The sequence below is a fragment of the Eubacterium aggregans genome (assembly GCF_900107815.1).
In the GTDB taxonomy this organism is placed as follows: Bacteria; Bacillota; Clostridia; order Eubacteriales; family Eubacteriaceae; genus Eubacterium_O; species Eubacterium_O aggregans.
Map to the genome: position 1 here is coordinate 1 of NZ_FNRK01000012.1, position 57,421 is coordinate 57,421.

At 48.8% G+C, this 57,421-nt stretch carries 65 protein-coding genes (1 of these 65 cut by a window edge); 12 read left to right on the forward strand and 53 right to left on the reverse strand.

What is annotated here, in order from left to right; genetic code table 11:
- On the forward strand, positions 1-310 hold a 310-nt coding region (locus BLW33_RS07965; protein ID WP_143032604.1), incomplete at its 5' end, for an integrase core domain-containing protein.
- 13 nt (positions 311-323) lie between these two features.
- Here the strand turns inward: BLW33_RS07965 and BLW33_RS07970 are convergent.
- The 15 genes from BLW33_RS07970 to BLW33_RS08035 are packed head-to-tail and all read right to left on the reverse strand — an operon-like array spanning position 324 to position 12,427.
- Positions 324-1,370: a phage tail spike protein gene (locus BLW33_RS07970; protein WP_090307369.1), complete on the reverse strand. Its 1,047-nt coding sequence runs from the start codon at positions 1,368-1,370 to the stop codon at positions 324-326.
- A complete protein-coding gene (locus BLW33_RS07975; RefSeq protein WP_143032605.1) occupies positions 1,367-2,041 on the reverse strand; it encodes a hypothetical protein in 675 nt (224 codons plus the stop codon). Before BLW33_RS07975 ends, BLW33_RS07970 begins: the two co-directional genes overlap by 4 nt.
- A 44-nt stretch (positions 2,042-2,085) precedes the next feature.
- Complete coding sequence (locus tag BLW33_RS07980) at positions 2,086-4,932, reverse strand: phage tail tape measure protein (protein WP_090307374.1); 2,847 nt, start codon at positions 4,930-4,932, stop codon at positions 2,086-2,088.
- 20 nt (positions 4,933-4,952) lie between these two features.
- The gene (locus tag BLW33_RS14475) at positions 4,953-5,087 is read right to left on the reverse strand and encodes a hypothetical protein (RefSeq protein WP_278286196.1); all 135 of its coding nucleotides are present in this window, start codon (positions 5,085-5,087) and stop codon (positions 4,953-4,955) included.
- Positions 5,088-5,131: 44 nt separating this feature from the next.
- Positions 5,132-5,536, reverse strand: coding sequence for a hypothetical protein (locus tag BLW33_RS07985; RefSeq protein ID WP_090307377.1), 405 nt, complete (start codon positions 5,534-5,536; stop codon positions 5,132-5,134).
- On the reverse strand, positions 5,536-6,111 hold the full coding sequence (locus tag BLW33_RS07990) for a major tail protein (RefSeq protein WP_090307380.1): 576 nt from the start codon (positions 6,109-6,111) through the stop codon (positions 5,536-5,538). Before BLW33_RS07990 ends, BLW33_RS07985 begins: the two co-directional genes overlap by 1 nt.
- The gene (locus BLW33_RS07995) at positions 6,112-6,447 is read right to left on the reverse strand and encodes a hypothetical protein (protein ID WP_090307381.1); all 336 of its coding nucleotides are present in this window, start codon (positions 6,445-6,447) and stop codon (positions 6,112-6,114) included.
- Positions 6,444-6,791 carry a hypothetical protein gene (locus tag BLW33_RS08000; RefSeq protein WP_090307383.1) on the reverse strand — a complete coding sequence of 116 codons (348 nt, stop codon included), beginning with the start codon at positions 6,789-6,791 and terminating at the stop codon, positions 6,444-6,446. The genes BLW33_RS07995 and BLW33_RS08000 overlap by 4 nt, the downstream gene beginning before the upstream one ends.
- Before the next feature lie 2 nt (positions 6,792-6,793).
- Complete coding sequence (locus BLW33_RS08005; protein ID WP_090307385.1) at positions 6,794-7,096, reverse strand: hypothetical protein; 303 nt, start codon at positions 7,094-7,096, stop codon at positions 6,794-6,796.
- On the reverse strand, positions 7,086-7,370 hold the full coding sequence (locus BLW33_RS08010; RefSeq protein ID WP_090307387.1) for a hypothetical protein: 285 nt from the start codon (positions 7,368-7,370) through the stop codon (positions 7,086-7,088). Before BLW33_RS08010 ends, BLW33_RS08005 begins: the two co-directional genes overlap by 11 nt.
- The gene (locus BLW33_RS08015; RefSeq protein WP_090307389.1) at positions 7,367-8,560 is read right to left on the reverse strand and encodes a phage major capsid protein; all 1,194 of its coding nucleotides are present in this window, start codon (positions 8,558-8,560) and stop codon (positions 7,367-7,369) included. Before BLW33_RS08015 ends, BLW33_RS08010 begins: the two co-directional genes overlap by 4 nt.
- 1 nt (position 8,561) lies before the next feature.
- Entirely contained in the window at positions 8,562-9,170 is a 609-nt protein-coding gene (locus BLW33_RS08020) for an HK97 family phage prohead protease (RefSeq protein ID WP_176966665.1), read from the reverse strand.
- Positions 9,163-10,389: a phage portal protein gene (locus tag BLW33_RS08025; RefSeq protein WP_090307393.1), complete on the reverse strand. Its 1,227-nt coding sequence runs from the start codon at positions 10,387-10,389 to the stop codon at positions 9,163-9,165. Before BLW33_RS08025 ends, BLW33_RS08020 begins: the two co-directional genes overlap by 8 nt.
- A gap of 2 nt (positions 10,390-10,391) precedes the next feature.
- On the reverse strand, positions 10,392-12,062 hold the full coding sequence (locus BLW33_RS08030; RefSeq protein ID WP_090307396.1) for a terminase large subunit: 1,671 nt from the start codon (positions 12,060-12,062) through the stop codon (positions 10,392-10,394).
- Complete coding sequence (locus BLW33_RS08035; RefSeq protein ID WP_090307399.1) at positions 12,059-12,427, reverse strand: hypothetical protein; 369 nt, start codon at positions 12,425-12,427, stop codon at positions 12,059-12,061. The genes BLW33_RS08030 and BLW33_RS08035 overlap by 4 nt, the downstream gene beginning before the upstream one ends.
- 89 nt (positions 12,428-12,516) lie before the next feature.
- Between BLW33_RS08035 and BLW33_RS13995 the strand changes: the two genes are divergently transcribed.
- A complete protein-coding gene (locus tag BLW33_RS13995) occupies positions 12,517-12,810 on the forward strand; it encodes a hypothetical protein (RefSeq protein WP_143032606.1) in 294 nt (97 codons plus the stop codon).
- A gap of 161 nt (positions 12,811-12,971) precedes the next feature.
- Here BLW33_RS13995 and BLW33_RS08045 read toward each other — a convergent pair whose 3' ends face one another.
- The 12 genes from BLW33_RS08045 to BLW33_RS08090 form a co-directional block, all read right to left on the reverse strand.
- Positions 12,972-13,358, reverse strand: coding sequence for a hypothetical protein (locus BLW33_RS08045; RefSeq protein ID WP_090307404.1), 387 nt, complete (start codon positions 13,356-13,358; stop codon positions 12,972-12,974).
- A 23-nt stretch (positions 13,359-13,381) separates the two neighbouring features.
- Positions 13,382-13,558, reverse strand: coding sequence for a hypothetical protein (locus tag BLW33_RS14105; protein WP_176966666.1), 177 nt, complete (start codon positions 13,556-13,558; stop codon positions 13,382-13,384).
- Positions 13,555-13,917, reverse strand: coding sequence for a DUF4406 domain-containing protein (locus BLW33_RS14110; protein WP_207647812.1), 363 nt, complete (start codon positions 13,915-13,917; stop codon positions 13,555-13,557). The genes BLW33_RS14105 and BLW33_RS14110 overlap by 4 nt, the downstream gene beginning before the upstream one ends.
- Positions 13,914-14,141, reverse strand: coding sequence for a hypothetical protein (locus tag BLW33_RS14115; RefSeq protein ID WP_176966668.1), 228 nt, complete (start codon positions 14,139-14,141; stop codon positions 13,914-13,916). Before BLW33_RS14115 ends, BLW33_RS14110 begins: the two co-directional genes overlap by 4 nt.
- A gap of 13 nt (positions 14,142-14,154) precedes the next feature.
- Positions 14,155-14,475, reverse strand: coding sequence for a hypothetical protein (locus BLW33_RS08055; RefSeq protein WP_090307410.1), 321 nt, complete (start codon positions 14,473-14,475; stop codon positions 14,155-14,157).
- Between the two features lie 162 nt (positions 14,476-14,637).
- Positions 14,638-14,856, reverse strand: coding sequence for a hypothetical protein (locus BLW33_RS08060; RefSeq protein WP_090307415.1), 219 nt, complete (start codon positions 14,854-14,856; stop codon positions 14,638-14,640).
- A gap of 29 nt (positions 14,857-14,885) precedes the next feature.
- A complete protein-coding gene (locus tag BLW33_RS08065) occupies positions 14,886-16,205 on the reverse strand; it encodes a ParB/RepB/Spo0J family partition protein (protein WP_090307418.1) in 1,320 nt (439 codons plus the stop codon).
- A 14-nt stretch (positions 16,206-16,219) separates the two neighbouring features.
- Positions 16,220-16,921, reverse strand: a complete 702-nt coding sequence (locus tag BLW33_RS08070) for a rolling circle replication-associated protein (RefSeq protein ID WP_143032607.1) — start codon at positions 16,919-16,921, stop codon at positions 16,220-16,222.
- A gap of 237 nt (positions 16,922-17,158) precedes the next feature.
- Entirely contained in the window at positions 17,159-17,365 is a 207-nt protein-coding gene (locus BLW33_RS08075; RefSeq protein WP_207647813.1) for a hypothetical protein, read from the reverse strand.
- 46 nt (positions 17,366-17,411) lie between these two features.
- Positions 17,412-18,224 carry a hypothetical protein gene (locus BLW33_RS08080; RefSeq protein ID WP_090307427.1) on the reverse strand — a complete coding sequence of 271 codons (813 nt, stop codon included), beginning with the start codon at positions 18,222-18,224 and terminating at the stop codon, positions 17,412-17,414.
- A gap of 49 nt (positions 18,225-18,273) precedes the next feature.
- On the reverse strand, positions 18,274-18,567 hold the full coding sequence (locus BLW33_RS08085) for a helix-turn-helix domain-containing protein (protein ID WP_090307431.1): 294 nt from the start codon (positions 18,565-18,567) through the stop codon (positions 18,274-18,276).
- Positions 18,568-18,591: 24 nt separating this feature from the next.
- Entirely contained in the window at positions 18,592-18,771 is a 180-nt protein-coding gene (locus tag BLW33_RS08090) for a hypothetical protein (protein ID WP_090307432.1), read from the reverse strand.
- 97 nt (positions 18,772-18,868) lie between these two features.
- Here BLW33_RS08090 and BLW33_RS14000 point away from each other — a divergent pair, with 97 nt between their 5' ends.
- Entirely contained in the window at positions 18,869-19,216 is a 348-nt protein-coding gene (locus BLW33_RS14000; RefSeq protein WP_143032608.1) for a hypothetical protein, read from the forward strand.
- Here BLW33_RS14000 and BLW33_RS08095 read toward each other — a convergent pair.
- Entirely contained in the window at positions 19,194-19,412 is a 219-nt protein-coding gene (locus BLW33_RS08095; RefSeq protein WP_090307435.1) for a hypothetical protein, read from the reverse strand. The genes BLW33_RS14000 and BLW33_RS08095 overlap by 23 nt on opposite strands.
- 169 nt (positions 19,413-19,581) lie before the next feature.
- On the opposite strand from BLW33_RS08095, the gene BLW33_RS08100 reads away from it, so the two are divergent.
- The 4 genes from BLW33_RS08100 to BLW33_RS08115 all read left to right on the forward strand — a co-directional run bounded on the left by BLW33_RS08100 (position 19,582) and on the right by BLW33_RS08115 (position 22,705).
- Positions 19,582-19,947 carry a helix-turn-helix transcriptional regulator gene (locus BLW33_RS08100; RefSeq protein ID WP_090307437.1) on the forward strand — a complete coding sequence of 122 codons (366 nt, stop codon included), beginning with the start codon at positions 19,582-19,584 and terminating at the stop codon, positions 19,945-19,947.
- A gap of 259 nt (positions 19,948-20,206) precedes the next feature.
- Positions 20,207-20,551: a hypothetical protein gene (locus BLW33_RS08105; protein WP_090307440.1), complete on the forward strand. Its 345-nt coding sequence runs from the start codon at positions 20,207-20,209 to the stop codon at positions 20,549-20,551.
- A gap of 179 nt (positions 20,552-20,730) precedes the next feature.
- Positions 20,731-21,384 (forward strand): PASTA domain-containing protein, encoded by a 654-nt coding sequence (locus tag BLW33_RS08110; protein WP_176966669.1) that lies wholly within the window; start codon positions 20,731-20,733, stop codon positions 21,382-21,384.
- Between the two features lie 160 nt (positions 21,385-21,544).
- Complete coding sequence (locus tag BLW33_RS08115; protein WP_090307444.1) at positions 21,545-22,705, forward strand: tyrosine-type recombinase/integrase; 1,161 nt, start codon at positions 21,545-21,547, stop codon at positions 22,703-22,705.
- 135 nt (positions 22,706-22,840) lie between these two features.
- On the opposite strand, the gene BLW33_RS08120 is transcribed toward BLW33_RS08115, so the two are convergent.
- Complete coding sequence (locus BLW33_RS08120; protein ID WP_090244516.1) at positions 22,841-24,049, reverse strand: aspartate kinase; 1,209 nt, start codon at positions 24,047-24,049, stop codon at positions 22,841-22,843.
- A 9-nt stretch (positions 24,050-24,058) separates the two neighbouring features.
- Positions 24,059-25,303, reverse strand: a complete 1,245-nt coding sequence (locus tag BLW33_RS08125; RefSeq protein WP_090307447.1) for a homoserine dehydrogenase — start codon at positions 25,301-25,303, stop codon at positions 24,059-24,061.
- A 134-nt stretch (positions 25,304-25,437) separates the two neighbouring features.
- On the opposite strand from BLW33_RS08125, the gene thrC reads away from it, so the two are divergent.
- The 4 genes from thrC to BLW33_RS08145 all read left to right on the forward strand — a co-directional run bounded on the left by thrC (position 25,438) and on the right by BLW33_RS08145 (position 28,975).
- The gene (thrC, locus tag BLW33_RS08130; RefSeq protein ID WP_090307449.1) at positions 25,438-26,949 is read left to right on the forward strand and encodes a threonine synthase; all 1,512 of its coding nucleotides are present in this window, start codon (positions 25,438-25,440) and stop codon (positions 26,947-26,949) included.
- Entirely contained in the window at positions 26,946-27,848 is a 903-nt protein-coding gene (gene thrB / locus BLW33_RS08135; RefSeq protein WP_090307452.1) for a homoserine kinase, read from the forward strand. The genes thrC and thrB overlap by 4 nt, the downstream gene beginning before the upstream one ends.
- Positions 27,849-27,858: 10 nt before the next feature.
- Complete coding sequence (locus BLW33_RS08140) at positions 27,859-28,293, forward strand: ACT domain-containing protein (protein ID WP_090307455.1); 435 nt, start codon at positions 27,859-27,861, stop codon at positions 28,291-28,293.
- A gap of 340 nt (positions 28,294-28,633) precedes the next feature.
- Positions 28,634-28,975 (forward strand): DUF1622 domain-containing protein, encoded by a 342-nt coding sequence (locus BLW33_RS08145; protein WP_090307457.1) that lies wholly within the window; start codon positions 28,634-28,636, stop codon positions 28,973-28,975.
- 20 nt (positions 28,976-28,995) lie between these two features.
- On the opposite strand, the gene mnmA is transcribed toward BLW33_RS08145, so the two are convergent.
- From mnmA to BLW33_RS08165, 4 genes are read right to left on the reverse strand one after another with little or no spacing between them, the layout of a single operon-like run.
- Positions 28,996-30,075 carry a tRNA 2-thiouridine(34) synthase MnmA gene (gene mnmA / locus BLW33_RS08150; protein ID WP_090307459.1) on the reverse strand — a complete coding sequence of 360 codons (1,080 nt, stop codon included), beginning with the start codon at positions 30,073-30,075 and terminating at the stop codon, positions 28,996-28,998.
- Between the two features lie 9 nt (positions 30,076-30,084).
- On the reverse strand, positions 30,085-31,281 hold the full coding sequence (locus BLW33_RS08155; RefSeq protein WP_090307462.1) for an FprA family A-type flavoprotein: 1,197 nt from the start codon (positions 31,279-31,281) through the stop codon (positions 30,085-30,087).
- 16 nt (positions 31,282-31,297) lie between these two features.
- Positions 31,298-31,918: an HdeD family acid-resistance protein gene (locus BLW33_RS08160; RefSeq protein ID WP_090307464.1), complete on the reverse strand. Its 621-nt coding sequence runs from the start codon at positions 31,916-31,918 to the stop codon at positions 31,298-31,300.
- A gap of 10 nt (positions 31,919-31,928) precedes the next feature.
- Positions 31,929-32,375 (reverse strand): C-GCAxxG-C-C family protein, encoded by a 447-nt coding sequence (locus tag BLW33_RS08165; RefSeq protein ID WP_090307467.1) that lies wholly within the window; start codon positions 32,373-32,375, stop codon positions 31,929-31,931.
- Between the two features lie 137 nt (positions 32,376-32,512).
- Between BLW33_RS08165 and pepD the strand changes: the two genes are divergently transcribed.
- Positions 32,513-33,967 carry a beta-Ala-His dipeptidase gene (pepD, locus tag BLW33_RS08170; protein WP_090307469.1) on the forward strand — a complete coding sequence of 485 codons (1,455 nt, stop codon included), beginning with the start codon at positions 32,513-32,515 and terminating at the stop codon, positions 33,965-33,967.
- A 407-nt stretch (positions 33,968-34,374) separates the two neighbouring features.
- Here pepD and BLW33_RS08175 read toward each other — a convergent pair whose 3' ends face one another.
- The 19 genes from BLW33_RS08175 to BLW33_RS08260 all read right to left on the reverse strand — a co-directional run.
- Positions 34,375-36,738, reverse strand: coding sequence for a homocysteine S-methyltransferase family protein (locus BLW33_RS08175; protein ID WP_090307472.1), 2,364 nt, complete (start codon positions 36,736-36,738; stop codon positions 34,375-34,377).
- 151 nt (positions 36,739-36,889) lie between these two features.
- Positions 36,890-37,999: a DUF8173 domain-containing protein gene (locus BLW33_RS08180; RefSeq protein WP_143032609.1), complete on the reverse strand. Its 1,110-nt coding sequence runs from the start codon at positions 37,997-37,999 to the stop codon at positions 36,890-36,892.
- A 114-nt stretch (positions 38,000-38,113) separates the two neighbouring features.
- Complete coding sequence (locus BLW33_RS08185; RefSeq protein ID WP_143032610.1) at positions 38,114-38,968, reverse strand: DMT family transporter; 855 nt, start codon at positions 38,966-38,968, stop codon at positions 38,114-38,116.
- Positions 38,969-39,095: 127 nt separating this feature from the next.
- Positions 39,096-40,184 (reverse strand): peptide chain release factor 2, encoded by a 1,089-nt coding sequence (prfB, locus tag BLW33_RS08190; RefSeq protein ID WP_242911630.1) that lies wholly within the window; start codon positions 40,182-40,184, stop codon positions 39,096-39,098.
- A gap of 41 nt (positions 40,185-40,225) precedes the next feature.
- The gene (secA, locus tag BLW33_RS08195; RefSeq protein ID WP_090307479.1) at positions 40,226-42,730 is read right to left on the reverse strand and encodes a preprotein translocase subunit SecA; all 2,505 of its coding nucleotides are present in this window, start codon (positions 42,728-42,730) and stop codon (positions 40,226-40,228) included.
- Between the two features lie 115 nt (positions 42,731-42,845).
- Positions 42,846-44,630, reverse strand: a complete 1,785-nt coding sequence (locus tag BLW33_RS08200) for a DUF5317 domain-containing protein (RefSeq protein WP_090307482.1) — start codon at positions 44,628-44,630, stop codon at positions 42,846-42,848.
- 198 nt (positions 44,631-44,828) lie between these two features.
- Positions 44,829-45,362, reverse strand: coding sequence for a ribosome hibernation-promoting factor, HPF/YfiA family (hpf, locus tag BLW33_RS08205; protein WP_090307485.1), 534 nt, complete (start codon positions 45,360-45,362; stop codon positions 44,829-44,831).
- 411 nt (positions 45,363-45,773) lie between these two features.
- Positions 45,774-46,952, reverse strand: coding sequence for a sugar diacid recognition domain-containing protein (locus BLW33_RS08210; protein WP_090307488.1), 1,179 nt, complete (start codon positions 46,950-46,952; stop codon positions 45,774-45,776).
- Between the two features lie 18 nt (positions 46,953-46,970).
- Positions 46,971-48,092, reverse strand: a complete 1,122-nt coding sequence (locus BLW33_RS08215) for a glycerate kinase (RefSeq protein ID WP_090307491.1) — start codon at positions 48,090-48,092, stop codon at positions 46,971-46,973.
- 135 nt (positions 48,093-48,227) lie between these two features.
- On the reverse strand, positions 48,228-49,037 hold the full coding sequence (locus BLW33_RS08220) for an alpha/beta fold hydrolase (protein WP_090307493.1): 810 nt from the start codon (positions 49,035-49,037) through the stop codon (positions 48,228-48,230).
- Positions 49,038-49,225: 188 nt separating this feature from the next.
- Positions 49,226-49,393: a hypothetical protein gene (locus tag BLW33_RS14120; protein WP_176966670.1), complete on the reverse strand. Its 168-nt coding sequence runs from the start codon at positions 49,391-49,393 to the stop codon at positions 49,226-49,228.
- Positions 49,394-49,560: 167 nt separating this feature from the next.
- Complete coding sequence (gene scfB / locus BLW33_RS08225; RefSeq protein WP_090307496.1) at positions 49,561-50,907, reverse strand: thioether cross-link-forming SCIFF peptide maturase; 1,347 nt, start codon at positions 50,905-50,907, stop codon at positions 49,561-49,563.
- A gap of 85 nt (positions 50,908-50,992) precedes the next feature.
- Complete coding sequence (gene scfA / locus BLW33_RS08230; protein WP_090243224.1) at positions 50,993-51,133, reverse strand: six-cysteine ranthipeptide SCIFF; 141 nt, start codon at positions 51,131-51,133, stop codon at positions 50,993-50,995.
- A 1-nt stretch (position 51,134) separates the two neighbouring features.
- The gene (gene yajC, locus BLW33_RS08235) at positions 51,135-51,521 is read right to left on the reverse strand and encodes a preprotein translocase subunit YajC (RefSeq protein WP_090307499.1); all 387 of its coding nucleotides are present in this window, start codon (positions 51,519-51,521) and stop codon (positions 51,135-51,137) included.
- 10 nt (positions 51,522-51,531) lie between these two features.
- On the reverse strand, positions 51,532-52,647 hold the full coding sequence (gene tgt, locus BLW33_RS08240) for a tRNA guanosine(34) transglycosylase Tgt (protein WP_090307500.1): 1,116 nt from the start codon (positions 52,645-52,647) through the stop codon (positions 51,532-51,534).
- A 17-nt stretch (positions 52,648-52,664) separates the two neighbouring features.
- Positions 52,665-53,702, reverse strand: coding sequence for a tRNA preQ1(34) S-adenosylmethionine ribosyltransferase-isomerase QueA (queA, locus tag BLW33_RS08245; RefSeq protein WP_090307503.1), 1,038 nt, complete (start codon positions 53,700-53,702; stop codon positions 52,665-52,667).
- Entirely contained in the window at positions 53,703-54,740 is a 1,038-nt protein-coding gene (gene ruvB / locus BLW33_RS08250) for a Holliday junction branch migration DNA helicase RuvB (RefSeq protein ID WP_090307506.1), read from the reverse strand.
- A 12-nt stretch (positions 54,741-54,752) separates the two neighbouring features.
- Positions 54,753-55,370 carry a Holliday junction branch migration protein RuvA gene (gene ruvA / locus BLW33_RS08255; protein WP_090307590.1) on the reverse strand — a complete coding sequence of 206 codons (618 nt, stop codon included), beginning with the start codon at positions 55,368-55,370 and terminating at the stop codon, positions 54,753-54,755.
- 91 nt (positions 55,371-55,461) lie between these two features.
- Positions 55,462-57,421 carry the 3' portion of an ABC transporter substrate binding protein gene (locus BLW33_RS08260; protein ID WP_176966671.1) on the reverse strand. 410 nt of this gene lie beyond the right edge of the window, so the window shows 1,960 of its 2,370 coding nt (coding positions 411-2,370); the start codon falls outside the window, past its right edge; its stop codon occupies positions 55,462-55,464.

The window sequence follows — 57,421 nt, forward strand, 5'->3', positions numbered from 1 at the left end:
CATTCACTCGGACCGCGGCAGTCAGTACGTTTCTGCCGCCTGGATTGACGCTACAGAAAAGATGCAGCGTAGCTATTCACACAGTGGTTATCCTTATGACAATGCATGTATTGAATCCTTTCATGCCTTGATCAAAAGAGAATGGCTTAACCGCTTCACAATTCGTGACTACAGCCATGCTTACCGGCTTGTATTCGAGTACATTGAAGCCTTTTATAATACCGTCAGAATTCATAGCCATTGTGATTATATGTCTCCTGACGCATTCGAAAAATGGTTTGAACGGGTATCTTCTCTGCAAGCGGCCTAGCTTACAGAATCACTCATTTTAAGCTGTGCTTTTTATTGACATAGGACCAATCATACTCATAGGCGATGACCCGCGTATCCACATTGATATCAAGCTCATCGTCACTAACGTGTACGGTGTCCCCGATGCTTACCGTCTCCAGGACTTTATAATCCTTGTATGCGTCAAGTTTGGATAGATCCACCATCGATACATCATAGCTGATTGATGGCTTATCAATGCCGTCGGCAAAAATCTGCTTGCATCTCGCCACCATGGCAGCCTGAGCTGTGGCCAGGGTGTGGTAGGCTTCATCGTCGTCCGGGTCGTATTTGATATCATCAAAGGCGATGACGCCATCGTGGCGGGCCGGATATGTGCTAATCAGGGGGCTGTCTACCCACGGTGTGTCTCCATCCAGCATGATGCCATCATAGCCCACAGGGATAATCCTGGTGACCACGTCGTCTTCACTCTTATTGACCTTAATCTCTTGCAGGTTTCGCCGATATTCAATTCGGACGCCCCTGTCAGTTCCAACTTTTTCGTTGATATATAAATCGTAATTATCGCAAAGATATTCTCCACCCCATCGGCTGGCGAAGCTATTGTCGTCATCCGACCATAGTGCTTCAGTCACCTTTTTTCTAACCCAGTAGGCCGTTGATGTTGCAGTGATGTTGGAATGTGCTGAAAATGGCGTCCCGGCCAATGCGGTGGTAAGGGCTCCCTGTCCATTTTGCATCGTTGGCCTGGTATCGACAATGGTGTATCCGGCAAGGTCAAATAAAATATGCCGACAATAGAATACGGCTCTTCTGTTACTGCCTTTGTCGAACTCATAGCAACGAAATAGTTGCCGATATGCCGACCATGGTACCGGTGCAAAAAAAACATCTCCTGTATCGATGAACTCCCAGGACGCATCTACCCGTTTATCAATCGTAACCTCCAGGATGCACTCACCATTAAGCGTCATGGCGTGCGTTGCCTCAATCGGCGCCAGGACAACATCGCCATAAGCGCCAGGATGGTCCCGAATCCCCGTGATGTCGGTCGCTTTAAAAAACAAACTAATCATAAATGCCTCCAATGCGGTATAACGCTGGCCGTTACGTCCCCCGGGGATGTAATGGCAATGGTGTTTTCGCCTTCCATGAGCCGCAGCTTGTCCAGTGGGTCGCCCTCTACGTCAGCATTTGCTATGACGTTGGCACTGCCGATCACTCGGTAGCACGTCATTAGCTCTGTATCCAACGCTATATTTTGGCCAATATTGACCGTGATGCTGTGTCCATTGACGGCCAGAGTCAACGTCGTTTCCCCGGCAAACTTATACACTGGGTTGCAGGAACAATCCGCATAAAGCTTCCCACTGGTCAGCGCCCTTTCCCGGTCCCCGTCATCCAGGTAGATGTACGGGTCGCAGGTGATTGTCACCTCCATCGAGGATGAGATATACCAGGTGCGTTCCGGGTCTCCCAGCCTGATGTTTTTGACCTTGAAATACTTCCCCGGGTAGGCCCCAATTTTTATCCGGTCGTGTGCAGACAGGAGCCACTGTTTGACTTTGCTCCACCATGCATGCCACTCCACGTATTCTCTTCTGGGATTAATGGTCGTCAATGAAACCTTAATGTCAATATCCTCATAGTTGTCGGTGGTTTCGTACATATTGCCGTCACGCCCAGCGATTTGAACAGTGTTAACTCTCCGAAGCGGTGGAGGGATGACCATCGACGTGATGATCATCCCCAAATCTTCATTGCTTACATTGCCGTAGGTGATTTTGTACATTATGGCATCCCCCCGGCAAGCTTTTTATTCCTGGTATCCCGGTATGCTTTTCTGTCCATCTTTTCATAGACATACTCAATCAGTGATTCCCCATCCAGCGAGAAATCTGTTTCCTTATCTGCCAAAATTGGCAGGTATACCAGGAGGATATCCAGCATCTTATCCATTTTTTCTGACAGTGCGCCATCGACGGCGCTTTTGACATATTCTTGCAGGACGGATATTGGCGCCACGGCCTCCGGCCCAGCCTCTCCACCTCCCATTGGATTACCGCCGTTGCTACCAAAGATGGTTGGTTTAGTCAGCACCCCGCCCTTTGCGTACCAATCGATGTCAAAATAAGGGACCCGGGGCGGGTTAAAGGACCAACCACCGCTCACCGATAAATGCGGCATGGCGATATGGGGGAATGGGATGTCCCCGGACATCATTCCCTTGATTGTGTCAATGGCTCCCCGAACCCCACCAACAATCTCCCAAAATTTGTCTTGGATACTCTGGATTTTACTCCGAAAGGGCTGCACAAAATTTTGATCTGCCCATTCTCCTGCGCTTTTAAGGTATTGAGCCATGGTCATTACTGCATTCTGGACTGGCTCCGGCAAGGAGTTGTAGATATCGAGCAGCGATTGCTTGAGCCCTTCAGTGTCGCCTGTCATCAATGAATCAATGGCAGACTGAGATGCCTGCATCAAATTGCCCATTGTGACGATGGCTTGTTGCGCTGGTTCCGGCAGGCTGTTGTAGATATTCAAAATCGATTGTTTCAGCCCTTCAGTATCACCAGTAAATAATGCATACGCTGCCTTCAGGCTTTCCCCAACGATTCCCAGGGTCGTTTGGACCGGCCCCGGCAAGCTATTAAATATCGTCTCCCAGGATGTTTTAAACCAATCGCAGATGGACTCCCAATTAACGATGATTGCAATGACCGCGGCAATGGCTGCGATAATCAGGGTGATTGGACCAAGCCCAATGCCAATAACGCCAAACAATGCACTTAGCGCTCCTGTTAATATTGGTATCGCCGCCTGGATTGCCAAAACGATTGGTAGCAGAGACAGCAGTAGTGTAACAATACCGCCGAAGGCGGCAATAAAGGTCTGAATCGGTCCAGGCAACGTTGAGAACCAATCCGATAGCGCAGACAACATATTGAGCAGCGGCGTCAGAATTGCATTGATAATCACGGCCAGGTTCTCCCCGATTGGTGCCAGTGCCAATGCCAGCGACTCAAAGTTCCGCTTCATTTGGCCAACTTCGTTTTGATTATTTTCCTGCATCTCCGATCCGGCGCCAGAGACATCCTTGTACTTATTCTCCACCCCTGTCATGGCTTCGATGACCTTTGTTCCAGCGTCTTCGCCCAGACTTCCAAAAATCTGAGAAATAGCAGCTGCCTTTTCCTGTTCACTGCTCATCCCGGCGATTTCCTGGCCAATGGACTGGAATAACTCCTTATTCGTTCCACCGCCTTCTTCCCAAGTCTTAAATAGCGCTTCGAAGTTTCCTCCCATATCCTGGCAGGCCTTTGCGATGCTGCCATCGCTGATTCGAACACCAAATTCTTTGACCAAGTCGTTGACCTTATCCAGATTGTAGGCACCCCCATCCAATCCTGCCTGTAGGATAGAGAACATTTCAGACGCAGAATAACCATTCTCTTCGAATAGGGTAGCGTATTCGGCTAGATTGTCCCCAAGCTCGTTGGTTTTATCCAGCCCGTTTTGCGTCCCGGCGACGACCATATCCATGGCTTCCTGGGCCGTCATTCCATAGGTCGTCATGAGGCTATTGACTCCCCGAAGTGTCTCATTCATGTCAATGCCGAAAAGGTCTTCCAGCGTCAACGCTTGTTTTGTGATGTTCTCTAGACTCTCATTGTCCAAATCCTTGATATTCTTCTTGACCGTGATAACGGCATTAGCCGCAGCGTCCATGGAATCACCGTAATTATCCCTAAAGATGCTCTCGATGATCTCCCCATGGACGCGGGCTTCCTCATCGGTTAACCCGAAGTATGTTTTTATTTTGACCTGAGCGGATGCTACATCCTCCGCAGCGTCCAGGCTAGCTTCTCCGACACCCTTTAATGTATCGGTAATGGGTTCAAGTGCATCGGCAGCCTCTACGACTGCGATTGATTTCAAATCGTCAGCCATCTCGCCAATATCATCCCCGGTTTTGTTTGCCTGTGTTCCAAGCTCTTTTAAATCACTCTTTACCTGTCCGATTCCGTTGCCATCATCAACCTGATCTAGAGCATTTTTCATTTGCCCGATATCCGCCTTTACACCCAGTGCGGACTTCCCAATTTTGTTTAAGGCAGTTTCGTATTGGTCAGCACTGGCGGTTCCATTTTTTATGGCATTGAGCGTCTTACTCCCCAGGGCATCTGCAAAATCATCTACACTTGTCCCGGTCGCTTCAAAAAAAGTCTGTAGCCGCTTTGTGTTAGTCGCCAATCTTTCCTGATCGGCTTCCACTGCGCTAATCTGGCTTTTATAGCTTTTAAGCGAAGCCTCAGTAGCTTCCAGTTCCCGCTTGAAAGCTCGGTACTGTTCAACTCCAATTTCACCTTTGTTAAATTGTTCCTCTACTTGCCCCTGGGCAGATTTTAATTGCTCCAGTTTTTTCGCTGTGATTTCCACCTGCTCGGCAAGGAGCTTTTGCTTTTGGGCAACAAGTTCTGCATTCCCGGGGTCAAATTTAAGGAGTTTATTGACATCTTTTAGTTCAGACCCTACTTTTCCAGCCTGGCTATTGATTGATTTTAGAGCTTTGTCCAATCCGGTTGTCTCTCCGTCAAACTGGATGGTAATACCCTTAATCCTGCTTTGTGCCATGGTTACCTCCTTTCTCAGAATCAGAAATTGTCGAAATCGGCCTGGGTTGCTTTACGTACCCTTACCTTCTTTTCTTTTTCCGGTTTACTATTCTCAATGTATTCATAGATAAAATCCATGCACATCCCGATGGTCATCTCTTCCATGTCCTCCATGTTGATTCCGACCTGTTTACAAATAAACGCAAAGGACTCAACCGTTAGTGTTTCTTCTCCGGCATACTCTTCTTCGATTTTTTTTTACTCTCAATGCTATGGCCAATCAGCTCCGATGCCTCACCCATGACGTCCATGAGCGGGAATGTCTCAAATCCCTCCAGCCACGTTTCCGGGTCTGGAATATTTTTATCAGCAGTTTTGGCCAATGCCCATACAATGTTATAAGTTGGCTCAAAATCGATATAATCCAGGTTATCCCATGGCATTTTATCCAAGTCAATGTTTCCTTCTTCGTCTTCCTGGATATCTTTTATCCCGATTGCCTTGGCCAGCTTAAGCATCTCCGCAAAATAATCCTTATGGAATTGCTTTTTATACTTCAGCGGCGTGGCAGCGTTGGACTCCAGGGTAACGGATTTCCCGTCAATCTCTACGACGCGCTGCATTATGCACCTTCGCCATATACCGTCTGATACCAGGCATTATAAATATCATCCGTCGTTGCGGTTGTCGTTTTTGTTTTTACATACCGATCACTCGGTCTGGCCGATGCGATAAAGTTCAGCTCCGTCACATTCGGTTCAACGCTCTCCGTCTTTGTCTTTGATGCCACATTCGGTCGGGATGCCTTGCAATAATACAGCACATGGCGCGTGGCCTTGACATCATTATCAAACTCAAAAAGTAAGGCGAACCCGCTTTGGGTAGCACCCTGTTTTTCCGTGATAACCTTATCGATGGCATCCAGCTCTTCACCCAGGCAATCCGTCGCAAAGCTCTGTGGCACATTAGCGATGGACAGGGTCCCTTTGTATCCCTGGTTGTTGTCGGCACTGTAGTAGATCATATCATCCGCCCAAAATTCCAGAAGATCCCCTCTGGTTTCCAGGTTCAGTTCCACAGCTCCCTGGATTTTGATGGGAGTGGCGTAGGTAAGCGTTCCGCTTACACTCTCTGTGATCTTGGCATAATAGGCGTTCTTAAGGCCAAAATTGACCTTCTGTTCTGCTGCATCTGACATTTATTTTTCTCCTTTTTGTAATTCGAACTCAAAGACTTCCATATACAGTTTTTCGCTTTCAATCCACGTTTCATATCGGTGGAAGAGGATTCCTAAGTCCTTCAGCAGGGCTTTAAGGCTCTCCTCTAATGCAATATTTTTCTCATTGGTATAAAGCTCCACAGTTACTGCCGTTGCCGTCAAATAGACTTTATCGTCGGCATAATACTCAATATCCTGGTCCTCGTAATAGACCAGGAATGGCGGAGAAGGAGCTTGCCCAGTTCTGAAATGGTGGTAGGCTACAGGAACCTGCAGCGTCTCCAGGGCGTTTTTTAATTCGTTAAGGCTTATCATTTCTGAATTACCTGTATTGCCCTTTTCTCAAATTCGTCAATATACTTTTCCTCCACTTTGGCAATATGCGGCTTGGCGGCCACACGGCCGCCACCTCTTTTGGCATGGCCTTTTTCCAGAAGATGAGTCAGCTGGTAGTCCGTTTCGTTATAGATAACCCATCCCCATTGTGTTTTTTTCTTTCGCCATCCCTTGGCGTAATCGCCGGTTGACTTCGGACTTGTTCGTTTCGAGTCCGCAACGGCCTTTGTGGCCACGTCCTTCTTGACATCCTCTAACCCATCGACGATTTCGGTGGTATAGTCGCTTAGCGCCTTGGCCAAATTCCTGGCAAAATCATCCATGGTTATACTCCCAGATTGTCTTCCAGGTACAGATCCCGGAGGCCGCCTTTGCCCTTTGCGTAGTCTCTGTAAATGGCGTATCGCTTTCCGGCATACTCTGCAATTGCTTCTCCCGCGTAGTCATCATCATTCACAACAGCTATCAGTGCCGCCTTCATGCCCTCATGGGCTGCGGCATACCAGTCGTTTCTTCCAACGCTTTTGATGTTGCAGTAAATCACTCTCGATGACTCAATCGGTATTTGCTGGCCAATATCATCCTGTTCAAATTCTCTATGCACCAGCGTGATCAGTTCATTCATCATCCCCAACCACCCGCTTATACCCGCTGCTTTTCCGCAGGCAATCCTGTTGATATAAAAACGACTCCTGGTAGCGGTCATTTTCGTCCGGTGCCATTTTAAACATCGCATAGGCCACGATTGCCTCTTCGATGAGCGGGTCATCACCATTTGCCGCAGATGCCGAAACGCCAGAGCGGATTAACTCCGCCCTGGCCACCTTGATGGTGCTTTCAATCTCATCATCCAGCTCATGATGGCTTATTCTGAGGTTGTTCCTGATTCTCTCCCTAATCATGATCCACTAGATGCAGCCGCTACCTTTTTCACCAGGACGAACCCATCCTTGACGACAACATTCCCGCCAACCATGACTTCACCCATGATGGACAGCAGTCCCTCGGCAAACTTATAGGATTCGTCCACCCGGATTTCATAATCCCCGAACAGTCCAATCTTGTAGTTTGCCGGGTCTCCGTAGATCATAATATGGTCAGTCTCGGCAGTTGCAGTGTCAAAGTCCTTCAGTGCGCCACTATTGATGGTATAAGGGACAGACAGCCCGCCTTCCTTGATGATTCCCGTGTTTGGGTTACTGCCGTCCGGGGTGATTTCATACACGGCCTTTTTATCGCTCCCCCTGACCGCGGCGAACTTGATTAAGTCTTTTTTATTCACGAACAGTCTGGCATTCGGCCCTACGTTCTCATCGCCGCCATAAGCGAAAACAATAGTCTTGAGGGTGTTTTCATCGATTGCCGAAATGGAAACCTCTGCCGTGATTTTTTCACTGTCGGTATTCTTCGCGTTAAGGATTCCGTAAATCTGAGTGCTGCCATTCCCATTTACAATCCACTGAGCCACCTTTCTACGCAACCCGATGAGCGCTCCCTGTCGTACCTTCTCCGCATAATTCAGCGGCGTCATGCGCTGGATCTCCCTGGAGACGTAGCTGGTCACATTGAGATTGTACGGTTTGATTTCTGCCGCCTTAAATGTTGGATCCGTCCCCGTATTGGCCGACCCCTCCGTCCTAGTGCTGGCATCTTGCCAAGCACTGATATAGGCTTCGGTATAGGTGTTGCACCCTTCCAGACTTTCCACTTGCACCTGATCGATGATGGATGAAACCACATTGAAGGGGTCATTGACGCCGCCAACCTCTGTCGGCGCAACTAAATCACCGCTGGACATGAGTGTACTGCGGGCTTCCGTCAGAGGGATTACCATTCTTTTGGTATCCATCAACCGTCTCGCCTTTGTTTCTGCTTCGGTTTTAGCTTCAATTCTAGACTGCGGATTTTTCAGTTTTCCTTCAAGATTCTGCCGCTCATGCTCTTTTTCCAATTCTGCATTGAGTTCATCCACCTCTGCGCTGAATGCTCTCACTTTTACAATGTCGATTTCTTCATCGGCCTTCATTCTTTCCAGGTTTTCACTAATTTCTTTTTTTCGCTCGTTAATTTCTGCGATTCTTTTTAATCCCATGTTAATACTCCTTTAATTTTAGTTTTAGTTCCAACATCTCCACGGCAATTGCAGCCTCCGCCGCCTGCTCCCGCTCCTGAGCCTCCGCCTCCAGGAGCGACGCCTTGCGTGCTTCAATGCTGGTATCATCATAAGCCGGGATATCCACGGCACTGACGTCATACAATCTTTTAATTCCCCGAACCGTCCACATGTGTTCGTCTCCGTTGTAGGATTCCTCCTCGATAGTAAACTGAAAAGACATCCGGTCAATATAACCGTCCCGGATATTGGCGTAGATTTCCCGCCCCTCGGCTGTGCCATCCAGGCGCGCCCGGACGAACAGGCCCTTTTCGTCAACCTCCAGCTCCAAAGTCTTATTTCTGGTTCTGGCCATGACCTTTCCCGTGTGGTTGTAATTAAAGATCACGTCATCCATCTTCGCAGCGTCAAATGCCGTCCGATCGATTTGCTCTTTATACTCACACCCATCGCACTCCCAAAGCACTGTTGGGGAGTTAAACACTACGGCATATCCCTCTACCCACTGCTCCTCACTAACGCCGTCTTCTTGCTGGACCGCCCGGGCCGTCGGCCGGAACTGTCGTTCGCAACATTGTCGGTTACTCATTCGGATCTCCTCCTGTATCATTATTTTCGACCGTCTCTTCAGGATCATCTTCCTCTCCGGTCTGATATTTATCCTGTTTATCCGCATTGACATAGTTGAGCGACACTTGGCGGATATCGCCCCCCTCTACCGGTGGGTAGCCCAGTAACTCCCGCTGCTCGTTGATAAGCAGCAGCCCGGTTTCCTTAGCCTCCCGAATCACATTAATTCTCGTGGTAATGCTGGAGCCCATGAGGGCGCCACCCGTAAAGATAATCCGGTTGCCATTGTCTTTTTCCCGCTGGGTAAAGCAGGCATTGGTAAAGGCCTCTCCGGCCATCTCCCAAATCGGCTCAATTTTGCTTTCGTAGAAGGCCATGCCCTGCTGCTCCGTATAGTCACTCTTGACGATGCATGCCGGCGTCCGCCAATAGGTGAAGAGATTCTCCCGTACCGCCTGCATCTGCGCGGCATTGGCACTGTACGGAGTCACATTCAGTGGCACATAATCCTCTACGCTATCCAGTCCGACGATGCCGCCTTCCTTCGCCGCTGCTTGCATCCGCTCGGAGAACTCCTTTTGCCCATCCTTGACATCCTCCGGGTCTAGCATCGTTTTTTTCGTTTTGTAAATCCCCCGGACCTTGTTGGATACATTAAGGGCTTCGATGAAACCTTCATCCGATGCCTTAATCATGGACAGAGTGTTCCGGATTGGCTCAATATCATCCCCTGCAGCATCCCGCTCACAGAGCATCTTTTTAAGCACCACCACATCCTCTAAGCGCAGTGTCGTCAGCTGGCCATTATCGTCAAATTGGATGGCATAGCCACCCCCAATAATCTCCCGAATCTCATAGCTTCCGTAATTGATCGGAATCATGGCCACCGGCCGTGTCCCTTCCCATTCGATGTAACAGATAGCCGTTCCTCTAGTTTCCATCTGCGCAATCAGCTTATACTTAAGGTCGAACCCACTGTGGATAGGGTTGGCCTGCATATTGAGCAGCTTGGTGTATGGGCTGCGCCTGTTTATTTTAGTAATTCGCCCATCCTGGTCCATAATAACGTGCTGAGCCATGCCTTTTGCGGCGTGGGTAGCGATGGCATCAATGATGGCCCGGACCGTTTCCTGCTCGTATATTTCACGATTCCATGGGGCGGACCGCGCACCATATCCGTAATATGCACTTCCAAACCGTGCCCGGATGCTGTTTAAAAAACTGCTTAAGATTCCCATATTCACCTCACATATTTTAGATATTCTTCTTCATGGTTGTTGTAACAGGTCATCGCATTCAGCAGACTCACCATGCCATCAATGCGGTCGATGCTGGACCCTTTAACCGGTTGCTGACTCTCAATACCATCCTTGTTGAGGGACTTCACCCCTGTATTCAACAGACACCACCGTAGCACAGGATTCTTCTGGTACACCATTCGGTGCTCCTCAAAAATGCCTTTGAGCCGCTTCATGGGGTATGTCCAGGTAAATGGCCCTTGCCGTATTTTCTCCATCTCAAAACCGTAGCTATCCATTTCTTCCCGCCAGTAACCTGATAGGGCCGCGTCGTATCCAATCCAAAGCGGCCGAATATTGTGACGGCGCACCATCTCCGCAAACCACTCCGTCACCTGGTGGAAATCAACGGTAGCGCCATCGCAGATGGTCACCCATCCCTGATCGGCCCACTTTTGATACGGTGCTTCGCCCTGTTTCATCTCAGCAACCGTTTTGACCTTTGTCTTTGGCAAAAAATATTGCTGAAGCACGTAGAAGCAATCATCCCCTGGCTTCCGGATGAGCAGCGTGGCACAGGTGAGGTCTGTGGTGCTGGATAAATCGCACCCGCCGATGGCATAGCTTTTTTCCAGGTATCCAATCTCGGCAACGGCATCATTCTTGGCTTCTTCGAAGCTCAACCAGGATTTCGCCGTATTTTCTGGGATGTTGAAGTCTTTCGTCAGGACCGTCGGCAGGAAGTCCGGGTCACGTTTGGCCTTCTCCACGTATTTTTCTAGCATCTTGATGGACTTTATCTTCCCAAGCCCCGGGTTTGCCTTCCCCCAGCACCCTGGGTCCGTCCACTCTTCTCGGCTGTCCAGCTCGTGGATGAGTGCCAACACGCTGTAATCTTCAAACCCTTCCTGCCACAGAGCGACCTTTGACGCATAATTGTACTTGGAGTCGTAGAAGCCTTCCCGCTGGAACCCATTGGTAGATATTAACCAGGCAAGCGGCTGCTCCCTGGCAGATTGGGATTGGATTAAGACATCGTATATTTTTGACGTCTTGGCCTCGTGCCACTCATCTTGTACGAAAAAGTGGGTATTGAGCCCGTCCATGGTGGAGTAGTCCGCTGACAGCACCTTGATGACTGAAAGCATGGCGGCGATATAAATATCAGACCGCCTTTTTTTACTGATGGCCCGCAGCGCAGGGGACTGGGCCCGCATGTTGGAGACCTCGGTAAAAATGATTTCCGCCTGTTCCTTTTTGTTGGCCACACAGTAGATCTCAGCCCCAGCTTCGCCATCATTAAGGGCAACATCCCACTCAACGGCTGCCGTTTCCGTGGACTTCCCACATTTTCTCCCCCGGATGTCGATAACTTCCTGGATGCGCCGCAGCCCAGTCTCCTTTTCGCACCATCCAAAAACCAATTGGATTTTGGCTTTCTGGAAAACCTCCAGAACCACCGGCTTCCCGGCCCATTTCCCCTTGGAGTGCTTACAGAAGGTCTCAATGAAATCAATGTGGGCCTCCCCCTCTACTTCGTCAAAGTAGAACGGGAAGTCATCGGGTGGATTATCCATCCATCCGCATTCACGCTCATAGACTGTCCGGATCTTGTTGCAGACGACCTCCTCTCCAGCGCGAATCTGCCTCAGGTATTCCTTCGGCCAGTTCATTCCCGATTACGGCTCCTTGATACGAAGCGCATAAGTTCTCCCGCCGGGTCCTCTTTTTCCTCCTCTGGCAGAAGGTCCAGCAGCTGCCGGATGACCTGCTGATAGTTTTTATCCCTGGCATTAAACAACCTGGCTACAGGGCGTTCCCGCTCATAGGGTTCGCACTTTTCTGACTGGCTAAACAGCTCGGTATCACCATTTTGTGATATGTCAACCCACATTTCATCCAGCATTATGCGCAGTCTGGCAGCCTGATTGATGAGACCTTCCACTACACCAACCTTGCCCGGTGGGATCCCGGAGAAAAGTTCGCGAAGCCTGGCTACCTCTTCTTTGACCAGCGTTTCTTTCTTTTTTCTTGCCATCTTTTCCGTCCTTTCATTTCCCTGATTGGGTAGGGGGGTTCATACGCGACCCGGTCAGTCCTAGTCTTGAGTCCTCACCGGTCCCTTTGATGCTATTTATTTTTAACAGCCCCCGGGGGGCCTACCTCTATTGGATTCCCCTCACTGTCAAATACAATCTGGCGCTGGCTAATTATTTTTTTAGTGTCGCGCTCATGTATTTTTTTATGGCAACCACCGCACAGCGCAACCAAGTTGCCCTCTCCAACAGCGATGGACATGTCGCCAATGTTGTCCGCCGTCAGCCGTTTGATGTGGTGGATCTCCTCCGCCGGTCTTACCTTACAGTGTTGGCAGGTGTAGTGGTCCCGTCTCAGTATGTAGGATCTAGTGTCCTGCCATAGCTTCGACTTATAAAATGCTTTTGCAAATGCTTTCGCCATGTTGTTTTGCCTTTCAAAAATGGGGCACCCGTTAAGGTGCCCCGGCTTAGGAGGGAATTATGAATGTTTGGAAGATCGCCATCTACAGTTCTATTATAATAAAAATAATTATCCCTTTTTTGTCATCTTTTGATCTCTATGTTTCGGATTCCCCGTTCGTAATATCGGTGCGTCTGCGTGTAACTGTAGTTTGTTTCCGCCGCGATTTCCTCTAAGCTCTTACCGTTAATAAACTTCTGTTTAATCACCAATTGCTCCATTGGGTCTTCCAGCGTTTCAATTGAATCCATAATGGCGATATACTTATTGGCTGATGCCTTCACTTTGTGTTCGATTTTTTCTGTGACATGCCGAATTTTCTCCTGTGCCTCTAGACGTTTCTGGTCTTTATAGCGTTGTTCCCTAAACGCCCATTTCTCCCTGTCCTTTTCTAGGTCCGCCATCTCCCACTCAATGACCCGGTATCCGATAAGCCAAGCCACACGTTTTTTATACTCACTCCTCGTCATTGGTTTTGATCACCTCCGCCATCCTACTTAGTCACCCACCACACAGCCAACACAATCATTGCCCCAACAATCATCACAGCGCAAACCGTATAGTGCAAATCAAAGATGGCCGCAATCAATAGCCCGAAGGCAGCACCAACAATGATGGCCGCCAACATCACACACAGCCCAACCAATAAAATCTTTTCCAGCATTGTCATCCTCTACTCCTCACAATGTTTTCGAATACCAGTATTTCCTGTTCATCCCTGACTGCTTGGACTACCTCTTCTCTGCATCCTTCTGAGCGTTCCCAGTTTTGCATCAGGATGATACCATCACACATTTTCAGTAATTTCAGGCACACGCCCATCGCTTCGCTTTCATCAACGTCTTCCGGCAATATTTCAAACGGACGCACTAGCCCAACCCCTGGTTGGATATCCAGAATCTCCTTGACTAAATCCTGCTCCATCAGCCGGTTGATATCCTCATCCCCGTAGGTTGTCAGCGGATGACAGATATAGTACATCTTTTCTTTGCTCAATTTGAGCTCATTGTATTTTTTATTTAACATCATTGTTCTCCTTCGATATCCAATCTCATCCACAGTGCCTTGTCCTGGTATACCAGCTCCCACGGCCACGGTACCACATACACCGTGGTCCTCGTCTCCACCGTCGGCCGCTCCAATCCCTCCGTCCCAAATGTGCTTACAACGGCATAAAGCTGCACAGCCCTGGCCATAATCGCCACCAGCGCCACAGCGATTATGATACATACGATTTGCTTTTGAAGTGTCATATCACCTCATCCTCTAATCATCCAGGACATCATGCAGCCCAACCTGGCCATCGGTATAATACTCGGGTGATGCCATTGGGCGCATCCCGTTCCGGACATCGGCGCCGGTTGATTTTCCCTCTAATGGTGCCAGCTCTGTTTTAACCGTATACTCAATGTTTGCAAGATTACGGGATTCTCCGGGCTCAACCGTAATCTCAATTTTAATCTTTCGTTTTGCATTGCCCGGTGTACGCTGGTCCAGGATATTCTGCTGGATGCTGTTCATGGCATCCTCAACCATTTTCCCCAGTCCATTCATATCCCGTTCCTGACCAATTTCATACAGATTCATGTTTGCCCTCCACTAATTTTTTTATATACTCGCATAACGCTGCATTTTCGCAGCGCCGATAAGTTTCCTTCCCGTTTACCATCGTCACATCCCATTGCTCCATCCCAAAGAATGGACAATCATTTTTGCAGAACTCCGGTGATTCCACTTGGATTAAAATCATCAGCTTATTCCTACCCTTCTCTTGATATCGCTAAGCCTCAACTCGAATTCTCCCCAGCCCCTTGGCGAAACAATCTCTGCCTCAGCTGTCCATCCATCATCTCTTTCTAATGCTGCACCTAGGCAGCTGGTAACATTGGAGTGGTTTCTCTTTATTTGACACCCCATGGCCTTCTTTCCAAATTCCCGATCAAGATATTCCCCGAAGGCCATCTCCATTTCTGCAGAATTCCGCGCTCCTTTTCCACCTACTCCTCATCCTCCTTCGGCTTCGCATACAAGGCATGGCTGCCATCCAGCAGCGACTGTTCCTCATCGTCTAGGTCGTACCACAGCCCCTGGAGCATTTCATAGAGCAATATGGCATCATCATTCTCAGTGAATTCCTCACGCCAATTCTTATACGCACCGGGATTACTGGCCCACCCTTCCAAAAACTGCCATATGAGCATCATGACCGCTTTATGGGGATTCTTTTCTTTTTCCGCCTCTATTTCAGAGATATCCAAATCACCGCAATACTCTTCTTTTAGCAACTTGATCAGCGCATCAACCACGATGGCGAAGTGATTCACTATAAACTTCTCGCCGATTTCCTCGACGTAGGTCCTCCGTTTCTGTGCTGCGGTTCGGAACGGTTCATTCATCTGTTCCTTTCGGATGCGCTCCTGCTCTCTCTTCCGTGCGCTCTCCTCCATTATCTCTTCATTCTCCGTCATCCTGGCAGAGTCCCGCTTATAGAGATTAACCGTCAGATTTCCGGAGTACCCCCCTTTCGTATAAAAATACTCTCCGTCCTCCAGTTTCTCCGGGTCAAACTTGTCCATCTCTTCTGCAGAATAAATCACCGTTTTGTAGAAGATATCCGGTTCCCTTTCTGTCCCTTCATCAAGCTCCACAATCCCAGCTTCCTGAAGCCGCTTCACAATCCCATCAAACGCCCGTTTATTTTCTTGGACCTCTAAAATCTTATCGACCTTGAAATTATAATTCGGAGTCCCAAAATCTTGGAGAATGTCTTTGCGCACAGCTTCATCCTCTATCTTTGCCGTTTTTTCCAAATCCATCAACGTTGCACCACTAGCAACAGCATCCCTAAACCCATCTGCATCCAGACTCACCAGCTTTTTCCGCCGGTTCACTGTGGCCACCGATATGCCTGTCCGTTGACTCACCTGCTCCGCCGTCTCGCCCAGGTCCATCATCATCTGGATGCCCATGGCCTGCTCATACACCGTCAGATCACTGCGCTGCATATTTTCTGCCAGCATCGTCGCCAGCTGTTCCGCCGCATCCATCTCTGCAATGACACACGGTACTTTGTTTAATCCCGCCAACTTCGCCGCTGCCAGTCGCCGATGGCCGATGATGACCTTATACTCCTCTAGATAGTCTTCGTCCTCCTCATTCCCCAGTGGCACCACCAACAAATTCTGCATCACGCCATTCGCTCTGATGGAGTCGGCCAGCTCCGTCAAATCGCCCAACTCTTTTCTCGGGTTATCTGGATGCTCGTGCAGCTTCTCCACATCGATTTGGTATCCAAGCCCCATTATCGTCTTTGCCATATTAATTTCCTCCGTTATTCTTTTTTGTTACACGCTTTTCGCATGCTATAAAACTGATATGGATATCCCGTGAAATCATGATATCCTTCAAAGCATCTGTCTTTTTCGATTATAAATCCCTGTCTTGCCTTTGGTTCTTTCTTCCAACTGTCCGCCCGGATAATCTCCACCTTTGGCTCTGGCTTGACCAAATTCCGGCTGGCCGTCCACCGTTTTCGGCACGGACTCTCCGGATCCCGGAATGCTTTCCTGGAAACCTTAATGAAATAGGCCGCCAGTTCACCATACTGTCCGGTGTCATCCAGGTATTGGTGCTTGATGCGTCCGTGTGGCCATAGGTCATCCAGTACCCGGTCATCCATATTCCCGATGTTGATAACCATATGGTGATGGGGACGAACCCCTTTCCACTCCGATGACTCAATGAATTTAAACTCAGCTCCATTCTTCTTGCAAAGCCTTCTCACATCATTCTTAAACTTTTTGACGTTGGCCACCGCCGCCTCCGGTTCCGGCGGTTCATTCTTCCTGGCATATGTCAATGTAATGTACGGATCCCGGTGTCCAAAATTGGTATTCATCAACCGCCGCAGTTTGTTCTCAGCGTTTTTTTCATTGATGGCCATCATGGCTTCGGATGTCTTTTCTTTTTTCGGCCCCCGAGCCGCACCCTGGGTGTGCGTTCTCCGGCTGAAGAACTTCTCTACTTCCTCCACCCTCCCGGTCCTCCAGGTTTTCTTTATATATGGCATATGTCCTCCGCCTTGTCTCTGATAATGCTTAAGATAATATCTTCATCAAGCCGCAAGCCCTGCATTTAAGCCGTTTTTCACACACCATTACTTTACACTTTTAGTTAAACATGCTATAATAATGATGTATTAATTAGGTCACTTGACCAAAAGCACCGGCGGCTTCACAGGGCACAGAACCGGTGCTTTTTTATTCCCTTTTTATCTAATCGCCCGCCCGCAAAACGGGCAAAAATGTGTGTCATCATCGACCATTAACTCATTTCCACAGGTTTTGCATTGATAGGCCTGCATTCTTTCAGCTTTTATTTCAAACATCAGCAGTACAGCATTAATCGCCTTCAAGGCAATGGCATCGTTCCGCCGCCTAAAACTATCTGATAAATCTCCATCCTGCTTTTTCATCATGAGCCGCCCTGCAAATGCATCCCGAGCATCCTTAAAATCCTCTATGCTATACATTATCGGTCCCCCGGCTGCGGCTTTTCTGTAACGCTTCAGCCATTCCAGTGACCGGCACTCCCTTCACTGACCACTGGGGCACACTTTTAATTCCCGGCATCTTCACCATGATTTCCCGCATCCGTGCCCGTCTAAATACAATGATGGTCGCCCCCTTGCGTTCGTACCGATAACCCTTTCCGTTTTCGTCTGCGCGCATTGCCTCTATGATTGGTTCAAACCGGTCTGTCTCAATGGGTGTATTGTCAATCCTCGTATCTGGCAGCACCTCTACCTTCATATCATCAACATTGGTATTGGTCTTTGGATTCTCTCCCTTTTCGCCTTGGGGCCGAATGACAACACTCGGCCCATGCTTATCCCGACTCTTTCTTTCCATTATCTCTACAGCATCTTCAAAGCTCTGATTCATCACCGCTGGTTTACCCTTTGGTTCACCCTTACAATTCCCGCCCTTCTTTAATCGCTCAACCTCCCGCTTCAGGTCTCTGTTTTCTGTCTCCATTTCCACCATCTTAATGGCCATATCCTCGGCCTTACGCTCCCAGCATTCTGATGACTCCATCTGTGGGCATTCATCACTGGGATCCATTCCCCTGGCATTCGCCTGGGCAACTTCCATTTCGGCCGTCAATCCTTTGATTTCCTCTACCAGGATATCCTGCATCCTATGCGCATCGGATAATTTTTCCTTTGTCGCCTCATGGGCTTCATGCTCATATTCCGCTTTGCTTCGCATAGCCTCCAGCTCTGCGCCATTGGCCTGTAGCCGGTCCAACAGACCGTTCAGTATTGTATCGCTCAATGTTCATCCTCCATTTCTCCTACTTCGCATAAATTATCCAGACACTTTTTCATTCGATTATCCTCCCACGATTCATCTCAACCCACTCAGCCAGCCCTTGGCGAGAGAAAAACACACGTCCACCATTGCTACCATCTTCCCGGACTACCGGGAAGCCATCCATCTCCTTGGCATATTGATATAGTTTTGCCTTGGTTAGGCCCGTATAAGCTGATGCCTCCTTCACATCCATGAGCAACGGCCCATCATCAGCCACTGGTGCCTTTAAATTACTCAAAATCTTTATAATCTCAGCCATCTGCGCCGACAGAATGGCAAATTGAGTATCTGTCAATTCAGCCATGCCATCACCTCCAATCCTTTTTCCTTATGCCACCGGCTTCTCGGCGTTGCCGTGATAGCACTCCATGAATGCCTGACGCTGGGCCAGCATCGCCACGGTCTGCATGACCATCTCAAGGTCCTGTCTTTCCAGCTTTTCCAAATTATCCTTCATCGCCGCCCAATCCTTATGGGCTTCCTGAGTGCTGTTTACTCTTGCTTCCATCCGTCTCACCTCCTCCCATCTATCGTCCCTCTCCCAATCGTGCTATAATGTAATCATCGCCATTGCCGTGGCGAAATTTCCAGAAAGGAGAACAACAATGCCTGAAACTCAACTCACAAGAGATGCTGATACTTTGCTTTGCTTGATGTACAAGCAATATAAAGAATCAAGAAACTCCGGTATTTCTAAGAGGAATGCCAAACATCTTGGGTCATGTGACGATATTCATTCTAATCTCCCACTTTCATGGTCTGTTTCCGATGTATTTGAAACGTGCTGCGAACTTTCAAGATGCGACTTTCTTGTTTGTACATTTGCCGATGATACTGTGTACGACTCATGGTTATCTGATGCAGGTATCATTTATATGGAATCGCGATTCAAGAACAACCTCAACAGTCTTCTTGAATACATTACAAAGATTATTGGCTGCATTCCTCTTTAACGAATTTTTTAAAATCACTACGAAGCACCTCTATCGGCGTCGACTCAATGTAATGTCTCGAAAACAGGCATTGACTCCCGCCGATTCCTTCGTTCGTATAATAAATCATCGGCTTATCAAATGCTTTCGCCCCGATGCTTTCCAGCCATTCAAGCTTTTCCTCCTCTAATCCGTATGGATTCTTACGTTTTTCCAATCCGTCCTCACCTCCTTTCGCTTTCGTCCGTTATTGTTGACAATAAACACAACCCATATGACTATTCGTGTACTACGACACTATTATAAGTCCCTTTGACACTATTGTCAAATACTTTTTTGTTGACAATGACACGTTTATGGGTTTATAATGGCGTCAGGAGGTTTCTATGAATTCTCGGATTAAAGAAATAAGAAAAAGTCTTAATATGACACAGGATGAATTTGGTAAAAAAATCGGTGTTGCTAGAAATAGCGTAGCCAGCTATGAAATTGGGAGGAGAACGCCAACAGAAGCAATCATACTTTCAATTTGTCGGGAGTTTCGTGTAAACGAAGAGTGGTTCCGAACTGGCGCCGGGGATATGTTCATTGCCATGAATGAGGATGAGGAGATCGCAGCCTTTTGCGGGGATCTGTGTGCTGGCAGTGACCCGCTCATCGCCAAGATCGTCCTCTACTATGCCAGGCTGTCCGATGAGGACAAAGCATTCGTGCGCCGGATGATTGAGGATCTGGGTCATCTGGTGCAATAAAAAAGCGCAGCATAAAGCTGCGCAGGAAGCCGAAGGCCCTACTTAAGTAGGTGCCAGAGAAAAGCCGCTATAATATTAAGCTGGTGTTGGGTAATCCGGGTATCCCGGAGCTTGTGGATGATGTCATCCAGTGAGTAATTTCCATGTTTCATGCTTTAATCCTCCAATAGTGAGTTTTAAAGATGGCCATCTTTTACTATATTATGAGGCGGTTTTAAGAATTTTGCAAATTTTGAAAGGAAATAAGGAGGGATTTTAAATGGCTCGTGAGTTTAAATTTAGCACGGGAACCGTTGTAACGATTGATGACAGTATTGTCGATATAGATAGAACCAATGCAAAGAGTGCCGTTCGTGGTCTTGGTGGTATTGCAGTTGGACGAACCTGCATTAAAATATCCGCAATTAGTGGTATTTTGTATTTTGCCAACGCTTTAATGATTTGTGCATATGGCTTTGCTGCTCCAAGTAATTTTAGTGCCTTAAGCATTAATGAGAAAATGTCTTATCCCAATAGTATATTGGGTGGAAAAAAAGATAACGAACTTATGGCTGAATTATATAATCATCTTGCTGGAATAATACAGCTCGGTAGATTCAAATAGGTGCAGACATGAGTGCTAAAAGATTTTTAACTCTACTCATTATATTTTTTCTTTCTGTTTCTTGTATAGTAGGTATCGTCTTCGCCGCCAACAGTGAAGCTAATAGCGGAGGAACTTCCAGTGGGTCAATATTCTGCGAAGCTCCCAGCATCAGCGTAAAGGACCAATTTGGCCAGCCGGTGGAAAACGCCGTAATTAGTGTTACCTTTTCCAGCGGTACTGCCAGCAAGGCTCTGGATGTCACCACCCCGGTGAGCGGCACCGTTACCCTCGGCGCTGTCCCCGGGTCCTACACTTTTGAGCTTAAGAGCGTCCCATCGGCCTACACCATGGGCAGTACCACCAAGATTGTCCAGGATTGCCAGGACGGCAAGGCCATGGACGGGAAGACCTTCACGGTGACCAACAACGTTGTAACGGCAGTGGCCACTGCGGCATCTGGATCCAGTGGTGGTTCCGTTGATTTTAATCCTGTTTTTAGCTTTGATTCCGTCCAGAATTTTGCTTTGAATATCATGGAGCAAAATCCAGAATTTAAAGCCTACATTATCTCTATTATACAGGAATCTAAATCCCAGGATTCGCAGCCGTCAGAATCGGAAAATGTATCTGTCCCCAATCTTATCGGCCTAAGCCAAAACGAAGCTAAAACAGCCTTGGCCAACGCCGGCTTATTGCTTGGTGACGTCAGTTTCGTTCCGGATGGAGAATCCTTCCATGTTTCAGAGCAATCCGTATCCCCCGGTGAATCCATTGCGCGCAACAGCACCATTAATCTTGCTATTTTCACCGGCCATCCAGCGCCGACACCTTTACCTGCATACCCTAATTAAATAAAAAAAAGCCGCCCTAGTGCAAAAACACCAGAGCGGTTTGACATACCGGCCAGATGGCACAATACATCCCTAGACAAGATAAATTGTACCATCTTCCCGGGCTTTTAGCAATGCATCCCGGGTATTTTTATGCCCAAAATTCATAAGGAGATATCATATGGCACGCACACGGTATAAGAAGAAAGTCAAAAATGGCAACACCTACTATTTCTTTCGCTTCACCCACAAGAATCTTCGGCGTCCCCGGGACCTCTACGGGAAGTCCGTTTCCGAACTGGATGCAAAGATTGAAAAGCTGAAGAACGAAATGGACCATAATGTCCATGTCTCCAAGGTCAAGTTTGGGGATTATCTGAAGGTGTGGCTGGAAACCGTCCACTGCATCAATAAAAAGAAGGGCACCATCGGTGGATACCAGAGCACCTACCGCAACCACATCGTTGGGTCCATCCTCTACGATATCCCCATCTCTGACCTTAATGCCCTGGATGTCCAGGATTATCTGAACGACCTCCTACGCCAGGGGCAAAGCTATAACGTGGTGTGCTCCGTCCGGAATCTGGTATCCCCCTGCATCCGCTATGCTTTTCAGCAGCAGAAGATTATGGTGGACTTCTCCCGATCCCTCACTGTCCATAAGCCAACGGATATCGATAACGGCACCAACGTCACCCCGCTCACCATGGATGAGCAGCGTCAGTTCATCGCTGTCATCACTGGCACGACCTTTGAGCCCCTTTTCCAGGTTGCCATGAATACCGGTGCCCGCATCGGAGAGCTGCTGGCCCTCACCTGGTCCGATATCGACCTTGCGCACCTGGAGATCCGCATCACCAAGAGCCTGGAGTACCAGAAAAACGCCGACACCAAAAAATATGAATGCGGCATCGTCCCGCCCAAAACCAAGGCCAGCAACCGCACCATTCCCTTCCCAGAATTCCTGGTCCCCTACTTCCAGCAGCTTCGGACCAATGAGCTAAAGAAGAAAATGCGGCTCCAGAACAAATACGCGGACCTAGATCTGGTCTTTGCCAATCGCCTGGGGTACTACCTACAGGCTGGCTCTATTCGTGTGGCCATGAATAAGCTTCAGGACCAGGCCGGCCTCCGACACTTCCGCATCCATGACCTGCGCCACACCTTCGCCACCCGCCTCTTTGAAATGGGCGAAGATCCCAAAACCATCCAGACCATCCTTGGCCATACCAATATCCAAACCACCCTCGACATCTACACCCATGTCCTTAAAGAGGTCACCGTCAAGTCGGCCCAGAAACTGAATAAGCTTAACGCCCGGGGGCAGTCAAAAAATGCATAAAAACTGTATATTTTGACTTTGACATTTCATTAACGATGGCAATAAGGGGCAAAACAGGGGGCAAAATCAATTTTTCGAAAAATAAGAAAGCCCGGAAACGACCTATTTATCAGGCTTTCCGGGTTTTTAAAATCACTACATTTCAAATTTTTTATGAATATGTACCATGGCTTCTTTAGCCCGTTCTTTATCAATCAGGCATGAAATTTTAATTTCTGAGGTGCTGATGGTTTGGATATTGATGCCCAGCTCGTAGAGGGCTTCGAAGAATTTCGAGGCGATTTCAGCATTGGCGACGATGCCGGTTCCGACAATGGAGAGCTTCGCAACGCCCTGGTCAAAGCTGACCTTCTGGGCCCCCACTTCAAAGGCAAATTTTTGGGAAACCTCTACGGCCTCCTGAAGCTCATCGGCATTGACGGTGAAAGAAATATCGTTAACTGCCGTCCGGTTGACGTTCTGGACAATCATATCCAGGTGGATATTGGCAGCCGATAATGCACTCATGAGCTGGAAGGCAATTCCCGGCTTATCCGGCACTTCCAAAATTGAAATCTTCCCAATATTTTCATCCAGGGCAATCCCCCGTACTAATACCTTTTCCATGCTTACTTCCTCCTTAATGATGGTTCCTTCGTTATGATTATAGCTGGAACGGACGACCAGCGGTAATTTGAATTTTTCTGCCAACTCCACTGAACGGGGGTGGAGCACCCCAGCTCCAAGGCTCGCCATTTCCAAAACCTCCTGATAGGAGACTTCATCCATTTTCGTGGCCATGGGAACAATCCGAGGATCGGCATTATACACGCCATCCACATCGGTATAGATTTCACAGGCTTCGGCTTTAAGGGCAGCGGCCAAAGCCACAGCACTGGTGTCCGATCCGCCACGGCCCAGGGTGGTGATATCCCGATTTTTATCCACCCCCTGGAAGCCTGCGACGATGACAATCTTGCCATCTCCCAGTTCCCGTTCGATCCGCTCGGTATCAATCCCGGAAATCCGGGCGCGTTTATGGACATCCGATGTCTGGATACCGCATTGTGCCCCGGTCAGGGACACGACGCTGTAGCCAATGGTTTCAATGGCCATGGCGAGTAATGAGATGCTTACTTGCTCACCGGTAGCTAACAGCACATCCATTTCCCGGCTGGGAGGATTAGGATTAATGGCATAGGCCAAATTGACCAGCTCGTCGGTGGTCTTCCCCATGGCCGATACCACGACGACCATGCGCTTCCCCTTTTGGGCTTCGCCCACAATGCGCCGGGCCACCCGTTTGATCTTCTCCACGGTACCCACACTGGTCCCGCCGAATTTTTGTACAATTAAATTATCCATGGGCTGGCCCTATTCGTATATTCTGGCGTAGAACAAATTAAGCTGACGGGCGGTCAGCGACCTGGCCAAATCGTCAAACACCTCGGCGGATACACTCCCTGTGGTGATGAATAAATGGGTCCGGCTAAGGACGATGTTCAGTCCATCGCATACGGCATCCACCGCTTTCAGGATGAAATCCAGGGTCTCATTATCCCCAATATCCGCCCTCAGGTAATACCGCCCCTCAAAGGCTTTGGTTCCCTGTTTATCCAGAACCACTTCAAAAGTCTCAGGTGCTGGGAAGGTCTTGTTCTCAATGCACTTAAGAATGGCCAGAGTATCCCCCACCACGGCATTGGCCGTGGCATCTTTGCCAGCACCCTTCCCATAAAACTGCAGCTCTCCAATGACATCCCCCACAATGGAGACGATGTTAAACTCCGAGCTGACGTTGCTCATCATGGAGACCTCGGGGAAAAGGACGGGTTCAACCGTGGTATAAACCCGGTCTCCCATCTGCTTGGAATGGCCAAGATATTTGACGACATAGCCATTATCCCCACAAAATTCAATATCCACCGCCCGCACATCTGAGAGGGGCCGCTTGCGCACATCCTCATCCCGGATGATGCCGCCATAGGCCAGGGATGATAAAATGGACAGCTTCCGGGATACATCGTTGCCTTCAATATCGGCACTGGGATCGGCTTCTGCAAAACCAATTTCCTGGGCCACCTTGAGGGTGTCGGCAAAATCGGCTCCCTCTGCAGTCATCTTCGATAAAATGAAATTGGTAGTTCCATTGAAGATTCCCTTTATTTCACTGATATGATTGAGCTTGAGTTGATCCTTTAAAGAAGAAATAATGGGAATGCCACCACCGACAGAGGCTTCATAACGAAGCATCACCCCATTTTCCTTCGCTAATTCCACCAGTTCTTCAAAATATTCAGAAATAACGGCTTTATTGGCCGTTACCACATGCTTGCCACTGTTAAGGGCCCGCTTGATCATGCTGTATTCAAAATCCATTCCACCACAAAGGGCGATGACGATCCCGATATCGGGGTCCTTCATAATTGCGTCGGGGTCAGTGACCACCACAGCGTGTTTATCGCTCGGGTCGACCTGCTTATTCGGGTCTTTATCCAAAATTTTGGTAATGACGACCGGCTCCTCCATATTTTCCGGGAAACGGCTTTTGCCTTGCAGATTGATCAGCTCGTAAACGCCGGTACCAATGGTGCCGAAACCTAATAATCCTATGTTCAAATTGATCTTCCTCTCTTGTCAAATTTTCGTCGCTGACTTCTGTAAATGCATTCATGAAAAAAACACTTGTTTTTATTCGAGAAACATCTTATCATAAACATATGGGTTATTCAAGTAAGAAATTTGGAGGAAATATGAAAGAACTTTTTTTAAGCACCCGCGGAGGAGAATCAAATATCTCCGCATCAGAAGGAATCATCAAGGGACTGGCCGCAGATGGCGGACTCTTTGTCCCATCTTTCATCCACGACATCACCATTGATTTTGATGCACTGAAAAACAAGAACTACGGTGAAATGGCCAAGGCCGTTTTCTCCCTGTTCTTAGATGATTTTAGCGAGGAGCAGATTGAAGCTTGCATCCACAATGCCTATTATACCGGAAAATTTGAGGATACGGAACCCGTCAGGGTACAAAAAGTGGGGGATCGGTTCTTTTTAGAGTTATTCCACGGCCCCACTTGCGCCTTTAAGGACATGGCACTGACCATCCTGCCCCACCTGATGACCACCTCCATGGAGAACGTCCAGGTAGACAAAGATATCCTGATTCTAACCGCGACCTCCGGGGATACGGGCAAGGCTGCCTTAGCTGGCTTTGCCGATGTCCCCCGGATCAATATTCTGGTCTACTACCCCCAGGACGGCGTCAGCACCATCCAGGAAAAGCAGATGCTCACCCAGGAGGGGGACAACACCTGTGTCGTGGGGGTCTCCGGGAACTTTGACGATACCCAAACCGGTGTCAAAAAAATATTTGCCGATGATGCCCTGGTCGCTGAACTGGATGCCGCCGGTTTTGATTTCAGCTCCGCCAATTCCATAAATATCGGCCGGCTGCTGCCCCAGATAGTCTACTATTTCTACAGCTATTTTGAGTTGGTCAAAGCCGGAGAAATCGCCCAGGGCGATGCCGTGAACTTCGTAGTGCCCACGGGAAACTTCGGGAATATTCTAGCAGGCTACTACGCCAAGCTTTTGGGCCTGCCGGTGAATCGCTTTATCTGTGCGTCCAACAGCAACAATATTCTAACCGACTTCTTTGCCACCGGGGATTACAACCGCAATCGGGATTTCTATAAAACCATCTCCCCGTCCATGGATATTTTAATTTCCAGTAACTTAGAGCGGCTGCTCTACGACTTATCCGGTGGGGACACCACCTTTGTGGCCAAGCTCATGGATGATTTAAACACCACCGGGGACTACACCATCCCCGCTGATCTTTTAGAAAAAGCCCGGGGGCTTTTCTCAGCCGGCTATGCCGATGAAGCAGCGACCCAGATGGCCATCCACGACCAATTTGTGGATCAAGGCTATCTCACGGACCCCCACACCGCCGTGGCCAGCCGGGTGTACGATGATTATGTGGCACAAACCGGAGACACCACTCCCACCATTGTTTTATCCACCGCCAGCCCTTATAAATTCGGGCACAGCGTGTACGAAAGCATCTTTGGCGAAATCCCCGCCGGCATGGATGACTATCAGGTGTTAGATGCTCTGGCCAAAAAAACAGGGACCACCATTCCGGCACCCCTTAAAAACCTGAATGCAAAGCCCAATCGCCACAGCAAAACCTGTACAGCCAATACCATGGCAGACTGTGTCAAAGCCTTTGTTAAAGAACGTGGGGCTGCCCAATGATCACCGTACGGGTACCCGCCACCAGCGCCAACCTCGGGCCCGGTTTTGATGCCTTTGGTATGGCCTTTAAGCTCTATAACACCTTTAGCTTTAAAGAGAAAAATGACGGCAAGCTCACCATCCGTGGCGTTGCCCGCCGTTACCAGGGCCGCAGCAACATGGTGTACCGGGCCATGGAACGGGTTTTTGATCGGGTGGGCTACTCCCCCCGGGGCCTTTATATCCACTCCGATGTTCAGGTCCCCTTTAGCCGGGGGCTTGGCAGCTCTGCCACCTGCATTGTGGCGGGTATTTTAGGGGCCAACGCGCTGTGCGGCTCTCCCCTGGATGAGCAGACCCTCTTCGATATGGCTGTGGAGATGGAAGGGCATCCCGACAATATTGCCCCGGCACTCTTTGGGGGCCTGGTGGTCTCCATGATGGCCGATGGGAGCAACCCCTATATTAAAAACACGGTGGCTGAGGATTGCTTTGCCTTCCATGCCATTATCCCGGATTTTACCTTATCCACGGTAAAGGCCCGGAAGGTGCTTCCCCGTAAAATTGATCATAAGGACGGCGTATTTAATATCTCCAGGGCCACCCTCACCTATTTGGCCCTCACCGAGGGGCGCCCGGATATTCTCACCCACAGCATGGAGGATCGGCTGCATCAGCCCTATCGGAAGAGCCTGATTCATCACTTCGACGCCGTGTGCCAGAAAGCCTGGGCCAGCGGAGCTTTGGGCACCTGCATCAGCGGAGCCGGCCCCAGTATTTTGGTCATCACCCCAGAGGCCGAAAGTTTTTGGTTCCACGACACCATGGCTTGCTATCTTGAGGAAAACCACCCGGGCTGGCAGCTGTTAACCCTTCCGCCCGATGATATTGGAGCCGTCGTCACCGAAAGTGAAGAATAGAGGAAACCCCATGATTCGAGATTATTTAATTGTCAATAAAAAGATTCTGCCCGATTATTTTGATAAAGTCCTGGAAGCCCGAATGCTTTTAGAATCCGCTCAGTGCAAATCCATCAGCGATGCCGTCAAGCAAGTAGGCATCAGCCGGAGTACCTATTACAAATATAAGGACCATATTTTTAGACCCTCCGAGGATTTTGGCCGGAAATTCACCCTGTCCCTTTCCCTGGCGGATAACCAAGGGATTCTGGCCCAGGTTTTAGGCATCATCAGAGAACGGGAAACCAGCGTCGTCACCATCCATCAGGATATCCCCATCAACCACGCCGCCTTCGTCATCATCACCCTCGACGGCCAAAACCTCACCTGCACCATTGATGCCCTCATCGACGAGCTCAGCGCCATTGATGGAATCCACGAAGTGAACCTTGTGGCGATGGAATGACGCCTGCTCCAATTCTACTGCGTAGAATTGGTAGTACACTGTTTTATGAGCGTTAGCGAATAGTGCACGATAAGCAGGCGAATGCAAAATCCCCTGAAATATTCCAATTTTAAATCTTTATTTCAGGGGATTTTGTAAAGTTCGTCCGCTAAGGTTTGTGGCAATTGGCGGCTGTTCGCCTCAAGGTCGCAATGACTGGCATACAATCCACGGACAGCCTTAGTCTTGTGGGACGAACGGGGAATACACAATTATCGCGGCGGTATCTGCACACCGCCCTTTATAGAGAGCTATCCCTACCGCCCCATACCCTTTATCTCCCCCCTGAAAGGAGCCCCCCATGGAAATCCTACAAACCATCCTCGACACCGCCGTAGAATACGGCATTTACTTCTTTGAATGTGTCGGTGTGATCGTTCTGATTATTGCCGGGATTCAGGGCGTCATCGGGTATGTTAAAAAATGTCCCTATGTACGCCTCAATCTGGCCAAGGGCATGGCCATGGCCCTGGAATTCAAGCTCGGTGCCGAAATCCTGCGCACCGTGGTGGTCCGGGAGTGGCCAGAGCTCATCATCGTTGGGGGCATTATCCTCCTCCGGGCCGCCCTGACCTTCCTCATCCATTGGGAAATCAAGAATGAGGAAGAAGAAAAAACACCGAATCCCTCTGGTAAAGAGTGATTCGGTGCTTTTTAACGCTTCTAAATCATTTCAATACAATCAATGGTGGCTCCCCCCAGGCAAACCGTGCCCTGGTACAGGACCACTTCCTGGCCCGGTGTCACCGCCCGTTGAGGCTTCTCAAAATCGATGTGGAGGCCCCCATCCGCCTTCACGGTGACCTGGACCTCCTGGTCCGGCTGACGGTATCTGAACTTCGCAGTGCAGCTAAACTGCTCTGCTACTGCCGCCCCGGAAACCCAGTTCATCTCCGTAGCCTCGAGAGATTTGGAATACAGGGCCGCATCCCCGTCCCCCTGGACCACGTAAAGCACATTATTCTCCAAGTCCTTGCGCACCACAAACCATGGCTCGCCGGTTCCCTGACCGCCGATACCAAGGCCTTTGCGCTGTCCCAGGGTATAGTACATCAGGCCGTTGTGCCGCCCCTTGATATTCCCCTGTAAATCGCAGATATCCCCGGGCTGGGCCGGAAGATATTGGCTGAGGAATTGGGTGAAGTTTCGTTCTCCGATAAAGCAAATACCGGTACTATCCTTCTTTCCCGCCGTAATCAAATCATTTTCTTCTGCAATGCGGCGTACCTCAGCCTTATCCAGATGTCCAATGGGAAAGAGGGTCCGGGAAAGCTGTTCCTGACCCAGCTGACACAGAAAATAGGTTTGATCTTTATTGCCATCTACCCCGCGAAGCAGGCGATATCGCCCATCCACCCGATCGATCTGGGCATAGTGCCCGGTGGCCAGGTATTCTCCCCCAACCACCTTTAAAGCGTATTCTAAAAAGGCCTTAAACTTAATTTCCTTATTACACAGCACATCGGGGTTAGGGGTCCGCCCCTTTTTATACTCCTCTAAAAAATAGGAGAACACCCGATCGTAGTATTCCCGGGTAAAATTGACAGTATAATAGGGGATGCCGATGGTCTCACAGACCCGGGCCACATCCTCGTAATCCTCGGTGGCGGTACAAACCCCATCCCCATCCTTTTCTTCCCAATTCTTCATAAACACGCCGACGACGTCGTGGCCCTGCTCCTTTAAAAGCAAGGCCGCCACCGATGAATCCACGCCGCCGGACATCCCAACAACAATTCTCATGGAGCCTCCCTAGGCCCTTTCCAGCTTTAGAACGTTCGCCACGGACTGGGCCAGCTCCTTCAGGGCTGCCTCATCCTCAGCATCAGCCCATCCCTGAACGCTGACGGTCTGACCAACGTGGACACCCCCAGCCTCGGCTGCAAAAGCGGCAAAGGGCTTTTCTGCCCCACCACTCCAGCTATAATCCGTAAAGATTCCCAGTGCATGATTTAGAAGCTTATTCCCCGCCAGCTTATAAAGCACGCCAGCCATTTTCGGGAAAAGCTGGCCATAGTAAGCCGGCGCACCTAAAAGCAGCCCCTTATACCGCCAGATATCCGCCAAAATATAGGATAAATCCGTCTGGGCCACATCGTAAAGCTTGACGATTTCCACCCCGTCATCCTTTAAATACTCTGCTAAAAGCTCAGCGCTGTGCTTCGTATTCCCATACATACTGCCATAGGCGATGACCACGCCATTTTCCGTTTCAGCATTGGCCATACGGGTGTATAAATCCAAAATATACCCGGGGTTTTCCCGCCACACCAGGCCATGGGAGGGACAGATGGTCTTAATTTCCAGGCCCCCCAGCTTTTTAAGGGCCTTAGCCGCGGGCAGGCGTACCTTCCCGATGATACAGGCAAAATAACGATAAATCTCATCCACAAAGCTCTCAACGATGTTTTCATCATCAAAAATAACGCCATCGGTGGCTTTAAAGCTCCCAAAAACATCCATGGAAAAGAGAACCTTGTCCTTCTGGTCATAGGTCACCATAGACTCCGGCCAGTGGACCATGGGGGTCATGTGGAAGCTCAGGCAATGGGCCCCCAGCTCCAGAGTATCCCCATCGGCGACGATCTGGATGCCCTCTTCAATCCCGTAAAAATTCTTCAGCATGGGCAGGGCTTTTTGGTTAGCCACAATGGTTACCCCGGGGTATGCCGCCCGCAGCTCGGAAATCCCGCTGGAATGGTCGGGTTCCATATGGTTCACCACAAGATAGTCCACGGGCTTATCCCCAATAATGGATTTTATTTTTTCCAAGTAGGTTTCGCATTCAAAATCTTTAACCGCATCAATCACGGCCACTTTTTCATCATTGATGACATAAGCATTGTAACTAATGCCATTATCCAGGGGCCAAAGGCCTTCAAACAACTCCGTTTGGTGGTCATCCACCCCTACCCATGAAATGTCTTGTGTTATTTTTTGCGTGTTCATAAAATGTCCTTTCACTCTATTCTACTTTATAATCCGTAAACCCTGCATTGGCCGCCTGAATCTGCTTAAGGGCCTTGCGCATACTCAGGGAACGGGTAATGGTAAAAATCCCCATAAACCCCAGTAACACCCCGAGAATCAGCAGAAAGACAGCGGCAAAACCTATGGGACTCCAAAAAGCGAAAAATCCGAAAGCTGCCAATAAAATCCCCAAAACAACCATGATCGCCTTCCACCAGCCTTCGGTTCGAAACCCGATGGCAGTAATGGTAATCCCAATAGTAATGGAAAAAAAGCCAACGATCATGGAAAAGAAGGTTAAAATAAGGCCGGGCATCAGCAAAAACATCCCTCCGATCAAAAGGTCGAGGATTCCCCTTCCCACTGAAAACCCACCATCCACCCCAAAGCGTGCTTTGTAAATAAAATGGCAGAGGATGTAGGTCAGCCCCATGGCCACTCGGTAGATTCCAAAGGCCATCACCAAAATGGGCAGGGTAACCCCTGGCCAGAAAAGGGTAAGCCCCCCCAATACCAGCAGACCGATCCCCTCGATGAGCATCATCCACCACTTGCCATAGGCTTTTTCCAATAACAGCATCCCCAAAGGGGGCGTGTGTGCATTACGATTTTCCATAACGGACCTCCTATGCGTCCTTTGTCTGTCCCTCCAACAGGGCAATGACCTCTTGAAGAACCTTAAAGCTTCGCTCCTTCACCGGATTGCAGGCGGTCACCGCATCTCGATGGAGGGCCTGGATAGTCTCACAATCCATCCCTCCGAATTCTTTGGTGAAGGCGTCCACCAGCAGCTTTGCTCCCTGCTGTACCTTTTCCTGGGTACTGGGGCGTTCCTCGGCGTACTTGGCACTCAGGGCTGCCAAAGCTCCGATAAAGGCCCCACAGGTCTTACCGGAATAAAAACCGCCACCAAAACCTGTCATCAGCTTAAAATCCTTCTCAGAAAGACCCAGGTTGTATTCTGCATTGGCTGTCCGCAGCAGTACCTCCGCACAATTCATATGAAAAAGAGGCTGTCGTTCCACCGGTTGGTCTTTTCCAAAATTGTTATAAACATCGATATATCGTACCATATCATTTCCTCCATACGTATACTAATCTTATTATAATACAAGAAGGGCAATGTTTACCAATAAATCTTAAGCTTTTAACCAATAACAAAGAATAAAACGGTATACTGAAACAATAAAAAAAGAAATGAGGCAAAATTATGGAAAAAATACTTGCCGGTTTGACGCCGAAAGACGTTTTTGAACAATTCGAAGCCATTTGTGGGATTCCCCATGGCTCCTATCATACCGATGCCATCGCCGACTATTGTGAAGCCTATGCAAAGGCCAAGGGCTTAAGCTGTCTTCGGGATTCGGCAAATAATCTGATTATCACGGTACCAGCTAGCCCGGGTTATGAGGCCAGTGGCCCGGTGATCTTCCAGGGACACATGGATATGGTCTGTGAAAAAACACCGAATTCCACCTTCGATTTTGATCAGGATGGCCTGAAGCTGGTGGTGGAGGATGGTTATATCCACGCCACGGATACCACCCTCGGCGGGGATGACGGCATCGCCATTGCCATGGGACTGGCTCTGATGGCGGACCCCAACATCCCCCATCCTAAGCTATACCTTGTCTTTACCACCGATGAAGAGGTGGGTATGGGCGGTGCCACAGCCCTGGATCTATCCCCGGTGGCCGATGCCACTTCCATGATTAACATGGATTCTGAGGACGAAGGGATTTTCATCACCGGATGTGCTGGCGGTGCCTTTACCCTCTGCTCCTACCCTCTACGGCGCACCAAGGCCAAGGGTCTGTGCACCACTATCAAAGTATCCGGGCTGGCTGGTGGCCACTCCGGTACTGCCATCCAGCATTTTGGCACTAACGCCAATGTCCTCCTGGGGCAAATTCTCTTTCAGCTCAGCAAAACCGTGGATTACAGCATTATCCGTTTAAATGGCGGCAGTAAGGATAATGCTATTCCCCGGGAAGCCCAGGCAGATATTCTCATTGGCCCCAATGAAAAAACTCTGATGACTGAAAAAATTGCGGAGCTGGCTGCCACCTTCACCCGAATTACCGGGAGTATCGACAGGCAGCTGGCCATTACCGCGGAATTTGGGGATACCCGGGAATATGAGGTCTTTGGCCGGGATTCTGAGGAGCTCGCCATTTTTGTCCTAATGAACAGCCCCAATGGTGTCATGTCCATGAACCATATCCAGGAAGGCCTGGTGGATACCTCCCTCAATCTCGGAATTATGCGTACCGACGGGGATTGCCTGAGCTTAAGCTTTGCTGTCCGGGGTAATCAAGCCGCCTCCCGGGAATTCCTCACAGACCGCCTTTGTGCCTTTACCCGCTACCTCGGCGGTACCGCCTCAGTTTCCGGGGTCTATCCTCCCTGGGAGTATCGCACCGATTCACCGCTTCGGGACCTGGCCGTGGCCAAATATACCGAAATCTACGGTAAGCCCCCCGTGGTAGAAACCATTCACGCCGGTTTAGAATGTGGGATTATTGCAAGCAAGCTCCCGGATTTAGACATCCTGGCCATGGGCCCGGATATCCTGGATATCCATACCACCGAGGAGCGTATGGATATTGCCTCTGTGCAGCGGACCTGGAAATTTCTGCTGGCGGTGCTGGAAGCACTTAAATAAAAGCGTAAAATAAAACCAGAAAGGCCGTTACCCAGGATTCTTCACAATCCTAGGTAACGGCCTGTTTTTATTTCACACCAGCAACGACACGAAGAGACCTAAAAAGCCAATCATCCCAATGCCCAGTAGTTTATCATATTTCATCACGGTCACCTTCCTTTTTATCTTGAGGATAGTATACCGGAAAGATGCAGACTGGGCATGTCGAAGGGGTAATATTCTTTTGTCCAAATTTAAATAAAATATGTTCATTGTAACGGGAATTGAACATTTTGCCGCAAAGGATACGGTTCTGTTACGATTGTTCGGTAATGACAAGGTATTCCAGGGATAATCCATTACAGTTTACCCAAATAGCGGAATTATACAAGCCTGCGCTCCCACCAGACGACAGCTTGTCCTACTTTTTATTCCCCAAAAACCACCCGGGCAATTTCCACCCCGGCCCGGGCATCCTTACCGTAGTAATCAGCCCCAATGGCCTGGGCGTATTCCGGGTTGAGAACGGCCCCCCCCACCATGACTTTGACCTGGGGGCACTGGGTACGCAGCAGGGCAATGGTGGTTTCCATATTCTTCACGGTGGTGGTCATTAAAGCGCTAAGACCTACCAGACGGATATCATCCTGGGCCACGGCAGCTGCAATGGTCTGGGCTTCCACGTCCTTACCCAGATCCACCACCTGGTAGCCATAGTTTTCTAAAATAACCTTGAGGATATTCTTTCCGATATCGTGGACATCACCCTTGACCGTGGCCAGAAGGATGGTCCCCTTAACGACCTGTCCCTCCTGACCCAGCTGTTCTTTGATGACGGTAAAAGCATTCTGAACTGTTTCTGCCGCAAAAATCAGATTGGGCAGGAAGGCTTCTCCCGTTTCAAAGGCCTTCCCCACTTGGTCCAGGCCAGGAATCAGGTGGTCATTGACCACTGCCATGGGCTCTAATTCCTCTAAAAGTCTTCGGGTTGCGGTCGCGGCCTCGTCCTTGCGCCCCTCTACCACGATGGTGGTGAGGTCTGGCTGTTCTGTTTCCGGAAGGGCACTTTTCGGTTCCGTCTTCCGATTCTGGCTGCCCCGAATATATTCAAAGCAGTTTTCATCCAGCCCGTTAAGGGCCCGGGTAGCGGCAATGGCATCCATCATCCCAGTGTCTCCAGGGTTTAAAATGGGGGTGTTGAGCCCTGCCTCCATGGCCATCACCAGGAAAGTCTTGTTGATAAGCTCCCGGTTGGGTAAGCCGAAGGAAATATTGCTGACTCCCAGCACTGTGGGAACGCCGAAGCGGCTGCCCACTGCCGACACGGCATCCAGGGTGGACCGAACCCGGTCCTGCTGAGCCGAAGCGGTCAGGCACAGGCAATCAATGAGGATATCGGATTGAGGGATTCCCACGGCCTGAGCAGCGGTAATGATTTTCTCTGCGATGGCGATGCGCTGGTCCGCCGTTTCCGGGAGTCCGCCATCATCCAGGGTGAGGCCAAGGACACAGGCCCCGTATTTTTTAGCCAGGGGCAGGATGGCCGCCAGGGAAGCATCCTCCCCATTGACGGAGTTAATAATGGGCTTGCCGTTACATCTGCGGAGAGCGGCTTCCAACACTTCAGGGTCTGTGCTATCGATTTGCAGGGGAACATCGACAATCTGGCTGACGGCCTCTACCGCCTCGGCCATCATCGCCACCTCATCGATTTCCGGCAATCCCATGTTAAGGTCCAATATATGGGCCCCCTGACGGACCTGGGCCAATGCCAGCGTCTTCACCACCGATAGGCCTCCGGCCCGGAGGTCTTCTTTTAGCTCAGCACTGGCGCTTGGATTGATACACTCCCCAATGACCCGGATATCCTCTCCCAGGACCAGGGTCCCGGTGGCTGTGGCCACCCGCGTCTGGGGCTTTCCCTTGGGAGGCACTAGGGGAATGGCTACCGTTGCCTCAATGGTTTTTTTAATGTATTCCGGGGTCGTTCCGCAGCATCCCCCTAGAATGGCCGCCCCAGCCTTAGCGATCCGGGCCATAATCCCTGCAAAGTCATGGGGGGTGATATCGTAATGGGTCTCACCCGCCACCATCCGTGGAAGCCCTGCATTAGGCTGAACCACTAGAGGCAGCTGGGTGGCATCCAATAGGGCCTTGATAATCGGGAGCATCCGGTCTGGTCCGGTGGAACAGTTGATGCCAATGGCATCCACCCCCAGGGCCTCCAGAATAGTCACCACCGTCAAGGGATCTGAACCTGTAAGGGTCCGGCCATTTTCCTCGTAGGTCATGGAGGCGATAATGGGAAGTGCGCAGCTTTCCTTGGCCGCCAGCACCGCTGCCCGTGCCTCATAAATATCCGTCATGGTTTCAATGATAATTAAATCCACCCCGGCGTCGGCTCCGGCGGTAATGGTTTCCTTGAAAATATCCACCGCCTCCTCGAAGGGTACATCTCCCAGGGCGCCAATGAGAGCCCCGATGGGGCCAATGTCCAGAGCGACGAAATCCGGATTCTGGGTCCGGGCGATGTCCACTGCTGCCTTAACCAAAGTCTCCACAGACAAATTACGACCCCTAAGCTTATAGCGATTGGCCCCAAAGGTATTCGTCACCAGGATGTTAGACCCGGCGGCCACATATTCCCCTTGAATTTCCCCAATGATCTCGGGATGGGTTAGGTTCAAAGTTTCGGGAATGGTGGGAATATCCGCCACCCGCTGTTGGATGATGCTGCCCATCCCCCCATCCAGATAAAGCCGCTGTTGTTTTAAACATTCTTTAAAATTCATTGTTATGATCACCACTATCTTTGAATTTCGATTTTAATTGAATTTTTCTGCTTAGAAAAAAGCCACTTCGATTCAATGAAGTGGCTTTTAAGTATAACAAATCCGCATTGTGTATACAAGCTTTTTCTAAAAAACATCCATCAATTGCCCATCATTCCTGGGCTTCCGGTTGGGCCTTGATCTGGCGCCAAACCACCTGTACAAGCCACCCAAAGGTGTACATCATGGCAGCAAAGGTAACCAAGCCGCTGATGAAGGGAATGATCTTCACCAGGCTCAGAACCCCGGCCCCCAAAAGGGAGGCCCCCCAAATATTCCACTTCGGAAGGACAAGCCGGGCCAAAGAAGCCCCCGCAAAGGCGATAGAAATCATTCCCACCGCCGCAGTAAACAAGGCAAGGATACCGGCAATGGGCAACCCAATAAAGGTGAAACATAATAGAATCAGGCACAAGGGCAAAGACAATAATGCTACTAAGCCAGAAACCCAAAGAGGGATGGGACGGCTGACCATCATCGATTTTGCATCATCCAATCCCCGACTGAGAACCAAACACAACAGTGCGGCAATGGCCAGGTTGGCAACAAGCCAATACCCTGTCGAGGTTACACGTCGTGCAATGGCACTGGCCACCGAAGGCTTTGCCGTGGCGGTTTCTGTCTGGGGCTTGGTATATTGCAAATCACCCACCACAGCCGTTGAGGCAATCTCAGGCTTTTGGGGCGCTTCCACCTTTAGGGTCCCCGTAATCTTGGCATTTGGTCCCAGATACACTCTTTCCGCTGAAATCAAGGCATCACCCTTGATCTCGCCATTAATAACAACCGTTTCCCCATAAAACTGACCGCCCCGGCATTCGCCGTCCAAAGTGATATTATTCCCCGCAGCGTAAATCCCCGAGGCCTTGGTACCGACACCCAAATCGATGCCGTACCCTGCAACGGTGATGTTCGCCCCCGCTGTTGCATTTTCAATCAATATATTCTGTCCAGCTGCCCGGATACTGCCTCCTGTTGTCATGCCACTGAGGTTTATGCTCTGACCGATGATAAAGGCATCGGCACCAATGTTGGCATTTTTCAGGGTCAGGCTTTGGCCACTCCAAAAATAATCCTTTTCGATTTGAATCCCACTTTCCTGGGATGTGCCGCTAAAGGTATTCCCCGCCGTGTCCGTTTCAGATTCTGCAAAAACTGTTGGTAACAGTCCTAATAGAGCAACCGCCACCACTATAACAATGGTACACATTCTTTTTTTCAACGCCGCGTCCTCCTTATGAATTTCCATTAGGTCTTTCTTTAGGGTTATTGTATGTCCATCCACCCGACTTGTCAAGAACCCGTGTAAACCTTATCCGAAAGATTTAGTATTTTTTCAGGTTCCCCGGAGCTCATTAAAGAGGGTAAACCCCAAAATCATAGCGCCCCCTAAAATCTGGACACCCGTAATGGGTTCCCCCAAAAGGGTGACTGAAACGATAACCGCCACCAGAGGATCAAAATAGCTGGTAATAGCCACCTCCTGGCCGGTCATTTTGTCGAGGCAGATGAAATACACACAGTAGGCAATTCCCGTGTACAGTAGCCCCAGAATAATCAGGCACACCCATCCCAGCAGATCCAGAGATCCCGCCTGAAACCCAGCCGTTCCCCCAACATAAGCCACCAGAACCACTAAGGCGACGGCGAACTCAATGAGGGTACGGTCAATACCACTGGTCCGGGTAACAAACTTATTCACCAAAACGATAACCGCATAAAATACGGCAGCGATGAGGGCACAGGCAATCCCCAGATTGGTGGATGGCCCGGTATTTCCACTAACACGGATAATCAGCACCAGCCCCAGGGTCGCCGCCACAAAGCAGACCACCCGTTGGACGGTGGGATGCTCCTTTAACAGAAAGCAGCTCCCCACCATCACCAGGGTCGGAGCAAAATAGTAGGTCAGGGTGGCAATAGAAATGGTGGTGTACTGAAAGGATTTAAAAAAGAAAATCCAATCTCCCGCCAAGGCGACACCTCCAATGACCATGAGGAGCATTTCTCCTTTGATCCTCCCCCAGGGAATTGCCTGTCGCGTCACCAGCTTATAAACTGCCACCGTTACTACAGCGATGAGTGCCCGCCACATGGCCAGCTCCGGGGCTGGCAGTGCAATATGCCGAACCAATATCCCCATACTCCCAAACAAGGCCATTACGGCCATCATTGCTATTTTTTGTTTCAATCAAACCTCCTGACTTGTCTGTTTTACACATCGATCACTTAAAATCCTGGGTGAGTCCTTAAAATACAAAAACGCCGCCCTTCTGGGACAGCGCAATTTTTATACTCTTTATTTTAGATGTTTGCCCCTACATCTGCTGCAAATAAGCATTCATAAACTGATCCAGATCCCCATCCATCACCGATTGGATATTGCCAACCTCCACGTTGGTGCGGTGGTCCTTGACCAGATTGTAGGGGTGGAAAACGTAAGACCGAATTTGGGAGCCCCAGGCAATTTGGCTGTAGTCCCCCACGATATCTTCCAGCTTTTCCTTTTGCTCCTGCTCCATGATTTCCACCAGCTTGGATTTAAGCATATTCATGGCTACATCCTTGTTTTGATGCTGGGAACGTTCGTTCTGGCACTGGACCACCACCCCGGTGGGCATATGGGTGATGCGAATGGCTGAGGAGGTCTTATTGACATGCTGGCCTCCAGCACCGCTGGCCCGGTAAGTGTCTACCCGAATATCATCCGGGTTGATTTCTATTTCCACACTATCGTCTACCTCTGGGGTAACATCCAGGGAGGCAAAGGAGGTGTGTCGCCGTCCAGAAGAATCAAAGGGAGAGATCCGTACCAATCGGTGGACCCCCCGTTCCGTTTTCAGGTAACCGTAGGCATTAATCCCTTCAATGAGAAGGGTGACGCTTTTAATCCCCGCCACATCCCCGGGCTGTAAATCCAGGGTTTTCACCTTATATCCCTTGGATTCGGCCCAGCGGGTGTACATCCGCAGGAGCATCTCAGCCCAATCGTTGGATTCAGTTCCACCGGCACCGGGATGGAGGGAAATAATGGCATTGTTACTGTCGTACTCCCCGGCTAGAAGGGTTTCCAACTTGAACTGTTCCAGTTTTTCACCATAGGTGGACAGGGTATCCGGCAGTTCCTCCATCGCCTCGCCTTCCTCCGCCAGTTCAAACATGACCATGATATCGTCCAAATCATCCTTTAGGCTATCGTATTGGCCCTTCTTCATCCGAAGGATTTTTTGTTCTTTCAGCACCTTTTGAGCCCGCTGCTGGTCAGTCCAGAAATCCGGCTCCTCGGTAATGCTGCTTAATTCGTCAATACGGGCCGATAAGGCTGGTAAATCCAGGGATCCCCCCAGTTCACCCAGCTGCTTATCCATTTCGGTGGCCCGCTGCCGACATTCATATAAGTCGATCAAAGTTGTTTCCTTTCTTGTATGCCGTGCCATTCGCTGCGGCTTTAAGCCCCACAGCAATTTTTATACTTCTTACCGCTGCCGCAGGGGCAGGGCTCGTTGCGGCCGATTTTTTTCTTGTGCACAGTTTGCTGCTTTTCTTCGCCTTGGATTTGGGCTTCATTGGTCTGGGCATTGCTTAGATCAACAGCACCCCGGCTCTGGGCCTTGGGAGCGACCTTAATCTGGACATTGTAAATATATCGAACGGTATCCTCCTGAATGCGCTGGATCATATCCTCAAACATGGCAAAGCCTTCGTTGGTGTATTCCTTAACGGGATCGTTCTGGCCATAGGCCCGCAATCCGATCCCCTGCTTAAGCTGGTCCATGTTGTCAATATGCTCCATCCAGGCGGCATCCACACAGCGCAGCAGCACCATCCGTTCCAGATTCTGCATTTCTGCATCACCCAGTATATCAATTTTTTCCTTGTAATTTTTCTTGCATAAATCCAGGATCATCCCCTGGATATCGTCCCGACTCATTCCAGACTCAAAAGTCATGGCACCCTCTGGGATAAAGGCATTTTCAAAGTAAGCCTTCAGTCCTTCAATGTCCCAGTCCTCAAAATAATCACCGGTGTTGGTGTACATCTGAACATAGCTGGCAACCATATCCTCGGTCATCTTCCAGATTTGCTCGTGCATATCCTGTCCATCGATAACCTGCTGGCGCTGTTCGTAGATAATTTCACGTTGCCGGTTCATGACGTTGTCATATTGGAGGACGCTTTTCCGGATATCAAAGTTACGAGCTTCTACCTTTTTCTGGGCACTTTCAATCCCCCGGGTGAGCATTTTATTTTCGATGGGGGTTTCCTCATCCATGCCTAGGCCTTCAACCATCCCCTGGATGCGCTCGGAGCCAAAGACCCGCATGAGGTCATCCTCCAGCGAAACGAAGAATTGAGAGGACCCCGGGTCGCCCTGACGGCCAGAACGGCCACGGAGCTGATTATCGATCCGGCGGGATTCATGACGCTCAGTCCCGATGATGTGCAAGCCTCCCAGGGCTGGGACACCTTCCCCTAAAACAATATCTGTCCCACGTCCGGCCATATTGGTGGAAATGGTCACTGCTCCCATTTGTCCGGCACTGGTTACAATTTCCGCTTCCTTTTCAAGGTATTTGGCATTTAACACATTGTGACGGATGCCTTCCTTTTTCAGATACTTGCTGAGAAGCTCTGACTTTTCAATGGAAATGGTCCCAATCAAAATAGGTTGCCCGGTTTGGTGACGTTCCTTTACCTCCTGGGCTACCGCTTTAAATTTACCAATTTCACTCTTGTACACCAGGTCGTTCATATCCGTCCGGGCCATGGGTTTATTGGTGGGAATGGTGACGACGTTAAGGTTGTAAATGGTGCTGAATTCCTCTTCCTCGGTTTTAGCCGTACCGGTCATCCCGGACAGCTTATTAAACATCCTGAAATAGTTTTGGAAGGTAATGGTGGCCAGGGTCTTGGATTCCCGATTGACCTTTACATTTTCCTTCGCTTCGATGGCCTGGTGAAGGCCGTTGGAGTAGCGCCGACCAGGCATCAAACGTCCGGTGAATTCATCAACGATGATGATTTCACCCTCCTTGACGACATAGTCCACGTCCCGGGTCATCAACACATTGGCGTGGAGGGCCTGGTTGACATTGTGGGTGATTTCCATGTTTTCCACATCTGCCAGGTTTTCCAGGTTAAAGTATTTTTCCGCCTTGACGATCCCGGTTTCGGTGAGCATGACGGCTTTCATCTTCTCGTCTTTTTCGTAATCTTCACTTTTCAGGCTTTTGGCAAAGAGATCCGCCACTTTGTAAAGCTGGGTACTCTTGTCTCCGCTTCCTGAAATGATCAGGGGGGTTCGGGCTTCATCCACCAAGACGGAGTCTACTTCATCGATGATGGCATAGTTCAGCTCACGCTGGACCTGTTGGGCTTTCTCACCCACCATATTATCCCTCAAGTAGTCAAAGCCGAATTCATTATTCGTCCCGTAAGTGATGTCAGCATTGTAGGCTTCGATTTTTTCTTCAAAGGATAAGCCATGGACCACAAGGCCCACCTTCAGCCCCAAGAATTCATGAATCTTTCCCATCCACTGGCTATCACGGGTGGCCAGATAATCATTGACCGTGACAATATAGACCCCTTTTCCCTCCAGGGCGTTGAGGTAAGCCGGAAGGGTAGAAACCAGGGTTTTCCCTTCACCGGTTTTCATTTCAGCGATATCCCCATTGTGAAGAACCATTCCCCCTAATAGTTGTACTGGGAAATGGCGCATGTTCACCGTTCTATCTGCGGCTTCCCGCACTGTGGCAAAGGCCTCCACCAAGAGGTCATCCAGGGTTTCACCAGCAGCCAGGCGCTCCTTGAAGCACACCGTTTGATTTTTAAGGTCTTCATCGCTCATTGCTTTATATTGATCCTCTAAAGCGAGAACCTGATCGACCACCTTTTGGTGGCGCTTAACTTCTTTTTTGCTTGGATCAAATAACGAATCTAAAAATCCCAATGTGTTCACTCCATTTCTTTATTCTTCGATTACCATCATATTATACCACGCTCTTGCCTTTATGGGCTTGCGTGTAAAAAGGGACTGTTTCTTACCCAGTCCCTTCATTCCTTCATTATTGCTTCTTTTTACGCCAAAACGCAACTTTACGGCCATCAATTTCGATTTCGACCTTTTCAAATCCAGCGCGTTCCCGCTCCTGATCTGCCGAGGATTTCACTTTTTCCTCGGACACCTGCTCTTCTACCTGGCGCACTGCCTGGGTATCGATCCGATTAGTCTGGGACTTGGTTGATACGGTCTCTTCACTAAAACTCGGAGAGCCATCATCCCATTTCTGGGCCATTTCATCCCGGGTCATCTTCTTCCGCTCTGGCTCTGCCTGAACTCTGGTAACTTCTTCATTTCCCACGGTGGCGGGACCAGTTCCCGTTTTTTTACGATTTCGTTTGCGCTGTTGGTTTTCTTCAGCAACCTGATGCCAAATATTCATCATTTCTTCTGTAGATCTGCCAGTACTCACTTGCTCATCTCCCCTGTTATTCAATGTTGAGTAAGGGTTCATCTTACGAACCCCTCGCCCACTGCTACTACTGTATGTGCTGCGTTGGACTTCCCTTGGATTCCATTTTGGTGCATCTTGGATTATGGTATCCGACGCAGCCTCAATCTTGGGAATTTCCTTAGATACCAACTCTTCCGGTTCATCCATCTCAAAGTTCACCGGCTGTCCCACTGGTGTTTTGACAAAAATAGGCTCTAATTCATCATCCAGACCACCCGATGGAATAATGGGCTTGTTTTCCTCTTCCTTTTGCTTTTCGGCATAGAAGGATTGGGTAAAAAAGCCTGTCGATGCAGAACTCTTTTCTTCTTTCTTATCCGCTTCGTGATCAATACTCCCTAAATGGTTGAGAGCAGTAAAAACACGGGTATCCGAATCCTCAGAAGCCTCCTGGGGATTTCCAATGCCATCTAAAGCACTTTGACGGATTTCATCAATCATATCTGGTGTTAATTTTGGTATGATTTCGGTTAAATCATCCTCTTCATCTAAAGCCGCATCAAAGTTACTACTTTCCTCAAAGAGATCCGATCCATTCCCGGAAAGGGGTGTCGTTTCCTGCCACATATCACGGGTATTGAAGGTCTCTTCTTCAAATAACTCCGGTGAATCTTCTGCAAAAAAATCATCCATTTCGTATTCCTGTGTTCCAAACAAGCGATCATCCATTTCATCTTCCCCTATTGTATTTCTATTATGTGATGGCGGTAGGATATAATCATCCGTCCCAAATTCCAAATCATTTTCAAAGGGTGACGCAGGAGCCTTCGCACGACTCATGGCGTATTGGACCCAGCCAATGAGGCCAACCATAATAATAATGGTCCCAACACTTAACCCGGAAGCCCCGCCATATAAAGAAGTGATCGTTCCAAGGGCCGGAATACGAAGATAATCCCCCAGAAACCAAAGGGTCGTGGTGGTTTGGTCCATCAGAGTGTAAACGCCGTTCATTCCCTGGGATATCGTCCCTGCTAAACCACTGGACAATCCATCAACAATATTCTGGGCAACGGGCATCTTCCCCCCATTGATGAAGATGACAACAAAGTTCGCCGTTGTCCCCACCGCAATAAGGATGGTCCAAAAATCGTCTAAGTTAAAGACGAACATAATCAATACGAGGATGTAACTGATAAAATTAACAATGGGCAAGAATGAGTCAATGGCTGAAATACCACCGGTGTAATAATAAAGATGCAGCGCGACCTGCAAGATCACTCCAATGAGACCCAATGGCCATAATGAAATTTTCTTCGCCGTAATGCCCTGGATCCTTCCACCCCGGATGAACCCGATCAACAGTCCGATAATGATTGCAAATAAGATGAACATAATTTACCCCATTCTTCAGAGAAGAAGATGAAATTTGCATCGTCTCTCTATTTTTCAGTATTTCGTTTCCTTAATGTATCAGAATAATTTTAAATCAAATGCCTGTCCATGTCAACAAAACACCCGCTAAAAGGCGAATTTTAACGGGTGTTTCCAGTCATTTTAAATTATTTCAGATAGACTTAAACTAAATTCTGCTTATGCAATCGGCTCAATCAGGCCGAAGTTTCCATCTTTACGCATATACACAACATTGACATCCTCTGTCTCCGCATTAAGGAAAACAAAGAAATCATGGCCAAGGAGTTCCATCTGCATGGTTGCTTCCTCCACAGACATCGGCTTTACTGCGAATTTTTTTGTACGAACAACCTTTGGCGCAGACTGTTCATAACTCTCGTCCACCTCTAATTCATCAAAATTGAACTTTGTCGGTTCATTGGCATAACGTTTTTGTAGTTTTGTTTTATGCTTTCTGAGCTGCCCCTCCAGTTTATCCACGACTTCTTCAATGGCGCCCATCATATCTTCTCCCCGTTCCTCAGCCCGGAGGATGGTTTTGCCCATTGGAATGGTGACCTCTAACATCTGGTCATTCCGCTCTTTGCTAAAAGTGGCATACACCTCAGTGTCTTGACCGAAGTACCGGTCAAATTTGTCGAACTTCTTTTTAAGCGCCTCTTTTAAACCTTCTGATACATGCATATTTTTGCCATAAATTGTGAATTTCATAGTAGATACTCCTTTCAAAAGGTCTTACCCCGATGGCAACGCTTTCTCCATCAGATTATGCTTTGATTATAGCATATTACCTTAAAAAAAGCACGGGTTTGTTTTCTTCCTTCCTCTATTTTTCTGTTCATTTCATTTAAGTGCAAAAAAAGAGCTGCGCACTTTTTAGTGCGACAGCCCCATCCCGTCTGACCTGGTTTTTTCCCCCACACCCGCCAGCTGGAAGTTTAGCTCTGTGTTCAACATCACAACTCCTTCTCTCGATTGCTCGGCTGGACTTACATCTAGGCCGCACTATGATCAGCCTCCACATTTTGGGTGGCCTTACGTGGATCGTTTTGCCTGCGACTGGCATCGACTTTCAACCACAGACCCGGGATACTCTCATTATATTGAATGGCTTTCCAAGTGTCAAGGTTTGATGGTTACTTTCTTTTTTACTTTTTTCTGGTATCCCTTAAAATAATGTTGAATAAGAAGGCGCATCAGTATAATATGATCCGGTGAATTTTTAAAATGAAGTCCCATGGCCTGACAAAGCTTATTTTTCCGGAATAAGACCGTATTCTTATGGACAAAAAGCTGTTCCGCGGTCTTTTGAATATTATCATTTTCCAGAAGATAGGCCATGGTAATCATGGCATCCTCCATTCCATGGTTAAATGCCTTTTTAATACGTCCTAGGTAGGCATCTAACACTTCTTCTTTGTAGATTTGCGATAAGGATTCATAAAAAACTGCCGTCAACTCACGATGCGTAAAGTAAATCTCCTTTTGGGGGCAAATGAAAGGAGTTTTCATAAGCGTCAGTGCATCGTCAAAGGATTGACGGTATCCCGAAATCCCCGGATAATGATTCCCCACATAAAGCTTGATGGGGTCCGAGTACTGCCCATTATAACATTCTTTGATCCCTTCTAAATAACGCTGAACCTCCCCCTCGATGGTCCAGGGTTCTACCCCTGTGATGGTTTTAAAAACAAGGATACCACCGCCTTTAAGCACTTGGGAAATATCCTGCTTGGTATGGCTTCCACTGCTTTTAATAAGACTTAAAAACATCTCGTCTGACAATGTTGGCAGGGGGCAAAAAACACAAGCAATGCGTTCCAGACCCATATCGTAAGCCATCCGCTTCCCCAGGGCAATAATCTCTCCCTCTGAAATATGGGGTGTTTCATTAAGCAATGCTGTGATAAAGAAATCCTTCTCGTTAATGTGCTGATAAAAACGGCGCATGGATTCATCCTGGCTAAGGATCAGTTCCGCACTCATTTTAACCAGCTTCCCGATATTTCGAACACACTCCGGGTCCCCGGTGATGCCCACCACACCGATAACCTGCTTACGGCTGTCTAAAATCGGCAGATTAATCCCTTCTCTCACTCCCTGGAGGGCACTGGCCTGGTCTGCTGTTACCTCCAGCACCCGGCCACAACGAATAACCTCCAGGGCCGTTTCATGAAAGCTACCCAGGCGATCCTTGCTACCACTGCCGATGATCACACCCTCAGCGTTCATGACATTAATATTATACCCCAGGCCGCTCATGACCTCATCCGCTATTTTTTGTGCAATTCGCTGATCCAAGATATCCCCCGATTCCTCTTACATCATTATTAGTGCCAGGATATTCCTGGCCGCCCGACGCAGATTATCCCCGGCATGGGTTATCTGCCATTCAAGTCCCTGGGTATTTGTACAGGTTGGAAAGGCCGCCGTAAGGCCAATCTCGTACAGGGCCTCAATCCCAGGCTCCACAGCACCAGAAAGGGCAATAACCGGTATTCCCTGGGCTTTGCCGCGTTTGGCCACACCAGAAACGACCTTCCCCATGGCACTTTGAGCATCCGTTCGTCCTTCCCCCGTAATAATATACTGGCTGCCTGCAATGCATCCATCAAAATCCAGAACATCCAGAATGATATCCAGTCCCCCTCTAAGAACCGCCCCCTCCAGAGCGTAAAGGGGAAGGGATATCCCCCCAGCAGCCCCCATTCCTTTAATACTCTGTCCTTCGCCTTGAACCAACCCTTCGATCATTTGGCTAAAATGAGCTAATCCCCGGTCCAGATGATCAATCATTTCTGGGTCCGCCCCCTTCTGTGGCCCAAAGACAGCGGCTGCACCCCGTGGCCCACACAGGGGATTATCCACATCGCAGGCGATGGTGATGGGGACTTCGGACAAGGCTTTGGGCAAGCTTCCCTCAATACCTGCAACACGCATTAAATCAGCGCCGCAGCCTTTGAGTCTGTTGCCTTGACCATCCACAAACCGTAAACCCAGAGCGCTGGCCATCCCCATTCCCCCGTCAATGGTCGCACTCCCGCCAATCCCCATAATAATCTGTCGGCAGCCCCGCTTTAACGCATCTAAAATCAGCTCGCCGGTGCCATAGGAACTCGTCAGCATGGGGTTTAACTCCTCCGGAGCCAACAAGGGCAAACCAGAGGCCGCAGCCATTTCGATTATAGCCGTACCCTCAGGGGTCATCATATACCGTGCTGTCACAGACCGCCCTATGGGATCCTGTACCTGACAGGGGAATATCTCCCCCCCCAAAGCCTGTCCCAGACAGTCCAACAAGCCTTCGCCCCCATCGGACAGTGGCATACTGACCACCTCAATCTCCCCATTTACTCCATGGATTTCTTCGGTCAGAATATGACAAACCTCTGCCGCAGACAAGGACCCCTTGTAAGAGTCCGGTGCCAATACAATTTTCATTGGAAACCTCCCTTCTTTTTCTACCCCCTCCACCTTTATGATGGAAGAGGCAGACACAGCGCTTTTCCTTACCCATACCTATACTTCTAAACTGAAGCGCACTCTCGTGAAGGGTTCCCCTCTGCAACCATATCTCTAAGCCTTTACAAACTCCAGAAGTGTCGCATTAAATTTATCCGGCTCTTCCCAGAACAGCATATGCCCGGAATTTTCAAAGAAAACCGTCTTTGCCCCTGGAATATTCTCTCCAACCCAGGCACTTCCCTGCCAATCGAACACCTTACTCTTGCGGGCGACACAAACCAGGGTGGGAATATCGATTTTCGGAATGAAATCCCGCCAATCCAGATTCGTATGGTCCCGCATAATTTCGATACGGACCTTGGGAGGACATTTGGAAATTTCATCCGCTAGGGTGGTTACCTCTTCTTCCGTGGGATCATGATTGAGGCATCCGAAAACTAAACCCTCTGCATTTTCCCGGGGTGCAAACTCAATGGCGCAGCAGGTGCGAATAAACATCTCCACATCGTAGCAGCCATTTTGTCCCCAGACCCAATCGGGCCCAGTGTACTGGAGGGGTGCCTGGTCCACGCAAACCAGCTTACCGACGCGATGTTTACCAAATAATTCCAGGTAGCTCCAAAGGATAGCCGCCCCCATGGACCACCCCAAAACCGTTACATCCTCAACATCCAGATGATCCAGCAGGTTTTTAACATCCATGGCATAACGGGCAATTCGGTGGCTTGTTAATGTTTTTTCAGACTCACCATGTCCCCGGAAATCCATAAGGATGACCTGACAATCCTTTGCCAGCACATCACTGTTGTGATCAAAAAACCGAGTGGTACAGGTCCAACCGGGTAGCATTAATAATGGCTTTCCCTCCCCTTTTACCTCATAATACAGTGATACACCATCATTGGTCTTAAATACAGCCATAATATGACCTCCTCTTATTGATAACCCTATTGTAATCCGATTCCATCCTTATTACAATGGTCCAGGGAGACAAACTTTTTTATGTGTATTGTGTGAAAGCACAATACTAAAGGTATCCGATTCCAACCAAAAACCCCCGATTTCTGATTACGGAAATCGGGGGTTTAATTCTGCTTCTGTTATTTATGTCATTTGAGCTTTTCAACTTCATCGATGGACAGACCGGTGATTTTGGCTATCTCTGCTACTGGATAATCACGATCAATCATTTTGTTCGCAATTTTAGCACAGGCGTCCATTTCATTCTCATGGAACACAATACCGTCGGTGCTTTCTATTTGTTTACTGAACAGCATATGATTATCTCCTTTCAGCTTCCGCTCATAATTGTCACGCATTGAAAAAGTACATCTTCAATATATAACGCACTTATTATACATTATATTGAAATTATTTCAATAGTTCAACGCTTTCAAAAGATGTTTCCTTAAATTCTTCAAAGCTTTTTGCGGTATTTTGGAGGTTATTCCCCTTCGATTATGCCAATCATCAATGCATTTTCAACCCGTCTTCGCTCAATTTCACAGGCCACATGATAGGGCTTCATGACCGTCTGATTAAAATTATAGGCATTGGCATGGCAACCCCCGCCACAAATAAATCGGCACCAGCACTGGGAGCAATCATCCTTTTCCAGCAGATTGGCCTTTGCAAATTCCCCTTTGATTTGAGGGTTCGTAATGCCCACATCCACGGACCCCATCTTAAAGGCGGTGTTTCCCACAAACTGATGGCAGGGATAGATATCCCCTTCCGGTGTAACCGCCACGTAGTCCCGTCCGGCCCCACAGCCAGAAAGGCGTTTATAGACACAGGGTCCGCCATCCAGCTCCACGTTGAAGTGGAAGAAATTGTAATGAAGCCCATGCTTTTCCCGATCCAGGTAATCCAGGGCCAATTGATCGTATTCTGCTAAAATAGCGGGCAAATCTTCTTCCAGCAGGGCATAGGGCTTGGTTTCATCGGTAACCACAGGCTCCACAGAGATGCTCCCAAAACCTTCCCTGGCCAGGAAATCCACGTCCTTGGCAAAATCCAGGTTATACTTGGTGTAGGTCCCCCGGACGTAGTAGTCCTTCTTTCCCTCCCGCATGGCAGCCATCTTCTTAATATCGTCGATGATGAGCCCATAGGAGCCTTTATCGTTGACGGTGCGCCGCATCCGGTCATTGACTTCCTTCCGACCATCCAGACTTAGGACGATATTGTCCATGTTATCGTCCAACCACTGCCTATTGTCGTCATTTAATAAAACGCCATTGGTTGTCATGGTGAAGTTAAAGTGCTTATGATGGGCTTCTTCCAGTCCTCTGGCATAGTCCACCAAGTCCTTGACAACCTGTAAATTCATAAGGGGCTCTCCCCCAAAGAAATCCACTTCCAAATTGACCCGATCCTTGGAGGCTTCGACAATGAAGTCGATGGCTTTTTTACCAACTTCCAGGGACATCAGGCATTTTTCACCATTAAAGTCTCCCTGGGAAGCAAAGCAATAATTACATTTTAAATTGCAGTCATGAGTGACATGGAGGCACAGTGCTTTGATCAAATCATGATTTTTATAAATCTCAGGATCATAATCATTTTCGGTGTATAACATCTTCTGGGCAACTAACGCATCCAACTCATCCAAAACCTCTGCCAGGGCATCCTCTGGATATTTTTCCTTTAATCCCTGGATAATGGTTTCTTTATTTTCTTTTCGGTACCGATCCAATACATCGTAGGTCATTTCGTCCACAGTCAGCAGGGTGCCGCTGTTCACGTCCAGTACGATATACAAGCCATTCAAATAAAACTTATGAATCATTTACTCTTTCCATCCTTTCATGTGAAAGAACGTACGACATAAAAAAGCAGCAACTGCGTTGCTGCTTTTTAAGCATACTCTTCAATTATTTCTGGTTTTTACATTTCTGATTGCCAACGGTGCAAGAGGTCTTGCAGGCGGATTGACAGGAGGTCTGACATTCGCCACAACCCTTATTTTTAGTATCTGCTAAATTACCTTTTTTTACAATAGTTACATGTTTCATCTTACTTGTCCTCCTTGGTTTCTTCGTCTTTGACTTCTTCAAAATCGGCATCCTCTACCTTCGTATCTTCTGCCACTTCATCCAGCTCTTCCGGCACGTCTTCGATCTCTTCTACATCATCTGCTGTAATCACTTTGACGATGGAGGCCTTGCGAATCATGGCCTTATTGAAATCTGGAAGCATTTCCAATACGACATTTTCGTCATCAATGGCAAAAACAATGCCATAAAAACCACCGGCTGTCATTACTTCATCGCCGACCTTCATGCTCCTCAGCATATCTTTCACTTGTTTTTGCTGTTTGCTCTGGGGGCGAATCAGCACAAAATAAACGAATACTGCCAATATAACAATCGGCAGGAACTGCAGCAACGTGTTCGTGTTCATAATTACTCTCCTAGCTTGTGATTCCATATTTTTGGAAAACTTCTTCCTTTAATGCCAACAACGTATCATTTTTTATGGCTTCACGGATTTTTTCCATTATTCTTAGTGTAAAGTATAAATTATGATATGTCAACAGCCTTGCCCCTAAAATTTCATTGCATTTAATTAAGTGGCGTAAATATGCCCGGGTATGGTTCCGGCACACATAGCAGTCACATTCCGGGTCCAAAGGGCTAAAATCTTCAGCATAGGTCGCATTGCGTACTACTACCTTACCCTGGGAGGTCATGGCGGTCCCGTTACGGGCAATGCGGGTTTGAAGGACGCAGTCAAACATATCGATCCCCCGGATCACCCCTTCAAATAAGGCATCCACCGAGCCCACGCCCATAAGGTAGTGGGGCTTATCCTCGGGAAGTAGTGGTACAGTATGGGAGAGCATCTCGTACATAATCTCTTTGGATTCCCCAACACTCAGACCCCCAATTGAATACCCAGGAAAGTCCATTGCCGTAATTTCCCGGGCACTTTGAGCCCGCAGATCTTTAAACATCCCCCCTTGGACAATGCCGAAAAGGGCTTGTTCATCCGGACGTTTGTGGGCCGCCTTACACCTGGCCGCCCATCGGCTGGTCATCTCCAGAGATTTTTTTGTATAGTCGTAATCGGCATCTGCCGGGGCACATTCATCAAAGCACATGATGATATCCGCTCCGATGCTGTTTTGCATTTCAATGGATTTCTCCGGAGACATAAAATGCCGGGAGCCGTCCAAATGGGACACAAAATGGACCCCCTCCTCCGTAATCTTCCGCAAATCCCCCAGGGAGAAAACTTGAAATCCGCCGCTATCCGTTAAAATGGGGTGCTGCCAATTCATAAAGGAGTGGAGTCCCCCGGCCTTCTCCATGATTTCCTGGCCTGGACGCAGATAAAGATGGTAAGTATTGCCCAGAATAATTTGGGCCCCCATGGTTTCCAAATCGTGGACATCCATGGATTTCACCGTTGCCTGGGTTCCCACCGGCATAAAAATAGGGGTCTCAATAACGCCATGGTCCGTTGTAATTCGTCCCAGACGCGCCCCGGTATCCTTCTCTTCCTTAATCAATTCATATTTAAACAATCCAACACCTCTTACCTTTAATATAAAAACATCGCATCCCCAAAGCTGAAGAAGCGGTAATCCGCCGCCACCGCATGGCGGTAAGCTTCCAATATCTTTTCCCGATTATAAAAAGAGGAAACGAGCATCAGCAATGTGGATTCCGGCAAATGGAAATTTGTAATCAGAGCATCCACTACCTGCCAATGATAACCCGGGTAAATGAAAATATCCGTGGTTCCCGCTTCACTGACTACTTGTCCATCATGGCGGCTCGCCACGCTTTCTAAAGTTCGCACGGAGGTGGTTCCCACCGCAATGATCCGGCCCCCCTGTTTTTTTGTTTCCGCAATGGCCCGAGCGGTTTCTTCAGGTAAGACATAGCGTTCAGAATGCATCTGATGTTCAAGGAGGTTCTCCACCTTTACGGGCCGAAAGGTCCCGATACCCACGTGGAGGGTTACCCGGGCAATGCCCACACCCCGGTCTGCGATTTCCTTTAAAAGCTCTGGAGTAAAGTGCAGTCCAGCCGTTGGCGCAGCGGCGGAGCCATCGTGCTCGGCGTAGACGGTCTGATACCGACTCTGATCCTTTAGGGTTTCGTGGATATAGGGTGGCAGGGGCATCGTGCCGATTTCAGAAAGGATTTCCTCAAAAACACCCTGATACTCAAAGCGGATGATCCGAAGACCACCGGGAATGGTTTCTTCAATGGTCCCCGTTAATCCCCTGCCAAAGACCAGCTCTGTTCCAGGTTTGGCCTTCTTTCCCGGCTTTACCATGGTTTCCCAGCGATGGTCGTCCAGGCGTTTAAGGAGAAGAAGCTCCACCTTTCCACCGGTTTCCTTCCGTTTGCCGTAAATCCGAGCGGGTAAAACCTTGGTATCATTCATGACCAGCAGATCCCCGGGTTTTAGGTATTCCAAAATATCGTGGAAATGGCGATCAGCCATTTCCCCTGTGGCTCGATTGATGGCCAGCAGCTTCGAGGTATCCCGCTGATCAAGGGGGGTTTGGGCAATGCTACTCTCCGGAAGATCGTAATAAAAATCAGTCGTCGATAATGTTGTCGTCATTTAATCCTCCTCTGGTAGCTGTAGTGCCATTTGCTCAGCCGTCAGGGCTGGCGTTAATCCCAAATGGCGATAACCGCCACTGGTAATCACCCGCCCCCTCGGGGTTCGTGCTAAAAACCCCAGCTGCATCAGGTAGGGCTCGTAGACTTCTTCGATGGTCCCCCGTTCTTCACCAATGGAGGCCGCCAGGGTATCAATCCCCACAGGACCCCCGTCAAATTTTTCAATGATCGTGGTCAGCATGATCCGGTCGATTTCATCCAGACCCACAGCATCCACTTCAAAGAGTTCCAGGGCTGCGCTTGCCAGTCCCGCATTGATGGTGCCCTGGCCTTCGATCTCAGCATAATCCCGCACCCGTTTCAGCAGGCGATTGGCAATCCGAGGGGTCCCCCGGGAGCGCATGGCCAACTCTTCGGCACCACCATCATCCAGCGCAATATTCAGAATATGAGCACTTCGTTTGACGATAGTGCTCAAATCGCTCTTATTATAAAGCTCCAGACGCTGCACCACCCCAAAGCGATCCCGGAGCGGTGCCGTTAAAAGTCCTGCCCGGGTGGTCGCACCCACCAATGTAAAATGAGGCAGCTCCAACCGGACAGACTTTGCCCCAGGGCCTTTCCCAATGATGATATCCAGGGCAAAATCCTCCATAGCTGGATAAAGCACCTCTTCCACCGTCCGCTGAATCCGATGGATTTCATCGATAAAGAGCACATCCCCTTCTTTAAGGGACGTTAAAATTGAAGCTAGATCCCCGGGCTTTTCAATGGCAGGGCCAGAAGTGGTTTTAATATTGGTGCCCATTTCCTTGGCAATGATATTCGCTAAGGTCGTTTTCCCCAGTCCCGGCGGCCCGTACAACAGCACATGATCCAGGGATTCTCCCCTGTTTTTCGCCGCCTGGATGAAGATAGCCATCTGCCGTTTCACCTTTTTTTGACCGATATAATCAGATAGGCATTCCGGCCTTAGGCTCCCTTCAATCTCAATATCTGGCTCTGTAAATTTTGTTGTGACAATTCGATCTTTCATGGCTGTCCTTTTCTAATTTCTGGTATTGGCCGACATCAGTGCTTTTTGGAGAATTTCTTCAATGGCCATATCCGGGGTAATGACCCGCTCCACTAAATCCGATGCCTCAGAATAGGCAAAGCCCAGACCCAGTAGACCATTGACCGCTTCGTTAAACAGATTATCTGTCAGCCTTAGGTTTTCCACGGCTCCACCATCCACTTCTACATCTGAATGAGGCTCATAATTTTTATATTTATCCTTTAATTCCAGAATAACCCGTTCGGCAGTTTTCTTCCCAATTCCCGGAGCCTTGGCAATGGACTTGGCGTCGGCATTTAAGATATATCGGATTAATTCATCCCCCACAAATTGGGAGAGCATCCCCATGGCAACCTTCGGCCCCACCCCACTGACGCCAATAAGGGTTCGGAATAAATCCCGCTCCTCATGGGTAATAAAGCCATATAAGGCAATATCATCCTCCCGATAAACAGGGTGTAACAGCAAGCACAGCTCCTGATGCAGGGCTGGCAGCTCAGCCAGGGTATTCAGCGATACACTGACTCGATACCCAATGCCATTATTGTCCACCACCACATAGTCTGCCGACTGATCCTCCAAGGTTCCTTTTATATATTCAAACAACATCTGCCTCCATTTAATCTCAATTGTTTTATTGTACCAATTCCCCCCCCCTTTTTCAACCGCAATCCCATGGAAAAAGCCACCCGCAGGTGGCTTAAATCCCTTCGTCATCCAACAGTTGAATAAAGTCTTCTGTGGGAATGGGACGGCTGAAATAGTAGCCCTGGATATAGTCACACCCCTCATCCCTTAGAAATTCAAACTGCTCCTCATCCTCTACTCCTTCAGCCACAACCTTTAACCCCATCCCCTTGGTCATCTCAATGATCGATGAAAGGACCACCCGAGAGTTTGGCGTTGCACCGAAGCCTTCTAAAAACTTCATATCAATCTTAATAATATCCACCGGCAGGCGCTGAAGGGTGTTAAAGCTGGAATAACCGCTGCCAAAATCATCCATAAGCACTCGGATTCCGGCCTCCCGAAGCCGGGCAGCACAAAGAATTAGGTCCTCTTCGTTATCCATAAAGGCCGATTCTGTAATCTCAATGGAGATACAGCCCACTGGTACGCCGCAGCTAGTGATCGTCTCCATGATCGTTTGATCAAAGCGACTACGCAGAAAATTTGCCCGGGATTGATTGACCGAAATTGGGATTAAGCTTTTTCCCTCAGCCATTCGATTGAACTGAAAAGCCGTCACGATCTCTCCCACATAGTTATCAAGCTGTGTAATGAGGCCGTGCTCTTCAAATAATGGAATAAAGATACCTGGAGAAATAATTCCCCGCTCTGGATGAATCCATCGTACCAGGGCCTCTGCCCCATGGAGGGTTTTATCCACCGCGTTATAGACTGGCTGATAGTACACCTGGAATTGCCGTTTGGACAAGGCTAGTTCCATTTCACTAACGAGAAGCTGCTCCATCACCAAGCTATCGGATAAGGATTCATCAAAAACAGCATAGGATTGCTGTAATTTTGAGGGAATGCCCTTTTGGGTAACCATCTGTGCCCGATCGCACATCGCATTAATGGACAACCTCCGGTCCGTAATGTAATACAAACCAAATTGGAGGGTATAATGGTAGGACGGTGTTACCCCATCATAAGTTTTGGAGCACTGGTTAATCAGGTGTTCGATAACGACATCACAACACCGTCCAATGACCACAAAATTATCCGCCTGTAAACGGCCGTATACCATTTTATCCTCAGCATGGGTTTTAAGCTCCTCCGCAAATTCGCAAAGAATCGCATCCCCAGTTTCTGATCCAAACAGCTCGTTAATCACTTTGAAATTACAGAAATTCCAATACATGATTAAATACTCATGCTCTGTGTCCTCTGCTAAAAGCTGTTCTGCCTTTTGGTAAAATCCCCTTCGATTGTAAATCCCAGTTAAATCATCATAGAGGACCACTGTTTCAAGTGCTTTAGTTTTGGCTTTGAGTTCTGTCGTAAATGCCTTCTGGCGACGCTGATTATGCAAAATAGCGATGATTATTAAAAGTAATGCCAGGACAACCAGCAATGCTGGAATAAGGACCACCCGATTTTGTCTCCAAAAATTATCGGTGGGATTGACAATAACGGCATCCCGGGGAACCTTTGACATGTTGATATGATAATATTGTGCAGCCTCCTGATTAATATAGTAATGATCCGGGGTGGAGACGACTGGTAAATTCACTGGTGCCTCGCCATCAAGGACCTTCTTTGTCAGTTGCCCCGCTATTTGTCCTATATCCTCATAGGAAACACATCGCCCACCGAGCAATCCATACTCAATACCGAGCTCGTCCGCTTTAAAAATTGGGACGCGAGCAACCTCTGTTAACAGAGAAACACTTTCATCCAGAGTCACCTTCTGCCCAGTGCCATCGCTGGTAAACATCAAATACAAGAGAATATCATCATCGTCGGCTTCTGCTACCTTTTCTTGAATCTGTTCCTTTGTCATGTCCGAACAATCCACATCCGTAAAATCCAGTTCTGGAAAAAAGCGGGCAATTTGATAATACTGCTCCAAAGAACCTTTTCCTGACACACTGTCATCACTAATGGCTATCACTTTTTTAGCTTCTGGGTAAAGGCTCTTGGCGAATTCCAAG

Coding starts and splice junctions, on each gene's coding strand:
- BLW33_RS08005 (WP_090307385.1), bottom strand. CDS start 7,096: ATGATGAATGAACTGATCACGCTGGTGCATAGAGAATTTGAACAGGAT.
- BLW33_RS08165 (WP_090307467.1), bottom strand. CDS start 32,375: ATGGTACGATATATCGATGTTTATAACAATTTTGGAAAAGACCAACCG.
- pepD (WP_090307469.1), top strand. CDS start 32,513: ATGGAAAAAATACTTGCCGGTTTGACGCCGAAAGACGTTTTTGAACAA.
- scfB (WP_090307496.1), bottom strand. CDS start 50,907: ATGATTCATAAGTTTTATTTGAATGGCTTGTATATCGTACTGGACGTG.
- BLW33_RS08085 (WP_090307431.1), bottom strand. CDS start 18,567: ATGGCTGAATTGACAGATACTCAATTTGCCATTCTGTCGGCGCAGATG.
- BLW33_RS08140 (WP_090307455.1), top strand. CDS start 27,859: ATGATTCGAGATTATTTAATTGTCAATAAAAAGATTCTGCCCGATTAT.
- BLW33_RS13995 (WP_143032606.1), top strand. CDS start 12,517: ATGCTATTTATTTTTAACAGCCCCCGGGGGGCCTACCTCTATTGGATT.
- BLW33_RS07995 (WP_090307381.1), bottom strand. CDS start 6,447: ATGATAAGCCTTAACGAATTAAAAAACGCCCTGGAGACGCTGCAGGTT.
- BLW33_RS14110 (WP_207647812.1), bottom strand. CDS start 13,917: ATGATGTTAAATAAAAAATACAATGAGCTCAAATTGAGCAAAGAAAAG.
- thrC (WP_090307449.1), top strand. CDS start 25,438: ATGAAAGAACTTTTTTTAAGCACCCGCGGAGGAGAATCAAATATCTCC.
- BLW33_RS08145 (WP_090307457.1), top strand. CDS start 28,634: ATGGAAATCCTACAAACCATCCTCGACACCGCCGTAGAATACGGCATT.
- BLW33_RS08055 (WP_090307410.1), bottom strand. CDS start 14,475: ATGAATCTGTATGAAATTGGTCAGGAACGGGATATGAATGGACTGGGG.
- ruvB (WP_090307506.1), bottom strand. CDS start 54,740: ATGAAAGATCGAATTGTCACAACAAAATTTACAGAGCCAGATATTGAG.
- BLW33_RS14120 (WP_176966670.1), bottom strand. CDS start 49,393: ATGCTGTTCAGTAAACAAATAGAAAGCACCGACGGTATTGTGTTCCAT.
- BLW33_RS08115 (WP_090307444.1), top strand. CDS start 21,545: ATGGCACGCACACGGTATAAGAAGAAAGTCAAAAATGGCAACACCTAC.
- hpf (WP_090307485.1), bottom strand. CDS start 45,362: ATGAAATTCACAATTTATGGCAAAAATATGCATGTATCAGAAGGTTTA.
- BLW33_RS07985 (WP_090307377.1), bottom strand. CDS start 5,536: ATGCAGCGCGTCGTAGAGATTGACGGGAAATCCGTTACCCTGGAGTCC.
- BLW33_RS14000 (WP_143032608.1), top strand. CDS start 18,869: ATGCCTGAAACTCAACTCACAAGAGATGCTGATACTTTGCTTTGCTTG.
- BLW33_RS08100 (WP_090307437.1), top strand. CDS start 19,582: ATGAATTCTCGGATTAAAGAAATAAGAAAAAGTCTTAATATGACACAG.
- BLW33_RS08120 (WP_090244516.1), bottom strand. CDS start 24,049: ATGGATAATTTAATTGTACAAAAATTCGGCGGGACCAGTGTGGGTACC.
- BLW33_RS08075 (WP_207647813.1), bottom strand. CDS start 17,365: ATGATGAAAAAGCAGGATGGAGATTTATCAGATAGTTTTAGGCGGCGG.
- BLW33_RS08065 (WP_090307418.1), bottom strand. CDS start 16,205: ATGGCAAAGACGATAATGGGGCTTGGATACCAAATCGATGTGGAGAAG.
- BLW33_RS07975 (WP_143032605.1), bottom strand. CDS start 2,041: ATGATCATCACGTCGATGGTCATCCCTCCACCGCTTCGGAGAGTTAAC.
- BLW33_RS08215 (WP_090307491.1), bottom strand. CDS start 48,092: ATGAAAATTGTATTGGCACCGGACTCTTACAAGGGGTCCTTGTCTGCG.
- thrB (WP_090307452.1), top strand. CDS start 26,946: ATGATCACCGTACGGGTACCCGCCACCAGCGCCAACCTCGGGCCCGGT.
- BLW33_RS14115 (WP_176966668.1), bottom strand. CDS start 14,141: ATGACACTTCAAAAGCAAATCGTATGTATCATAATCGCTGTGGCGCTG.
- BLW33_RS08105 (WP_090307440.1), top strand. CDS start 20,207: ATGGCTCGTGAGTTTAAATTTAGCACGGGAACCGTTGTAACGATTGAT.
- BLW33_RS08045 (WP_090307404.1), bottom strand. CDS start 13,358: ATGACGAGGAGTGAGTATAAAAAACGTGTGGCTTGGCTTATCGGATAC.
- BLW33_RS08220 (WP_090307493.1), bottom strand. CDS start 49,037: ATGGCTGTATTTAAGACCAATGATGGTGTATCACTGTATTATGAGGTA.
- BLW33_RS14105 (WP_176966666.1), bottom strand. CDS start 13,558: ATGACAATGCTGGAAAAGATTTTATTGGTTGGGCTGTGTGTGATGTTG.
- BLW33_RS08030 (WP_090307396.1), bottom strand. CDS start 12,062: ATGAACTGGCCGAAGGAATACCTGAGGCAGATTCGCGCTGGAGAGGAG.
- mnmA (WP_090307459.1), bottom strand. CDS start 30,075: ATGAGAATTGTTGTTGGGATGTCCGGCGGCGTGGATTCATCGGTGGCG.
- BLW33_RS07970 (WP_090307369.1), bottom strand. CDS start 1,370: ATGATTAGTTTGTTTTTTAAAGCGACCGACATCACGGGGATTCGGGAC.
- BLW33_RS08015 (WP_090307389.1), bottom strand. CDS start 8,560: ATGGGATTAAAAAGAATCGCAGAAATTAACGAGCGAAAAAAAGAAATT.
- BLW33_RS07980 (WP_090307374.1), bottom strand. CDS start 4,932: ATGGCACAAAGCAGGATTAAGGGTATTACCATCCAGTTTGACGGAGAG.
- queA (WP_090307503.1), bottom strand. CDS start 53,702: ATGACGACAACATTATCGACGACTGATTTTTATTACGATCTTCCGGAG.
- BLW33_RS07990 (WP_090307380.1), bottom strand. CDS start 6,111: ATGTCAGATGCAGCAGAACAGAAGGTCAATTTTGGCCTTAAGAACGCC.
- BLW33_RS08200 (WP_090307482.1), bottom strand. CDS start 44,630: ATGTTCATCTTATTTGCAATCATTATCGGACTGTTGATCGGGTTCATC.
- BLW33_RS08025 (WP_090307393.1), bottom strand. CDS start 10,389: ATGGGAATCTTAAGCAGTTTTTTAAACAGCATCCGGGCACGGTTTGGA.
- yajC (WP_090307499.1), bottom strand. CDS start 51,521: ATGAACACGAACACGTTGCTGCAGTTCCTGCCGATTGTTATATTGGCA.
- BLW33_RS08060 (WP_090307415.1), bottom strand. CDS start 14,856: ATGGAGATGGCCTTCGGGGAATATCTTGATCGGGAATTTGGAAAGAAG.
- BLW33_RS08175 (WP_090307472.1), bottom strand. CDS start 36,738: ATGAATTTTAAAGAATGTTTAAAACAACAGCGGCTTTATCTGGATGGG.
- ruvA (WP_090307590.1), bottom strand. CDS start 55,370: ATGTTGTTTGAATATATAAAAGGAACCTTGGAGGATCAGTCGGCAGAC.
- BLW33_RS08155 (WP_090307462.1), bottom strand. CDS start 31,281: ATGAACACGCAAAAAATAACACAAGACATTTCATGGGTAGGGGTGGAT.
- BLW33_RS08020 (WP_176966665.1), bottom strand. CDS start 9,170: ATGAGTAACCGACAATGTTGCGAACGACAGTTCCGGCCGACGGCCCGG.
- BLW33_RS08160 (WP_090307464.1), bottom strand. CDS start 31,918: ATGGAAAATCGTAATGCACACACGCCCCCTTTGGGGATGCTGTTATTG.
- BLW33_RS08090 (WP_090307432.1), bottom strand. CDS start 18,771: ATGGAAGCAAGAGTAAACAGCACTCAGGAAGCCCATAAGGATTGGGCG.
- BLW33_RS08010 (WP_090307387.1), bottom strand. CDS start 7,370: ATGATTAGGGAGAGAATCAGGAACAACCTCAGAATAAGCCATCATGAG.
- scfA (WP_090243224.1), bottom strand. CDS start 51,133: ATGAAACATGTAACTATTGTAAAAAAAGGTAATTTAGCAGATACTAAA.
- BLW33_RS08000 (WP_090307383.1), bottom strand. CDS start 6,791: ATGGATGATTTTGCCAGGAATTTGGCCAAGGCGCTAAGCGACTATACC.
- BLW33_RS08035 (WP_090307399.1), bottom strand. CDS start 12,427: ATGGCAAGAAAAAAGAAAGAAACGCTGGTCAAAGAAGAGGTAGCCAGG.
- BLW33_RS14475 (WP_278286196.1), bottom strand. CDS start 5,087: ATGGAGGACATGGAAGAGATGACCATCGGGATGTGCATGGATTTTATC.